Origin of the sequence: Halobacillus litoralis, from assembly GCF_009856415.1 — a bacterium.
Taxonomy (GTDB): domain Bacteria; phylum Bacillota; class Bacilli; order Bacillales; family Halobacillaceae; genus Halobacillus; species Halobacillus litoralis_C.
Genome location: NZ_WMEZ01000008.1, coordinates 57672 through 114259, shown reverse-complemented (window position 1 = coordinate 114259; position 56588 = coordinate 57672). Strand labels below are relative to the sequence as shown.

Sequence of the window (56588 nt, the reverse complement as noted above, 5' to 3'; positions counted from 1 at the left end):
CCGGATCATTATTATCCCCACCACCATCCAAAATTCGATTTCGATGAAAAAGCGCTGCCACACGCAGCTAAAACATTATTCCAATCCTTTATTAGTTATCAAGAACGTTAAAGTAAACGGAGGCGGCTGGACTGAATGGTCGTCTCCCCTAATTGTTCTAATAACCTCCCATTCGCCACATACCCCACAACGGCCCCGAAACCCGGAATCAATTGAAGAAGCTTCACAAGATCCAGGGTATCTCTATACTCAATCTGCAAAGTCTTCCAATCCACGTTCTTTTCCATCATTTCTAAGTCATTCCATCCCATAACCTTACGCTTCACTTCCCCACGAACCTCGTCACTGGAAAAAGCGAGCATGAATACATGAAGCAAATAAACTCTCTCTTCATAAGAATGAACATTCCACCCATAAACCTGAGCCGCATCAAACAAAAACTTCATCTTTATGCTTAATAGTAGTGGGAAATCAGCCACCCCCAGCCAAAAGCCTCCAAAACCCGTTCCTGCGCCTTCCACAGCTGCTGCCTTCTTATATTTATTAACTAATTCACGGACTTGCCTTTCACGCTCTTCAAAGCTCCAATCCGGATGGACGTTTACAGGACGAATGTACTCTGATGTGGTTAAAGCAAGCTCAATCATAGAACGAACGCTATCCGTCACTACCCCGTGGACGCGACTAGGGATTTTTTCATTCATTTTCGACTGCACCTGCTTTGAACGCCTCTGTATTAGGGAAGACCGCTTGTCCAATGATTTACTCCAACGTAAGGCTTCCTGCTTCGCCTGCTCTTCATAACTCATATCGAACACCTCCGAATGTTTTTTCATAAGTACAAACAATGAAATATTGATAAAATTGGATATGAAACAGGGAAGACTGCTTAAGTAGTCTTCCCTGTTACGTCAATTTCTTTTTCACATAGTTTTGTATAAATAGATAACTGAAGATACTTCCACCTATCCATACGAGCACAAGCCCTATAGGGTTCCATTGGAATACAAACAGTAGACCGAACAGGAACGTTTGAAACAACATGATCTGCTGTAACCATTGCAAGATTGCTTTTTCTTTCCATTCTTTCTTAACTGGATATAGATCCAGCCAAGCAATGGTGCGGTGGTGATTCCACAATGTCATCATTTGAAATGCACTCAAGTAGAGAAATAGAATGGCAAACGCGACCTTCACCCATAGATTGGATACAAACCAAATGGCCAGTGCACCAATGACTATAAGGCGGATATACATACCTAAATAATCGCTGCTTCGTATAAACGTGATTTTATACAAATAGGAAAAGGTCTGGTTTTGCCGGTAAGGAACCCGATCCACAATCGCTCGTACAAGCGTGTTTCGCTTTTTCACTGTATTTTTTAAATGGGGAACATCCACAAACATATTGGCAATTCTGTAGAAGGTTCTCATCCGCTGCTGATCTTTTTCTACAAGTATGTCCCAGGCGAGTCCGGCTTTTTGCCTGGAGAGTGAATATGTGTAAAGAACAACAGCTACAAGGAGCACGGTCACGATACTGGCATATACCCATTCTCCTTGAGCTAGAAAATAAAAAATGGTAATGTTCAATACCACTTTAATGATCTGGTCCACGAGTCTCGTTCTCAGGTTTCTCTCTTTCAACATCCACCAATTGGACATCATGTTCCAAATCTTAATGACAAGGACTACACCGATCATCATTAAATAATGCCGGGTACCAAGTTCTGGATAAGAGGCAAAATACAAAGGACCCAGGGCTGCCGATACTAGAAAAATAAGATAAAGTTGGACAACGTAGCTGTAATATAAACAGCGGCGGAAGTAGTCACCCAATTGATACTCACCTGGAAGCAGGAAAACCAAATCCGGCTCTTTGAGGAGCGTACGCACAGGACTGTACCCTGTGATGAATCCAAAAGCGAGCGCAATAATCCATGCGGTAGGAAAATCTTCCGGCAAGCCTTGCAGCCATTGCCGGTAGTAGTAAGCGAGCGCTGAGATAAAGAACAACAGGGCAATACCAATGTGTTCATTAAAAATATACTTTAAGTAACGGCTGGTCTCTTTCGTGTGTTCAGAAAAACGTTTCTTCCAAAACTCCTTTGCATTAATCATATTGTTCTTCCTTTGTCAGCTGCACATAGATATCATCAAGAGATGCCCCCGGCTGATTAAATGACGTGCGCAGCTCTTCAAGCGTCCCTTTAGCTCTGATTTCTCCTTCATGGAGGATGATAAAACGATCACAATATCTCTCTGCAGTAGCAAGGATATGAGTCGACATTAAAATCCCCGCCCCTTTTTCTTTCATATCCTCCATCAACTGCAGATAGGATTTTATACCGAGAGGATCCAGACCAACAAACGGTTCATCAACGATATAGAGGTCCGGTTCAATTAAAAATGCACACATAATCATAACCTTTTGGCGCATCCCTTTAGAAAAGTGGACCGGAAACCATTTGAGCTTTTTCTCCATACGAAATTCTTTTAGAAGCGGCTGCAACCTCTGTTTGAATACATCTTCCGGCACATTGTAGGCCATAGCGGTCAAGTGTAGATGTTCATACAATGTCAATTCATCATATAAAATAGGCATCTCCGGAATATAACCGAGCTGTTGTCGATACTCTTCCGGGTTTTCTTCAAATGATGTTCCATTGATCGAGACTTTTCCTTTTTTCGCCTGCATCATCCCGATGATATGTTTGATGGTTGTACTTTTACCTGCACCATTCAAACCGATGAGGCCGACGATTTCATTTGGATGGACATCAAAAGAAATGCCATGAAGCACATTTTTATGAGTGTACCCTCCGTGGAGGTCTTTGATATGTAATAAAGGTTCCATCTTATCCCTCACTTCATTAATTTACCTGCACAAATTTTATCATACTTTCCCATCCGTTACACTTTTCACTCACCGTCTTCATCGAGTTTTAGCTCTTTCATATGGTACAATGCTATCAAACGGAAAGGAGTGTTTGCATATGGCAGATGAATGCATTTTCTGCAAAATCATTGATGGAGAAATTCCTTCAGCGAAAGTGTACGAAGACGATGAGGTGTATGCTTTTCTTGATATCAGTCAGGTAACAAAAGGGCACACGCTAGTTATCCCGAAACAGCATTGCCAAGACATTTACAACACACATCCAGAAACAGCAGAGAAGCTGTTCTCAAGAGTGCCGAAGATCGCAAATGCAATTAAACAAACCTATGCTCCTATTGGTTTGAACGTCTTAAATAACAATGAAGAAGCAGCAGGCCAATCTGTTTTCCACCTACATATCCACCTCATTCCGAGGTATGGTGAAGGGGATGGATTCGGCGCGAAGTGGGATGTCCACTCCGATGATTACACCCCAGAAGATTTACAGGCCATCGCTGGTGAAATCAACCACCACATCCCTGGTTAAATGGTTTGATTTTCTCAAGAGAAAACTGCTATAATACTAGCATGCAATCGCAAACGGTCATGAGGACACGTTTGGATGGCAAATTCAGATGAGATTAGAATAGTTGAGGAGAGATGTTTAAATGAATATTCGTGTTTTAGTCATGTTGTCTTTATTTGTAGGAATTGGTGCAGTTCTGCATGCTGTCGCACCCCCGTTCTTTTTCGGAATGCGACCGGACATGATGCTCGCTATGATGTTCCTCGGGATTTTATTGTTCCCTAAACCATCGTATGTCCTATTGTTATCTTTAGCGACAGGCTTCATCTCAGCGATGACAACCACCGTTCCAGGCGGCCAACTGGCCAATATCATTGATAAGCCGTTCACAGCATTTGCTTTCTTCGGGCTTGTCCTTTTGACTAAAAAAATATCACATCAAAAATTCGTACAGCCTGCTTTAGCGGCTATCGGTACGATGATCAGCGGCTCCATTTTCTTAGGGGTTGTCCTTTACATCATCGGACTTATGGAAGCGAGCTTCGGCCTCATGTTTGCTACAGTCGTTCTACCTGCTGCGGCGTTTAACGTGCTTTTCGTAGCCGTCATGTATCCGATCGCCCAAAAGATCTTAAGACGATCAAACCTTGCTAAAGCTGCTCAACCTGCCTCTTAAGAGGATATACAGAATGAACCTTAACTTACACCAAAGGCACTACATCAAATGTAGTGCCTTTGTTTTACCTTTACCACTTAAAGAATATTTTTTTATGTTTTTAAGGTTTCATTCATACATATTAAGAGAAAATATAAAATAGAGAGTGATTGAAAGGAGACTGACTGATATGCCAAATGGAAAATCATTAGCGCTGGGATTCTTAGTCGGGGGAGTCGTTGGAGCTGCTTATACGTTACTGAACACCCCTTCCTCCGGTCGTGACTTTAGAGAAAATGCCAAACTGAAAAGTGAGAACTTAAAAAATACAGTTCTCAGCTTAAAAGAAGAAGGTATGCAACTGAAAGATCAGATTACCCAAACGTCTAAAGAAGGCGCAGAGCTGATCAAAGAACTTTCTGAAGATGTAAAAACTTCCATTGAAAGCTGGAAGCGAACCGTTGAACCCCATCAAAGAAACATTCAGAAATATTTAGAACAAATCGAAGCAAGCTTAAAAGAATTAGAAGAAAAAGCAAAGGCTGAGCAAGCCGATCACACGACACAACCGAGTCATGAAGTCATCAACCACCAATAATCTCACACATCCCGCCTTGTGCGGGATTTTTTATGTTTGTCCTTCTTCCCCTATCTATATTCCATCCCCTTCCATTCTATGCCCAAAAAGCGCAGTTAAACGCTGTTGTTAAATGTTCATTATTAAAGTATATGGCAGGAGTGTGTAAGACTCGATTTTGAGACTTTTGTGGGTAGTTAGGGCTCCGGGAAAAGGTTCGCTTTCCGGGGCGAGTGATGAGCCTCCTCGAGCTAACGCTCTGCGGGGTCTCATCTACCACGCACTTCCCACAAGAGTCTCACCGATTCCCTCCGCCCTTTGCCATATGAAATCCTCAAAATCCCTCTAACAGTAACCTGCCGAGTTCTGTAATGTAGACCTGCTCACTTACGAAACTGAGTCTTCCAGAAAAGGGAGCTTATATATAATAAACTGCGGGATTTACCCGAGCCTAAAATAAAAGCGTGTAGAGGTTTATACCTCTACACGCTTTATCAAACTTATTATTCAGCTGCTTCTAAATCTTCAATGGAATCGACATCCATATACTCAGGAACGACTAGACCAATCTTAGCACCTTCAAGGTTTGCTCCAAGATCTTCTAGCTTATCTTTGTTTTGCTCATACTGATCACCGTGAGTTCCTGGCAACCATGCAGCAACCATACCATCTGCTTCACCAGCGGCAACAGATTCCCACATCGGGCCATTATCAAGTGGTGTAATCGTTACTTCAAAGCCTTGTTCCTTCATGACTTCTGCAACGACGTTTGTTGAAGCAATCTCAGAATCCCAGTTTACAAGAACAAGCTCAACTTCTGTACCATCCACTTCTTCAGTACCTTCAGTCCACGCATCTACTTTGTCTTGATTATTGGAAATCCAGTTTTGAGCCGCTTCTTCTGGGCTTGCCCCATCAGAAACCTCAAGCATCACTTCTTCCATGTCTGAAGCTTCCCAGTTGAACTGATCTAAGATTTTATAAGCGTTTGGCTTCTCATCTTTAAGCCCTTGACGAACCATTGTTTTGATTTGTTCTTCTCCACCAAAAACTTCTTTTGGATCTTCAAGGTATTTCAAATCATATTTTGCGAACTTCCAGTGTGGCGTCCAGCCCGTAACAACGATTGGTTCTTCGTTCTCAACCGCTTCACCTAGAGCTGTGGCCATAGCACCAGAAGAAGATGTAGATACTTCCCAACCACTCAAGTTTTCATATTCTTCAACAGCAGCTTCGGCAGAACTTACGACACCTGCACCTGCTTCGATACCAGTAATTTCATAGCCCATTTCTTCCCCATAATTCATTTCAGAAGCGGCTTCATCACCGTTAGAATCTCCATTTGACTCTGTGCCTTCATCTTCTGAAGATCCACAACCTGCAGCTACAAGTGTTAAAGATAGTCCGGCAACCATACCGAAACGTTTCCAATTAAACATGTAAATCTCTCCCCTTTTAAAGATTTTATATAGAAAAAAGGTCCAAGGACCCTTTTCTAACGTTATTTACTAGTCACCACGCTGGGTGTTCAAGTTTTGTGTGAAACGGTCAATGATAATTGCAAGAATAACGATACCAAGTCCTGCAACGAATCCAGTTCCGACTTCAGCACGCTGAAGTCCGGTAATAACTGTTTGACCAAGTCCCTTCGCACCAATCATGGATGCAATGACCACCATGGATAGTGCAAGCATGACTGTTTGGTTGATTCCTGCCATAATCGTCTTTTTAGCCATTGGCAATTGGACTTTAAATAATTTCTGAGTTCCGGTCGTACCGAATGCATCGGATGCCTCAATCAATTCATGGGACACCTGACGTATTCCCAGGTTCGTAAAACGAACGGTCGGTGGTGTTGCGAATATGACAGAGGCAAACACCCCTGGTACCATACCGATACTGAAGAAAGCTACGGCTGGAATCAGATAGACAAAGGCAGGCATCGTCTGCATGAAGTCAAGGACAGGTGTAAGGATTTTCTCAGCCATTTTGCTTTTTGCCATCCAAATTCCAAATGGAACTCCGATAATAACGGAGATCAGACTCGCAAAAATAACGAGCGTAAATGTATTCATCAACTCTTCCCATAACTCCTGGTTGGCAATAAACCATAGGCCGATAACTGCAAAAGCTGTTAAGCCCAACTTTTTCCCAGAAACAAAGAAGGCCAAAACACCTACAACGATAATGAATAGCCAAATGGGAATAGCCATCAACCAATCTTCTGCTACGATTTCAATAAAGTCACCAAAATCTTCTTTTATAAAATCAAATAAGAATTCAAACGTATCTGTTGTCCACTCTGTCGCTGTATCAATCCACTCAGCAACAGGAAGCTTAGGAATCAAACCCATTTAAATTCACCTCACTTCCAGCTAACGCCGCCAGGACGGCTCCTCTCACAATAATCCCTCTCAATTTTCCTTCTTCAATAACAGCTACAGGTACAGGGGCATCATGGATAATATCGAAAATTTCCTGCATCGGTGTTTGAGGCTCTACCTTCGGCACATCCGTGCGAAGAATCCCCTTCAAGTTATCCGAATCCTGTTTTACAGCATTAGAAACATCATCAGCGGTTACATAGCCATGCAGATTTCTTTTTGCATCCGTTACATAGATGCTCGAAAGACCTTCCTTCCGCATCCGCTCAAGAGCTGTACGCGGACCGTGTTTTTGAATATCCACCGTTTCTGGTCGTTTCATAATGTTTTCGGCGGTCAACACTTTGGAACGATCTACGTCCTCAACGAACTTCTCAACATATTCGTTCGCTGGATTCACTAGGATTTCTTCTGGTGTACCAATCTGAACAATGCGTCCGTCTTTCATGAGAGCAATACGGTCACCGATTCTTAACGCCTCATCAAGGTCATGGGTAATGAATAAAATGGTTTTCTTCATGGATTCTTGCAGCTCCAATAATTCATCCTGCATTTCTTTACGAATTAATGGGTCCAATGCAGAAAAGGCTTCATCCATCAATAGAACTTCTGGATCGTTTGCCAGGGCTCTCGCAAGACCAACACGCTGCTGCATCCCCCCGGATAGTTGACCAGGGTATTGGTGGATATAGCCACCTAGGCCGACCATTTCTAAAGATTTTTTCGCTTTTTCTTTACGCTCATTTTTATCAATTCCTTGGACTTCAAGACCGAACTCTGCGTTTTCCAGTACTGTACGATGTGGGAAAAGACCAAAGCGTTGGAATACCATACTCAACTTTTGGCGACGGACTTCTCGTAAATTTTTGCTGTCCATCTTAGCCAAATCCTGACCATCAATATATACACTACCTTCTGTTGGTTCAATTAATCGGTTGATTAATCGTACAAGTGTAGACTTACCACTTCCGGACAGCCCCATGATGACAAAGATTTCCCCTTCTTCTACATCAAAGGACGCGCGGTTAACACCGACTGTGTTGCCGGTCTTTTCAAGGATATCTTCTTTTGATAAACCCTCATCTAAGTATTTGGTAGCCTTTTTGGCATTTTTACCGAAAATTTTCGATAAGTTTTCTACTTGAATAATCGGCACGTCTCTCACCTCTTCTGTTTTTGTTTATTATGGTACGTTTCATCGTTTTTATTTCCGTCCACAATCAAGCACCTTACATAATGTAACCTATTTGTAATAGAAAGTTCAAACGATAAATACTTTAAATCAAGTACAAAAATTATGTACAGTTGAAACTGTACAGAGTTTAAGGGGTGTATTACGCCAATTTACTTCTAAATCCTTTATATTTAAGCCCTTTCAGTAATTTTTATAAAAATGGAAATTATAGTAACGTTGTACATAGATTTTTTGCGAAGGAGGATCTTATGGTAGTAAAAGACCACCATTTCCTTGAAGACATGCATACGAAAGTCACCCACGAATTTTCTAAGACACTGGAAATGTTTGGACTTACCCCTGCTGATGCTCGGTTGTTTGTTACTCTCTATCTGCATCAGGGTCCAATGACGTTAGATGAAATGAGTAAGGCTTTGGGTAAAAGTAAAACTTCTATGAGTACAGGCGTAAGAGGTTTATTGGATCAAGGGCTGGTTGAACGAGTATGGAAGAAAGGCTTCCGTAAAGACCTTTACCAAGCCAATGAAAACTTATATCGAAATTTCATGTCTTCCTATATAAAGAAGTGGCAGTCAGCCGCAAATGGACAAATAAATAGGCTCGAAAGTATGGAAGGCGAGTTGAAAGACAGAATAAAGGAATATGTCAATCAAGAGGAAATGCAACAGGCGGATCAGCTTTACAGACGTCTGGGAGATATGGTCCGTTTTCACGAATGGATTGCTGGAGCTTTCAAAGAATTAGATCCTAACGAACCCCCTTCTGATTAACCCCTCTTCCCACACATGCGGAGCCAGTTTTTCCTCGCTCTGCATGTTATTTATTTTTTCAGCACATTATATCTTGATAATTTGCTCAAATTTTATATTATTATAAGTGGGTAACTCTTTAGAAACTAATAGCCTATTGATGATAGAATAGTTTTAAAAATACCTTAAGAGGGTGAGGTAAATGAAGGAAAAAATCTCAAAAAGAGAAGCCATTTTCTACAGTCATAAAATGGCTCAACTCTCTAAAGCACTTTGGAAAGCCATTGAAAAGGACTGGCAGGATTGGATCAAGCCATTTCAATTGAACATCAACGAGCATCATATTTTGTGGATTGCTTACCATTTGAAAGGGGCAAGCATTTCTGAGATTTCCAAGTATGGTGTCATGCATGTTTCAACAGCCTTCAACTTTTCAAAGAAAATGGAAGAGCGCGGCCTCCTTCAGTTTTCTAAACGTGAAAACGATAAAAGGAACACGTATGTAGAACTAACGGATCCAGGGATTGAACTTCTAGAAGCAACGCTGAATGAGTATAACCCAGAAGATAATTCTGTACTGAGAGGCGTTATGCCCATGACAGAAATGTATGGAAAGCTTCCTGAGTTCTTGGATTTATCTGCTCTGATCAAGGAGATCTATGGAGATGAATATATAGAAATCCTGGAACGTTCACTAGAAAACATTGAAGAGGAACCTTTGGTCCAACAGCCTACGGATATTGAAGACTATAAAAAGAAATCAAGATCTTCATAACGTGTAAGACTATATAAATAGAACCCTTTCCAATATCTATTGGAAAGGGTTCTATTTATGATGAAGACGATGGAGTTGGTTCGTCAATTTCGGGTAAAGCCCCTGCTGATTGAGTGCTTCCAATGCCTCATCTATAGGAAGCTTGTAACAAAGCATGCCGGCAAAGTAAATCATCAAATTGGAATGATTAATCAAACCGTTGGCTATATCCTCCTCGTAACGCTCATGCAAGATCTCTAACAACTGCAACGTTTCCTTATATTCTTTTTTTGTTAAGCTTTTTTCAATGACTAATTTCGTAAATGGATATTTCTTCATCTCTTCGACTTCTAGTAATAAATTCAAGTGGAATGCAAAGGTTTCACATTGATTTTCCTTCTTCAAAATACTCCCTCCACTACCTGCTGTCACCCTTGTCATACCAAGGTTTAAAAGATCTTACAACAAAAGAGTAAAAAGCAAATATTTTTTTTACAAAAAACCTATTGCTTTTTCTCTTCAAACATACTATTATTCGTCTTGTGCCAAACAAACGAAACATAAAACGTACTACTATCATATCGATATTCATATAAAATTCACAGTATTTTTTGTTGTAAGGGAGGGATTCTTATGATGAACTGCTGGAAAACAGTAAACATCAATAAAGAATTCGGTTTGAACCGTGTTTACCTGATGTCTTTTCTTACAGGACTACTTTCTTTCCTAATTTTATACTTGCCGTATTCAATGATACACGGTACGCATGAGATGAATGATCACGGTTTTCTACCGTTGTTGGTTATTTTGTTTTTCTTACCATCGATGCATCGCTTAATGCATATGCTTCCATTGATGCTCAGCTACAAGCGATTGCGTGTGAAGTTCAAATTCAGAAAACGATTTGTTCCGACCTTCACCTACCAGTGCAAAACTCGGTTATCGAAAAAGACATCCATCATGATGGCTCTTGCACCAACATTTTTGATTACAGTTCCTGCACTCATCATGGGATATGTCTTCCCTAACTACTTTGCATATCTTGTACTTTTTGCATCTGTGAACATTGGATTATCCTTTTCTGATTTTCTCTATTTAAATTATTTCGCAAAAGCACCGAAGAAGTGCTTGATCGAAAATGCCAAAGAAGGCTATGATATCTTGATCCATCAGCCAAAAGCATAAAAAACAACGTTCTCCCTTTTGAACGTTGTTTTTTTACGCCTTCTTACAACATATGTCAGTATTCTGGAAGAATCGATCGAGGCGTTTGTGCGATTCTACGGGCTGCGGGAAAAGGTTCGCTTTCCATGGGGGAGGCACTAAGCCTCCTCCGGCTACACCTTCCCGGGTCTCAGCTGTCCCTCATACCCTTTAGGAGTCTCGCCGTTTCCCTCCGCCCCTTTGCAATATGAGGTTCACGAAATTCCTCTAACAGTAACCTGCTAAGTTCTGTAATGAAGACCTGCTCACCCACGCCGTTATAGAGTCGTTTTACCAAAGATCCTGCACGAATAAGGCATGGAAACAGGGTCTGGGAAAGGTCCGCATGAAAAGCGAATGGAAACACGAACGTGTGTGTTTTTCTACTGACTGATTCAGCACACCGCAAATCGTCGTTTCCCTGACGTATCCATGGCAAGGGATTCATCATTCATTATACCAACCAGACATGGCTTTCTTAATGGCTACATGAGAGGTGCTCCTTACGCTTCCGCGGAAAGCGAGCTATCCCCTAAAGCCCCATCCACTAAACAAAAGTCTTGAAGCTGTGTCTTCCACAATCGGGAGCTTTAGTTTAAGTCGGAATTTGTCTTTTCTTTTCTGAATCAGACTTTTTTGTTCTAAGCGGGAAATCCGACCTGCTTTTTTCTGTTCAATCCACCCAAACTTTGATAGAGTAGTTTCATAGGGAATAAAGGAGGTACCAACATGGCATTTGGATTCAGCTTGTACGCGCTCGTCATTTTATTCGTGTTTAACTCACTCACACATTCCTTATGCACAAAGACGAAAATGTCGAACGAAAAACAAACGCGGGTATTCCGCACAATCAACGTACTGATTACAATATTATTGATTTCTTCATATGTGGAAGTGCTTAATACACTTTAAGAACAGGCCGGAGATGGCCTGTTTTTTCTATGTCTTGTTTGAATTGCTATATTTTCTCAACACAGTATGGAACATTGCCTATATAATGTGTTATATTTACTCATAGGCTGTGAGCAAATCTCTACGTCACGAAATTCACAATAAGTTTTAGGAGTGTCAGGATTATGAAAAAAATAGCCATCACGGCTGCTTTAGCAGCGAGCGTATTCACCTTGTCAGCTTGTTCATCAAATGCCGATGAATCAGAAGTTGTTGTTGAAACCAATGGTGGAGAAGTCACGAAAGAAGAATTCTACCAAGAATTGAAATCTCAATCTGGGGAGCAAGTGCTTCAGACTCTTGTCATGAAGGAAGTTCTTGCAAATAACTACGAGGTTTCTGATGAAGAAGTGAACAAGGAACTAGAAACAATTAAAGAACAATACGGTGATAATTTTGAGAACATTCTTCAGCAAAATGGCTTTGCAGATGAAGAAGCTTTCAAAGAAACCATCCGTATGAGCCTATTGCAAGAAAAAGCGGCTTCTGAAGGAATCGAAATCTCAGAAGAAGAAATGAAAAATTATTATGATCGTATGAAGACAGAGGTTCAAGCGAGCCATATCCTAGTCTCTGATGAAGAAACTGCGAAGGAAGTTAAAGAAAAAATCGATAATGGGGAAGATTTCGGAGAGTTAGCTGCTGAATATTCTTCTGATGGTTCTGCTCAGCAAGGTGGTAAGCTTGGTTGGTTTGGACCTGGAGAAATGGTTGCTGAATTTGAAGATAAAGCCTACGAATTAGAGCCAGGCAAAGTAAGTGAACCTGTGCAGTCTCAATTTGGCTACCATATCATCAAAGTGACGGACAAGCGTGATAAAGAAGATATCAAACCTTATGAAGAAATGAAGGAAGAAATCAAGCGTACATTGACGAGTCAGAAAGTCGATCAGGCTGAGCTTCAGAAGAAGATGGATGAGCTTATGCAGAACTCTGAAATTGATGTGAAGCTCGATGAGTTTGAAGGACTCTTCGATAAAGAAGAAGCACCAGCGGCAGAAGGAACAAATCCAGAGGGCAATAACTCTGAAGAAAGCTCTTCTGAAGGTGAAAATACAGAAGAATAATAGGAACAAAAGCCAGGTGAGTGATTCACCTGGCTTTTATTCTGACATCATGGCATCTCTTTTCTCTCGCCGCTCTTTCTCCTTTTCCATCCTCTTCAAATACACCTGACCTTCCCGTTCGATATACTCTTGTTCGAGGTTGTGCTCCGCTCTCATCGCGCGGATAGCCATATATCCGCTTATGAATATAAAGACAATGCACAGAAAGACCCAAATCGGAAGACCGAATAACATAAATTCATCCTCCCTGCTCCTTTTGTCTCTAGTCTATGAGCACTCTTGGTCAAATATGATACAAGCTCCCCTTCCCTTCTATGTAAAAGGCTATGAAAAATCCGATGAGTGCAGCAAACAAGCTGCACCCATCGGATTTTTACTTTTTATCTTTTTGGTCAATTTTCGGTACGTATTGGAAAATCTCGCCGGATTCTACTACATGAATGAATCTCATAAGCCAACGATAGTAGTTTTGCGCATACTCCAGTCGATCGATATCTTCTGTTATTTTTGCCTGAAGATCTTCATCTGTCGTCTTCTCTTGTAGCTCTTTCAACTCCTGGATGGCTTCATCCGCTTCTTCAATATTCGTCTCTGTATGATGCCTCCAACGGCTTCCGAACAAGGATGTGAAAGATTTATACCAATCTTCTTCGGACTTGTAAAGATCTTTACGGACTCCTTTTTTAAAAGACGGTTCGACCATCTTCATATCTGATAAAGCACGGACGCCTGTTGACATACTTGTCTTACTCATCTCCAAAGCTTCCCGCATGTCATCCAATGTCATGGGCTCCTGTGAAAAGTATAGCACTCCATACAAGCGACCGATGGACGGGGTTACCCCATAAAGGCTCATATTCTTAGCTATGACTTGAATAAATTGTTCAATCGTTTCTTCGTATTTGTTCCAATCCTTATTGTTCATTTCTGGCAATGGAAACCCTCCATTTGCTTATTCCTCAGTAATCTTAAAACATTTTATCATTAATGTTCTTACATTGCGACCTTATTATCGATTTTAACTCAATCGCAGGACATGAGGAGATTGAAACACTTCTTTCAAATCTTCTCGCCATGTGAATAGAATAACCTGGTGTTTCTTAGATAACTGCTCCAAAAGTTCAATCATCAGGTTTAATCTTTTCTGGTCAAAATGAACAAAGGCATCATCAACAAGAAACGGTAGCGACAAATCATCCGCCATCGTTTCCCCAAGTGCCAACCGAAAAGAAACATACAATTGATCCTTTGTGCCCCGTGAAAGTTCCATTGGGAAATAAGTGAATCCCTGCTTACTCATGACTTTAATGTGATCATCATCCGGGGAAATTTTCACATCAACATAATTTCCGTCCGTCAGCTTATGAAAATAGTCAGTAGCTTTTCGTAAGATTTGTGGTAAATATTTTTCTTTATACGCGCGCTTTGTCTTCTCCAAAGCCTTCAAAGCCAGTTGATAAGCCGCCCATTCTTCCGACTGCTTTTGAAGTTCAACTTTTTCCCTGTGAAGTTTGTGGGTAATACTTGAGCGTTCGTCTGAATGCTCAAGCTGTCGGATAGCGCTCTGGTTGTCTGCCATGGTTTGCTGAGCTTTTTTTTGTTCCTCTTCAATCTTTTGCTTTTCGCTTTTCATTCGTTCCAGGCGGGCTGAAAGTTCAGATTCCTCAGGGACATGTGTCCACACAAGATAATCCTTTTGCTCTTTTTCCGACAACATACGCTGCAGCTGGCGTTCTAGATCTTGGAGCTGATTTTGTTGCTTCTCTTGTTTTTCTTTCTTTTTCGCCTTTGAGTAAAAGTCTGCTTCATCCTCTACGCCGGCTTCTTTGAAAAGCTCAAACTGCTGCTCCAAATAAGTAGAAAGCTTCACGCTAATTTCTTTGGAACGCTTATGCAAGGACTCTAATTGCTGTTCTGCTTGATTGATCTTTTGCCGTCTCTGATTCTGCTCTTGGACCCATTCTTTCAGATGCTGCCACTGCTGTTCCATATTCTCTTCGTAGAATTCCCACTTTTTTCCCCTGTAAAACGCTCCCAGATCTTTTTTGATACGATTTATTTTGGATAGCTGTTCTTCTTTGTCCTGCAGCAGTCGTTTATGTGTTCGTTTTTTTTCTTTCAATTGTGTCAAAAGATGATAGAGCTTTTCCCAGTGCTCCACGTGTAAGTATTCAAGGAAAGGATAGAGGTTACGCTGTTCATCGAGTGTACCTTCCAATCTTATTTTTCGTTGCTGGAGATGGTGAGTCTTCTCCTGCAGCCGAATCTCTTCCTGGTTCAACTGCTTCCACTGCTCACGCAAATGATGGTACTCATTCTTTTGTGCATCATATTTTTGCAGCTGCCATCTCGCTTGTTCCATTTCTTCAGCAGGTATAGATGTCGGCAAGCTTTCCTCTGACGCTTCCACTATTTTTCTATGACAGCTGAAACTGTATAATCCAAGTCCAGCCGCTACGACCAAACATAAGAGGAATAGGATCATCCCTTCAAGGAGACCTCCAATAGCAAGCGCGAGGATGGCCAAAACGCCTCCTAACAAACGTCCATTCCTTAATCCCGTTTTGCTTTGATCAGACGTTGCCGCCATTTGATAATTCCGCTGCAACTTTTCTTCATACTCTTTGGCTGTTTCCTCACTGATCCTCTCGTCCTCTATCGAATGTTTACGCTTCTCTATCTTTTGAAACTCGCGGCCGAGGTCTACGGATTGTTCCTTAATGAAAGCTTCCTCACGTTCCACTTCTTCTTTTTCCTTTTTTAAAGCCCGCCATGTTTCTTCAGTATAAAATGGCAAAGGGTATTCCTCTATTTCATCTATATCCAAAGGAACATCAATATGACTCCTGTCTTCCTCAAGCTGTTCATCTAATCGGCTGATTTGTTGTAAGAGGCGTTCGTACTCATAGACAGCATGTTCATATTTTGGATATCCTGTTTCTACAAGCTTTCCACCTTCTTCTTCTTGAGATGGATCGTATCCATCTTTCCAGCTTTGAATAGAAACTTGGAGTTCTTCGATATTTGTTTTCAATAGCTTTTGCTCCGATTGAAGAGGCAATAGGACTTCCTTCACTTGCTGGTACCGCTCCACACCGGCTTCTGGAAAGGAGAGCGTATGTTGATTCTCTACTTCGGCCTTTATTAGATGGTAATCAACAATAATACCTCTTACTTTTAAGATTTGTTCCGTTATGTAGATTTGATTGATGGTTTCCTGCCATTCCTCTTCCAATGTGCGTATGCGTCCGTTCAATGTATCTTTTGCTTTTTGAAGCCGTAGATAGTCTTCTTCTTCATCATCTAATATTTTTTTCTTCTGCTGCAACTCTTCAACCACTCGAAGCTGTTCATTGATGAGCGGCTTTTTTCCTTTCGGCTTAAAACGTTCATCCATTTGTTTTTGCAGCCACTTTTCTGTCTGGAAAATTTGATCAGATCCCGTTAACCCGATATTCAAAAGGGCTTCTCCAAGCTCATGTCCTGATAGATTCTTTAGTTCCATCAAGTCATCCGCATTAAAACTATAGGTGGATTCAAAAACTCTACGATCCATTCCATCAAGTAAGTTCCGAAGCCAGGATTCATCTTTTTCCTCTCCCGTCTCCAACCGGCAGACCGCTTTCCCGCTTTCATGTTCGTGCGTTCTCTCAATCGTCACTCTTCCATAGTCTTCCGTTAATAGGACAAGGCGTCCGCCCATACTTCCTCCGGTTTTAGGTATAAAAGACACCCTTTGCTTTGGAGGTAGTCCAAATAATATAAACAAGATAAATTCATAGAGCGTCGATTTTCCTGCTTCATTTTCACCAACAATTAGATGAGGAGATGGATCGGTTAAATCCAAAGCGTGTTCCTTCCATTTGCCGAATCCGAAAATAGATAAATGGAGAATCTTCACATCGTCCCCCTCCCCTCATGGTTCATCATCCGTTCCATTAGCAGTGATTTTGCTTGCTCGATCACATCCGTCGCTTCTTCATTTTCAATCGAATGAATATGCCTGGATACTTTTCTATGAGAAAACAAAGGAGAAAGCCACTGTTCTACTTCTTCCTCACTTAAATCAGAAATGGTGCGTAACAATTCACCTGTAAAGTGTGAGCCTCTCATTAATTCCTCTTCATCCCAAGTTGTCCGACTCTCGACCTTCACTTCCTCTATCCAGATCCAATCATCGGAATTAAAATCTTCATTTTCATTGAGGACTTGCACCCATTCTTGAATATCCTCTATGGATCCTGCGTATCCCACCATCGTAATTGTCAACATCACGGGAGAACCGACAGCTTCTCTTTCTTTCGCCTTTTCCAAGACTTCTTCCAACTCTTCAGGCGATGTAGTTTCAAGATCATCCACTGTGGTAGAGACGTATGTGATGCTTTGCAACGGGACAAACTGATAATTCCATTCTCCGGATCGGTGCTCGACAAGGTAACATCCTTTGTCTCCCGCTTCCTTACGTGATCTCCCCTGGATATTCCCTGGGTATAGGATGGGTGGATCTGTCGAGATAACCGAACGTTTGTGGATGTGACCTAATGCCCAATAGTCCATCTCTTGTCCTTTTAACTCTTGTAGTGAAAAAGGTGCGTAAACATCATGGTCTGTATTTGTATCCAGACTGCCATGAAGCATTCCAATGTGATAGTCAGCCCCCTCTAGTTTCATGAAAAACGGGGCTTTGCGTTCTCGTACTTCTCTTGTCTCATAGCTGAACCCGTAAATATGCGCCAAAACGTCTCCTTCTTTTTCAAAAGGGAAGAATTCAACGTTCTGACTTTGAAATATATGTACATTGGCGGGCATTTCAATGGGTAAGGTTTTCCCTTCTATATAATCATGGTTACCATAACTAATATACACTTGAATATCTTTCTCTTGAAGACGTTCGAACCCACGCCTAAGATGGACTTGAGCTTTGATACTCCGAATTTCTTCATTATATAAGTCACCAGTAATCAAAAGGAAATCCACCTTATTATTTATACAGGTCTCAATTAAACGGTCGAACGCTTCGAACGTGCTTTTTCGCAACCTATCTAACAGTTGTTCCGGGAAGTGTCCCTTAGTTTTAAAAAGGCTGTCGATATGTAAATCTGCACTGTGTATGAACCGAATCGATGATCCCACCATGATCAGCCTCCTTTTCTATTATTTCCTTTATTTTAACAGAGCCCAAAACCGAATGCACGTTCTCATAAAACACGGACGTATAATCATCACCTTAAGTTCTTCAGGACGAGCCATCCATAAGGAGGATCTCTAACATTTCTTAATCAAATAAAAAAACCCCTTCGTTAAGGGGTTTTTTCTACTTTTCTTTTTTAGAGAGTTGCAAAGCTGTTTTTAAATCTTTTAAGGAAGTGGATTTCCCATACATCAGTACACCGCCACGATAGACCCGAGCTCCAATCAACGCAAGCAGAAGAATGGAACCGATGAGAATACCAATAGATAAAGCGACTTCCCAAATTGGGATTTCCAACATTCCTACACGTAAAAACATAATCAGTGGTGTAAAGAACGGGAAATAAGAACTGACCGTAATGAAGGTGGAATCAGGAATTCCAAGGCCAAACATCGCAATAAGAAAACCAGCTACAATCAGCATAATCATAGGTGCCAATAATTGCTGCGCATCCTCCAAGCGACTGACGAGCGACCCCAAAGTCGCCGCTAAAGTAGCATAAAGCAAATAGCCGAGAATGAAGAATACGACGGCATAGATGATTGTGCCAGGGTTGATGTCAGTGAAACCGAAAAACTCCAGCATCGAACCATCCCCAAGGGTCTTGCTTTGTTGGATGCCTAAGTATCCAGCCAAAATAAGGATTGCGAATTGAGTCAAACCTAACAAAGCAATCCCAAAAATTTTGGCAAACATTTGGGATACGGGGGATACGCTTGAAACTAAAATTTCCATGACACGACTTGATTTTTCTGTTGCTACTTCCGTAGAGATCATCTGCCCATACATGATGACAGAAAAATATAAGAAAAAGAGCATCACATACACAAGGCCGCGCGTCTGGTTGAGCTCTTCTGCCGTTTTTGCACTCTCTTCAAGAGCTACCAGTTCAAAATTCACAGGGGCATTCATCTGTTGAATGATTGCAGGATCGACATTGGCCTGCTCAGTCACATACTGAACCTTCACTTGTTGAAGAGCCTGTCTGACAGGATCACTTTCCCCAGTGTTTGCGATTTTATTTGCATAATAAGTCGCTTCAGGCAACCCCTCTTCTCCTTGTTCTACTTCTACGACAGATTGAAAGTCCCCTTCTTCTACTGCCGTTTGAGCTTCCTCAAGACTTCCAGTGTATTTCTCAATACTAAGATTCTCATTCATCGACAGGACTTGATTTAATGATTGAAACCAGTCCTCATTGTCTGTCACAACAGCCACTTTCTTTTCTTCATCCACATCGCTGAACGTCTCAATCAGGGATTGCAAATTCGATAAAGCGAAAATAAGTGCAACAGTAACAATCGTGGTAATTAGGAAAGATTTGGATTTTACGCGGTTTTTATAGGTCTGGGCAACCATGATAAAGAACTTATTCATAAGAAGCACCCACCTTCTCAATAAAGATATCATTCAAAGTCGGCTCTTCCAGATCAAATTTTCGTACAAACCCTTTTCCTTGAAGTTCCTCAAAAACGCGCTGTGCAATTTCCTCACTCTCAATCTGGATTTCACAGCCATCCCCCAGGGGCTTATATTTCGTAACTCCAGGAATACTCTCCAAAAATGCAAGATCAAAATCTGCGATGACTTTCACATTCTTTTTCCCGAATGATTTTTTAATTTCTTTCAACTTCCCATGCACCACGGGTGAACCGTGATGAAGAATACACAGACTTTCACACAACTCCTCTACATGCTCCATCCGGTGGGAGGAAAACACAATCGATGTACCGGATTCTTTCAAATCAATGACTGCTTTTTTCAGCATTTCAACGTTAACAGGGTCAAGACCTGAAAAAGGCTCATCCAAAATCAACAATTTCGGTTTATGTAACACAGCTGAGATGAACTGAATTTTTTGTTGATTTCCTTTCGATAATTCTTCAACTTTCTTATTTTTGTATTCGGGGACTTTAAATCGTTCAAGCCAGCTTTCAATCTGTTGAACAGCCTCAGCTTTCTTCATCCCTCTTAATTTCGCTAAATAAACCAACTGCTCCTGAACCTTCAGCTTAGGATAAAGTCCTCTTTCCTCCGGTAAATACCCGATTAAATGACTTTGGTCGTAACCAATATCCCCACCGTTCCACGATATTTCACCTTTGGTTTGATCCAACAAACCGAGAACCATACGGAAGGTTGTGGTTTTACCCGCTCCGTTCGCACCGAGAAAACCAAAGATCTGCTTTTCTGGAATCTCTAATGACAAGTCATTAACAGCTGTAAACGACCCAAACTTTTTTGTGACATTCTCCAATCGTAACGTCATCATTTCTCCCCCTTTTCACCTTATGTACGTAATTTCTAACTCATTGGTTTCAATAATCCTTCTTCCTTACAAAAAATATTGCTATTAAAGAATATGGCATGATTGTGGAAAATTTGATTTCGAGACTTATGTTGAGTGGGTGAGGCTGCGGGTAATGACTCGCTTTCCGCGGGAGTGCGGTGAGCCTCCTCAGGCTAAACGCCTTGCGGGGTCTCACCAAGCACTCTGTTCCCGCAGGAGTCTCGCCATTCCCCTCCGCCCCTTTGCCATGGAAGATTCTCAAAACCACTTCCGCAATAATCAGTCTTTATGATTGAAGAAGCGGATTGTATAAACCGCTCCAGAGTACGTAAAGACTTGATACAGAGCACTTTACACTTCTAATAGTGGGAGACAATCCAACTTGGTGCAGGGGTTCGTTTCTCCCTTACATGGAATGGGGGGGTTGGGAAGCTGCGAGACTCCCGTGGGAGAAGGAGATAGGCGAGATCCCACAGGACGCAGTCCGAGGAAGCTGGGCGCTCCCCCACAGGAAAGCGAGTGGCTTCCCAGCCACCCCTAACGCTCAACCAGGCAACGAACCCCGAAAACATCTCGAAACTGAGTCTTCCACAATCGGGAGCTATTGTGAAAGAATGGGATGGGTGATTTTTTGATGAAAATTTACTGTTCAAGCAGGAATATCGACGTTGTATGACAAAAGTAAATAATGAGTACCTATTCATTCAAGGAGGCACAACAATGAAGACATACTACTTAACTGTATTCGAGAAAGATGGTACCAATGTCCTCGATGAAACTTTTCAAGCAGAAGATGATGACCAGGCAAAAAAAATAGGGTCAGAGAAACTGGAAGAGAAAGGGTATAGCCATCATACTCACCGCTGCGCTGCACCTGAAGGACATTTGGTTTTGTTCCACAGATAACCCAAAAAACTTTAAAACCATAAAAAGTCGCGCTCTCGGCGCGACTTTTTATTATTTGCCTTGGAACTCTGGTTTTCTTTTATTCAAGAAGGCTTCAACACCTTCTTGATGATCATTCGTTTGAAGTAACCGCCATTGGGTTTCACGCTCCTTCTCCAAATAGCGGGATAACCGTTCCATCCCATGTTGATGATAAATTTCTTTTGTAGCAATCATGGATTTCAATGGACGGCTGCCCCACTCTTCCGCCAGACGCGCGCCCTCTTCTTGAACAGGACCATTGACAACAATATCCACAAGTTTATGATCATAAGCTTCTTTGGCTCTCATTTGCTGACCTTCCCAAGCGAAATGTTTTGCCTGGTGTGTTCCTAAACGTTCCTGTAACCAAAAATGACCTCCACCATCTGGTGCCAATCCAATACCTATGAAGTTCATAGATAAATTGGCGTCGGGTTCCGCTATAACATAATCAGCAGATAATGCGATACTTAAGCCTAGGCCTACGACAGGTCCATGTAAAGCAGAAATAACAATTTTCTGCATGGAATAGAAGGTTTTCACGATTGTTTCGATATTGTCCATAACTTCATCATACGTATTCCTGTCAGACACCTCTTTCATCATGCTCAAATCTCCACCTGCGCAGAAGCCTTCTCCCTCTCCGTACAGAAGTACAATCTGAGCCTCAGACCGCCTCACTTCACGGGCTGCTTCAGCGAATTCCGCTAATAGTTCCGCATTCAATGCATTATATTTTTCTCCTCGGGCGATTTTCAAATGAACCACATTTCCCTTTTCCTCTACAATGAAATGCTTCATGATTTTCCTCCTATATATGGAAAAATTCTTCATGTTTTAGCTTTTCGTCACGGAGCACCCACTTTCCTGCAAGAGACGACAAAAAATCCAGTCGAAAGAGCTCTCGTAGAGATGAAATATAGAGGGCTTATCGGCTGCTCGCTGAATACAAACCTACCCAAAATGACCCACAGTTAGGAATTGCGGATATAAAAAAGGAGCTGGTTCACCAGCTCCTTTTTCTTTTTATTTATTGTTGTGGTTCTTCAGGATTGCCGTAAAGCTCTTCAAGAGGTTTCGTAATGATACGGCTGATGTCGTTGATGACTGTGTTTAAGCGTTGCTCTTCTTCCATTAGCTTGGAGATTTGAGGGTGTTGTTGTACGAGCTCAACGACTTTACGAGCCTGTTCTACTTCTTCCTCAGAAATTTCTTCTCCTTGCATCTGCTTTTGTTGAAGCGTGATTTGTGTTTGACGGAAATCGTCGAACATTTTTTTAGCAGCTTCGTCGTTCATTACTGCTTCATATGCTTCTTTCAATCCGTTGAATTCTTCACTGTTGCGGATTGCTTTTTCTAGATCATACGCGTAATCATATAGATTTGCCATAAAAATAAGAACCTCCTAAAATTTCGTTCTGACACTCCTCCCCCACTATAACAAACTCCTATACGTCTGTATAGGAATACACTATTATCCGAAAAATAGCACAATAATGCCTTGTAGCAAGCCGATCATTCCTCCTAGCAAAGCACCCAGATAGGTGATCATCTTGAACTCCCTTCTGGAAATACCGAGGACCATTTCTTCGAGACGGTCAACTTGGAAAGCTTCGACTTCCTCCTGGACAATTTCAGATAATCGTAGCTGTGTCATCATGCTCTCCACCTTGGATGATATCAGTTCACTGATTTGATCAACGGCTGCAGGAACGAAAGTATCCAGAATTTTTTCTTCATAAGGACTTGTCCACTCCTTCACCGTTTTTCCCATCCATTGATCCACCGGCAAGGCATGAGCTACAACTTCTCCGAGCTTTGTGCCCAATGTTTCACGCCCGATTTGATCTTCAAACCATCCCACTCGCTTGGTTAAAAGTTTATCTTTCTCTGCATGCAACATCGTTTCCAGCCAATCTTTCATCTCTCGATCAGAAACATATTTGAGAATTAATGGGTATATACGTTCTGTGAGACCATCCGGACCCATGAACGATGAAATCATGTTACCGAGAAACCCTTGATTATCCAAGTAGTTATCGATTAAAGCAGCCACTTTCTCTTTCCCTTCGTAACTCCGGAAGTAATTTTCTATACTTGCCTGAATATGAGCAGCCGCCTGGTCCACCCCGCGATCTGCCCTTTCTCGTAACTGAGAGGTTAACAACTCCTCGACCGTCTTTTCACGATATTCGTTCATAAGCGATTCATAGTGATGTTCCACCCATTGAGAAACATGACTTTGAATCAAAGCGGACGAAACGTCAATATGAAACCTTTCGAGCACTTCTTTTAACGTGTCTTCTTTTTTGAGCACCGTTTGAACTTCATCTTTCGCCCATGTAGTCATCTGCGCCTTAAAACTTGAATGAGTGAGTTTTCGACGGATACCTTCGGGAGTTAATAGATGATTCACAACCATTTTCCCTAATTGTTGGGCTAATTCCTTTTGTCGTTTAGGGATCAGTCCCGGGGTAAAAGGAAGACGGTAGTTACCGATATGAATAGCTCGGTATGGTCGGAATAACATTTTTATAGCTAATGAATTGGTAAGCCCTCCGATCAAGGCCCCGATTCCGATCATCATTAAAATTAATAAAACAGGATTCATGTCCCAACCTCTTTCTACACATGGTGTACCAAGTATAATCCATATAAAAGCCAAGTGCCAACGGTAAAACACCAAACAAAAAAGGCCTTATATAGACATGGCCTTCAAATTGGAATTATTTTAGTCTTCCATAAATGGTACCGAACCGAGTCGCATGCTCCATCTCATCCATCATGGCTGTAAATAATGCATGATAAGCGCCGGGTGTAGGGGCCATAAACAGCATTTCCCTGTACATCTCGGCTGCTTTGAATTCATCTTGTTGAGCCCTGACCACTCCATTCTCAAAAGAGCGATAACTGATCGTCTCAGGTTCAAATTCATGATATTTTCCTGTCAACTGCAAGTGAAGAGATTGAAACATCCGATAATGTTTTAATTCATCGTCTTCCACATGCTTAATATAGTCCCTGAATAAACGGTTACTTGTATCCCCTTTTAGCCGGCTGTAAAAATCATGATCCTTCCATTCTTCTTCGATCGACCTTTGCAGCCTTTGGATAAAGGACTCACGATAGCCCTGCATTTGATCTCCTCCCTTACTACAAGGATATGAAGGGAAAAGACAAGTTTATGCTCCTCGTTCGTTCATTGAATTTCAGAATCCGGGCAAAATGAAAGGAGGAGGTGGATTACCATGGATAAGCATAAAAAACAAGCAGCACCCGAAGGTAAGGGGAAATTCGAACTTGATGTCGACCGGATGATCAATGAAGGGATGGCAGGTGGTACGATTAAACCTGTCTACGGGCATGAACAAATCGGAGAAGCTCACGAAATTCCTGAGCAAAAAGTGGATCAATGAAAAGAAAAAGCTGTCCCCTGTTTGCCTTTCATCAGACGCAACAGGAGACAGCTTTCTTCTTTACCGGCTTTTAACAATCATCTGTACAGCTTCGTTAATTAGTTCTTCCGCTGATTCGCCTTCCTCATGTGCATCACGAATACAGCCTTCTAAATTCTTTGCTACAATATATCCAATCGCACGGTCCATCGCAGAACGTGCGGCTGACAACTGGGTAATAACATCTTTACAATCCTTATCTTCATCCATCATTTTGAGGACACCACGAACTTGACCTTCTATCCTTTTTAAACGGTTTTTCGTTTCAGGACCGTAGATACTTTTATCCTTCACTTGATCCAATTCCTTCTCCTCCTCTCTTCAGGTACAAAGTTTTATACCTTCAACGCTTTGCGGATTTTGTCCATTGTATTACTATAATAGTAAATATCCAACCAAAAAGGAAGAGATTCATGTCAGTTATAGACCAACTTAAACGATTATACCCTTCAATCACTATAAATAAACTCGGGTTTGACAACCATACGGACTACAAATGGTTCCAAACCGAAGACGCTGAAATTGTGGGAATTAAAAAAGATGAACTTGATCAGCAATCTTCTGAATTGCTCTCCATCTTTCTCAAGCCTTTAAGCTCAGAAGAATCCACCATGACGGAAAGGGAGAAGCATTGGTCATCACTCCTTTATAAAAAAGAAGCGGCTCAAGAAATGATGTGGCCGGTATCCTTTCGTTTTGTTCTCTTTTCCATCGAGGATGCTGAAGCAGAGAAAAATATTGTAAAGGAAGCCCTTCAATCTTTATTTCCTCAAGAAATGCCTCTCTTATGGACATCGGACCGTGAAGGGGTCATCATCGAAGAAATTCTATCTAAGGATCAGGAAATCATGGAGTTTGAAGGCATGGCAGATGTTTTAAGCAGTGATTTTTATACAGATATCCATTTCTTTATTAGTGAATTCACTTCAACACAGGAGAATGCCTCAAACATATTGAAGTGGGCTCACCACGGAGCAAGAATAGCCAAAGAACATAAACTAGGTTCAATTATTACCTATAAGGATATTATCCCCTACTTATATATAGACGCACTTCCAGAAGAAGAGTGGGAACATATTCGTAGATCTATCTTTAAGGACATCGAAAAGGACAAGGAATTATTGCAGACCATCCGGATCTTCCTGGAATCTGGTTCTAATACGTCTCTAGCTGCTAAAAAACTGTATATGCACAGAAACAGCTTGCAATATCGAGTGGACAAATTCATTGAAAAAACGGGCCTTGATATTAAACAATTCGAGGGAGCGGTCATTACGTATCTCGCATTATTACACATGGAATACTGACAATCGACAAAGTGCACAAACCACCCCTTCACAGGTTTGTGCACTTTGTCCATTTACCGTTTTCAGAAACTTCGATACACTGTAATCAATCAAGAAAGCGATTTCAATTTTCTAGGGGGATTTAAAATGGCAGAAATAAAACTGAACAATATTGATAAAGTTTATGATAAAAGTGTTAAAGCGGTAGATGATTTCAACTTACACATTAAAGATAAAGAGTTTATCGTATTCGTTGGTCCATCCGGTTGTGGTAAATCTACAACGCTTCGTATGATTGCAGGTCTTGAAGAAATTACAAACGGAGATTTCATGATTGATGAAAAACGCATGAACGATGTAGCTCCGAAAGACCGAGACATCGCGATGGTTTTCCAAAACTATGCATTGTACCCACACATGAACGTCTATGATAACATGGCATTCGGTTTGAAACTCCGTAAGATGGATAAAAGTGAAATAGAAAAACGCGTAAATAATGCGGCGCAAATCCTTGGTCTTGAGGCTTTACTTGATCGTAAACCGAAAGCGCTGTCAGGTGGTCAGAGACAACGTGTTGCTCTTGGTCGTGCGATTGTCCGAGATGCAAAAGTATTCTTGATGGACGAGCCTCTTTCCAACCTTGATGCAAAGCTACGTGTTCAGATGCGTGCGGAAATCCAGAAGTTGCACCAACGCCTTCAAACAACGACCATCTACGTCACGCACGACCAAACAGAGGCGATGACGATGGCTACACGACTTGTCGTTATGAAAGACGGCGTTATCCAACAGGTAGGCGCACCAAAAGATGTTTATGACAAACCTGAAAATGTTTTTGTCGGCGGATTTATCGGTTCCCCGGCTATGAACTTCCTAAATGGAAAACTTGCGGATGGACATATCGAATTGGGAGAAGTGAAAATCGCAGTTCCTGAAGGAAAAATGAAACCTCTTCGTGAACAAAACTATATCGGCAAAGAAGTCATTCTTGGTGTAAGACCGGAAGATATGCATGATGAGCCTGTGTTTATTGATGCAAACCAGGACAAGAAAATCACTGCAGACATTGAAGTAGCAGAATTGATGGGATCTGAGTCCTACTTATACTCCAAATTGAATGATCAAGACTTCATCGCTCGTGTAGACTCCCGTTCTGATATTAATGGTGGGGATCAGATTACATTGGCCATTGATATGAACAAAGTTCACTTCTTTGATAAAGACTCTGAATTACGTATCCGCTAAAAAAATAAAAACGCAGCCTTGTTGGCTGCGTTTTTTTATGTGGCTTGAATATCATTCAAACCACAATCTTCGCAAACAAATAAATGGACACATTCTTCCGTGATGGATGAATTCAAGTCACCATCCACAAGGTCTGTATATTTCTGATCAAGATAAGGACTATAATCATCCAAGAAATCCGTGACACGCCCTTGATCTCGCATCGTTCCTTCGCATTTCGGGCAGGGCCTTTCAGAAGCTGCCCATCCATTGCATACACCACATTCTTGCATTACTCGCCACTTCTTTCAAAACGATCTAAAGAATTCAATCTTCGTGCAACGTATGAATGCTTCAAGACATCCAAAAAATAAGGAGGAAGGGCGCACCCTTCCTCCTTCGTCACAAATATTTATTTGTATTGTTGTCCGCCGAACTGCTGCTCAGCCATTTGGACAAGACGCTTAGTGATCTCACCACCTACAGAACCGTTAGCACGGGATGTAGAGTCAGCACCAAGTTGTACGCCAAATTCTTGTGCGATTTCATATTTCATTTGGTCTAGAGCTTGTTGTACACCAGGTACAACCAACTCGTTTGAACTGTTGTTGTTAGCCATGTGTCTCACCTCCTGTCTTGTGTAATCGTAGTATGGGTCGGTCTGGTTGTTTTTATGTCAAAAAAACAGGTGGTAATTACTGGAGAAATTATATTAGGCTAATAAACATGGCTAACAACATAAAAATTCACTTCGCGTTTGGCTTCGTCATCGCTTTAGGGTCAACGTATTCTTCGAATTGATCTTCGGTAAGAATATCTAGCTCAACTGCTGTTTCTTTTAGTGTCTGATCTTTTTCAAAAGCTGTTTTTGCAATTTTCGCTGCATTCTCATATCCAATATGAGGATTAAGAGCAGTCACCAGCATTAAGGAATCACGCAGGTATTTTTCTATTTGTTCATGATTCGGTTCCAGTCCGCTTACACAACGTTCATCGAAAGAAACGATGCTGTCCGCAAGAAGTTGTGCAGACTGTAAGAAGTTATAAGCGATTACCGGTTTGAATACGTTCAACTCAAAGTTCCCCTGACTCGCAGCAAAACCGATGGTCGCGTCATTCCCCATGACCTGTGCCACAACCATCGTAACGGCTTCACTTTGGGTTGGGTTCACTTTACCAGGCATGATGGAACTTCCTGGTTCATTGGCAGGAATTGTTATTTCACCAATTCCACAACGAGGTCCACTCGCAAGCCATCTTACATCATTGGCAATTTTCATGAGATCTGCAGCTAATGCTTTCAATGCGCCATGTGTGTGGACGAGTTCGTCATGGGAGGTGAGTGCATGGAATTTATTCGGTGCGGAAATAAAGCCTTTTCCTGTGGCCTCATTAATTTGAGACACAACCTGTTCAGAAAAATCTTCATGAGCATTCAATCCCGTACCTACAGCTGTTCCACCGATCGCAAGCTCTTTTACATATTCTGTGCTTTCTATAAGCATTTTTTCTGTTTTTTCAAGCATGCGGTGCCAACCACTGATTTCCTGACCGAGTGTTAATGGAGTGGCATCCTGTAAGTGAGTGCGTCCAATCTTAACGATATCGTTAAACGCTTCCATTTTTTCTTGTAATGTATGTTTGAATTGGATCAAGGCTGGAAGAACGACATCCTCGACCTTTCTGACAGACGCAATATGCATCGCTGTCGGATAAGTATCATTCGAACTTTGAGATTTATTTACATCATCATTCGGGTGGAGACGCGTTTCACTACCTTTATCCTCCAACCATTGTGAACCCACGTATGCGATGACTTCATTCACATTCATATTGGATTGCGTCCCGCTCCCCGTCTGCCAGACGACAAGAGGGAAATGCTCGTCCAATTCTCCAGCAATAATGAGATCCGCCGCATAAGCAATAGCGTCTGCTTTTTCCTCTTCAAGCAACCCAAGTGCTGCATTTGCTTTGGCCGCGCTTTTTTTAAGGATTGCAAAGCCCTCGACAACTTCTTCCGGCATTTTCTCATCGCCGATTGGGAAGTTTTGTTTGCTTCTCTGTGTTTGAGCTCCCCAAAACTTTTCGCTCGGTACTTTGATTTCTCCTATGGTATCTTTTTCAATGCGATAATCCATGAATATCCTCCCTTTGTTCAAATCATTGCATGCCCCTTCATTGTATCAAGAATCTTTTGAACAATCACCAGAAGCCCGTTCTTTTTGACAATTTTCTTCATTTTATAAGTCTGATTATTTACATTTTTCAGATATTTATGTATAATGAATTCATCAAGCAAAGGTACATATCGTCCTTCCTTGCTTGATCTCTCAAGTGGGTAAAAAGTGGTGAAAAGAGCCTTTGCAGAAAGGCTCTTTTTTTTGAACTCACACTTCCATGAAAGCTCCCGATTGTGGAACACTCAGTTTCGAGATGTTTCCGGGGTTCGTTGCCTGGTTGAGCGTTAGGGTTGGCTGGGGAGCGTCGAGCTTCCTCGGACTACGTCCTGCGGGATTTCGCCTATCTCCTTCTCCCACGGGAGCCTCGCAGCTTCCCAACCACCCCATTCGATGAATGTGAGAAACGAACCCCTTTTCCAAGTTGGATTGTCATCCACTATCCCACTGTTAGAAGCATAAAGCGCTCTATATCAAGCTTTCATGCTCGAAATTACCAATGAATCGTATATATTACCCCAATCATTTGAGCATACAAGCAGAGTTACTGAGAAGTGGTTTCGAGACACTCACATGGCAAGGGGCGGAGGGGGATGGCGAGACTCCTGCGGGAAAAAAGTGCTTGGTGAGACCCCACAGGACGCAGTCCGAGGAGGCTCACCGCGCTCCCGCGGAAAGCGAGCTATTCCACGTAGCCCCCATCCACTCAATAAAAGTCTCGAAACTGAGTCTTCCACAAACCTGCCATTTAGTGGAAGGGAATTTTATAAAGAATGGAGAATGATGATGCCTAATATATGGACACATATACTGTTTGTGGATCAATTGTGCGAGGAGCTTGATAGGAAAGACGTTTTAGAAACTTCCTCGGCCTCTTTACATATGGGAGCCCAGGGTCCTGACCCGTTCTTTTATCATAATTTCCTGCCTTTTCTACCTGACAAAGAGGTAGCAGAAATCGGGATGTTGTTGCATACGGAAAAATGCGGCCCTTTTTTGATGGATATGATTAAACGAGGAAAGTCAGAGAAAAACTCCCTTCAAGCCTTTATCCTTGGTTTTGTGAGTCATCATATCCTTGACCGTCATACTCATCCTTACGTTCATTACCACGCAGGTTATGAAGAGAATAAACACCAGGAACTAGAAGTACTCTTAGATACAGTCATGCTCGATCGTGAGAGGAATTTAGAAACATGGAAAAACCCGGTCCATAAGGAAATTAAAATCGGAAAGCAAATCCGTCCGATTTCTTCCTTTATGCATTTACTCCTTTCCGATCATCACCCTGAAATAACGACGAAACATAAAAAGAAAGTGGTTCAAGAATCCTTTTTCCATATACAAGCGGCTCAAAGGGTGTTATATGACCCGTGGAAATGGAAGAATCAATGGTTCGGTTCGCTCGTATCTTCATTCTCCCATCAGCCCATTCGAGAAAAAAGAGATTTTATGAATGAGAGCCATATGGAATGGTATCATCCGGCAACGAATGAAAAGCGCACCGAATCATTTTTGGATTTATATGAACAGGCTAAAAAGGAAGGTACCCTTCTATTTCAGTATATCTTCGAGTATTGGAAAACAGGTTCCCCAGACACATTGGCTCACATTGAAGAAATCGTCGGAAACATTTCGTATGATACGGGGGAACCCCTTGATAAAATGCTGATCAACCAGTACAGTCAACCAATTGTGTAAACTACGAACGAATGATGGGTTCTTCATCAGAGCGGGTGTAGGCCTGCGCCTGCTCCACCCCTTTATCTACATCAAGCACGTATAAAAGGATCATGCCGACGATAAAGAAGAACACGAGAGACAGAATGCCAAAACGGCTGGACCCTGTCAATTGTCCGACAAGTGCAAAGACAAACGGTCCAAAAATGGCAGCGAATTTTGAAGAGATGCCGTAAAAACCAAAGAACTCCGCATGACGATCTCCTGGAACCATTCGCCCAAAAATGGAACGACTTAAAGCCTGAGCTCCACCTTGCACGAAACCTACACACACAGCCAGGATGTAAAAATGAAGAGCCGAGGTCATAAAATACCCAAGTGCTACGATGACCAAATAGATCGATAATGATAGCATGAGCGCACGTTTGGGAGTTATTTTTCCTGCCAGCCAACCAAAGAAGAATGTACATGGAATCCCAACGAATTGAGTGATGAGTAACGCCGTAATCAGGGATGTGCTATCAATCCCAATATCCCTTCCATAAATCGTAGCCATTTTGATAATTGTCGAAATTCCATCATTATAGAGCCAAAATGCCAATAAGAAGATGAGGAGCTGCTTAAATTGTCTCAATTCCTTCCATGTCCGACCAAGGCGTTGAAAACCGATGGCTACATAAGAGCTCTCCCGTTTTTGCTGCATCTTCTTTTCCTCTACAACGTTTTTCATAAGAGGGATGGAAAAAACAAACCACCAAATACCTACAGATAAGAAAGCAAGCTTCGTACCTATCAAGGTACTAGGCAGCCCGAACCATTCATACTTCATAATCATCAGCAAGTTGATGGCCAAGAGAACCCCGCCACCGACATACCCTAATGTGAAACCAGCTGCGGAAATGCGGTCGATATCTTTCTCATTAGCTATTTCCGGTAAAAAAGCATCATAAAATACATTAGCCCCTGAAAACCCAATGGTCCCTACGATCAATAATATAGAGGCAAAGATATAATCCCCTTCTCCAACAAAGGCAAGCAAAACGCTAGCAATCATGCCCATATACGCAAAGAACATTAAAAACCTTTTCTTCGCTGCCGAATAATCACTGATTGCTCCAAGAATGGGAGCAAGGATCGCAACGATTAAAACGGCAATGGATTGGGAATATCCCCAATAGCTTGCAGCTAAAGATTCTTGAACACCTTTAGCTGCTACATCATAATAGAATACAGGTAAAACAGCAGCCATGATGGTCGTAGCAAAAGCTGAATTGGCAAAATCATAGAGCATCCAGCTCCAAACGGGCTTCTTCTTCATGGTCATATCCCCCATCTACATTCTTTTGAGACAAGCATAGCAAGGAATTTTTACATTATTACGTAGTCATGATTAAACTTTACAAATCTTTGAGGTGATTTAATGAAACTGGCTTTATTCGGTGGAACAGGAAGAGTAGGATCTGAAATTGTACGATTAGCTCTGGATGATGGGATGGAAGTAAAAGCGCTCGTACGTGATGAAAAGCGGGCAATGGAAGTTATCTCTGGAGCGGATTTCATTATTGGTGATGCGAAAAATGAAGAGGACGTCAAAAAGACGATCGCCAACTGTGATGCAGTCATAAGTGCCTTGAACACAGATAAGACGGACACTCTATCAAAGAGTGTACCTTTGATCATAAAAGCGATGAAAGAAGAAGGGATCAAGCGAATCGTCACCATTGGAACGGCAGGCATTCTCAATAGCAGGTTTGAAGAAGGAAAATACCGCTATCAGACAAAGGAATCGAAACGAAAGAAGACATTTGCAGCGGAAGAACATGTGAAAGTATATGAATGGTTACAGGAAAGTAACCTGGACTGGACGATCATTTGTCCGACTTACTTGCCTGATGGTGAAAGATACGGCAACATCCGATTTGAGCGCGATTTGCTTCCGGAAGACGGCAATAAGATTACCGTGGCAGATACGGCATTATTCACTTATGAGGAATTACAAAATCAAGCTTTTTTAAATCACCGTGTTGGAATCTGTTATTAAAAAAGCCATTTCTCTCTTGATGGAGAAATGGCTTTCTTTCATTCATCCGACGGGTAAAGACCAAAAAACTCCTCTAACGTTACGGCCTGTTCATGAACATCTGTAGAGATCTCTTTCCCTACATACCTCAAATGCCAGGGTTCGTACATGTAACCAGTAATTTCTTTGGCACCTTCTCTATAACGGATGATAAACCCGTATTCATGCGCATGGTCCGCAAGCCATTCTCCCTCCGTGGTTTCACCAAAGGATTGCTCCAGTTTAAATGCAACCTGAGCAGAAGTGACATCCATGGCAAGTCCTGTCTGGTGTTCACTCGTACCCGGTTGTGCTGAGAATGTATCCGTTTCTTCTTTGCCATAAACTTCTACATTTCTTTCGTAAATCCTTTTTTGACGGTCATAGGAACGATAGCCGGAAGCGGCTACTAAATCAATTCCATCTTGTTCAGCAGCTGCAAAAAGCTCTTCTAGAGCACGTGCTGCTTCTTCTCTCATCTGTTTTTTTGGATGGTCTTCTGTGAAGTAAAAAGGTACATTCGGGACTGTCAAATCTTCAGGTACATAATCACCCGGCAGTTTCCTGGTTTTGTTGACGACCACCTGTACACTTTCTGGCTCTCCTACTTCGACCGTTCCATCTTCTAAGACTTTATCTTTTTCTGTTTTCTCAGACGCTGTATCCTTTTCTTCTTCAGCAGGCGCCTCCTCGGTTTCTTCAGAGGAAGAGGATTGATTTTCCTTATCAGCAGCATTTTGTTCCGATTCCTTTTGGGAAGAAGCAGGAACATCTTCTTTCGACTGTTGTTCGTTCCCTGATGAGGAAAAAGAACAAGCCGTCAAACTGATACTTAAAATGGTTAGAATCCATACTTTTTTCAATTGTATTACCTTCCTAGTCTATGATGTTACCCTTACTATAACATTCACAGGAAGATGTTGTATATCTTCTCCCCTCTTACGAAGCTGTTTTCCTAAAACTCAGCTCATTCACTCTGTGGTTCGTTGAAGAAATTACCTTGACGAGTTCCATTTGGTCTTGCGAAAAGTCTTCCACTGCAGCTTGAAGTTGTTGAATAGTGGCAGATGTTTGCTCCACCAGTAAATCAAACATCTGCCACTGTATCATCAATGGTTACTGATGCCCTTTTCACCGAACTTGACTGCATTTCAAAAGAGCTATTCCACCTTGAAATCCTTTTAAAAATGAGAAAAGCTTCATGAATGTCTGTTTACGCCACAAAAAAAACCGCTGCATCAGCAACGGTTTTATCTTATTCCCATGTGAAGGGTTGATAATGATAACTTAAGCGTTCAAATTCATCGCGATCATCGTTATCAATGGCCTGGTTGATTTCCTTATCCAGACGTTCTTTATTAAACTGATAACTTAGTTGATCTAAAAGCAGACGTGAGGCTAACTGTATTCCAAAGGACAACTCTCTCTTTGCCGTAATCTCTTTCCCTTTGTACTCGGGGTGGCGACGGATAACATAATCAATCTTTTGCTTTCTCATGAGACTACCCCCTTCATGCTTTTTTTCATTATGCAGGATATAATAGAATTTCGCAACAAGTTTTCTGAATATTTAGTATTATGATTCCCATATTGAAAGATTTTAAACCTCTCAACCCTATTGCTAGAGGGATTTACCAAAATTCACTTCCACAAAATAGTTACTAAATTCCTAAGAGAGTTCTATGAACATCTCTATTTTCTCGAATAAAATAGGATCCGCTCATCTCTCCTTGTCACATTTAGAAGAAAGAACAGCAATCATCAGCCTTTACCCATAAAACTCACAAAAGGGCCCTCATTCCCCAAACTTCCTATAATATAGCTCCATGATCACTCAAGATTGATTTTAGTTAAGATCCCAATTGTAAAAAAAGAGTATGAAACACAGGAGGTTCCATACTCTTATCTCAATTATTTAGTTAATGAATTTGCTTGCCACATCTATTGTACGTTTCACTTGATGACGTACACCGCCTTCTACTTCTTCTTTCATATTTCCTTCACCATCTACACTCACACTCGTACCGTATGGGTTTCCTCCGGAAGCAAACACGGCATCGTCTGTGTAACCTGGCGCTGCAATGATGGCTCCCCAGTGGAACATCGTCGTATAAAAGTTCAACAGCGTTGCCTCTTGCCCACCGTGCACGTTTTGAGCCGATGTCATTGCACTGACAACCTTGTTCACAAGTTTTCCTTGGAACCAAAGTCCGCCTGCCTGATCCATAAATTGCTTCACTTGCCCTGGAACGTTACCAAAGCGGGTAGGCACACTGAAAATAACAGCGTCAGCCCAATCAAGGTCGTCGATTTTTGCTTCTGGAACAACGTCTTTCGTAGCTAAGTAATGCTCTTTCCATGCAGGATTCTGTTCAATGGCTTCCATAGGAGCTAACTCCGGGACACGTACCAGTTTCACATCTGCCCCTTCTTGTTTAGCTGCATCTTCCGCCCATTGCGCCATTTTGTAGTTTGTACCTGTGGAACTGTAATAAATGATCGCTAATTTTACGTTTGCCACTAAAATCTCTCCTTTTGAATACTATTGGAATCCAAGAATGCCTGTTTATTATTTCCTAAGATACGATCAGGATTCACAGATACTATATACCCGCGCATAGTAAAACTCAAACTCAAGACTCTCAAATTCAAGATATTATATAAAACCTTTACAATATCTCCATAATAGTTGAAATAAAGGTGTTTTGCGCGAAGGCAATTAACATGAACATGGAAAGCTTTTTTTCTCTAGACCCACTGAACTTCTATTTGGTAAGCTATATCAAGCCTAATTGATCGATCTGGAGGTAAAAGCCCATGAATGAATATGCAAATTTAAAAAAAGGGGAACGTGGGGCCTGGGTAAGTATTATTGCATACCTTGTTCTTGCTACGACAAAATTGATCATCGCCTCCATAGGAAACTCTGAAGCACTCCGAGCGGATGGGTTAAACAATACGACTGACGTCATTGCATCAGTGGCTGTCTTGATCGGGCTTAAAATTTCAAGAAAACCACCGGATGAGGATCATCATTACGGACACTTTCGCGCCGAAACGATTGCCTCTCTCATCGCAGCCTTCATTATGATGACTGTTGGAATAGAAGTGATCATCGGTACGGTTCAGGATATAATTCAACAAAAAGCCAGTGAACCTTCGTTGCTCACGGCATGGACGGCTCTAGTGGCGGCTTTTGTCATGTATGGTGTTTACCGATACAACTTGAACCTATCAAAAAAAGTGGATAGCAATGCTTTGTATGCAGCTGCTCAAGATAATCGATCAGATGCTTTAGTAAGTGTAGGAGCAAGCATCGGTATCTTCGGTTCTCAGTTCGGAATTTCCTGGTTGGATCCCCTTGCTGGTTTGATTGTCGGACTCATCATTTGTAAAACAGCTTGGGACATTTTTGTCGATGCCACCCACAGTCTGACAGATGGTTATGATGAAGAAGAAATTGAACACATCCGCGAGAGCATTTCCGATCATCCTGACGTTTGGGCGGTTAAAGATGTCAAGGCACGGATGCAGGGAAATAAAACTCTTGTCGAAGCCACGATTCATGTCAACCCTGATATTACTGTGCAAGAAGGTCACGACATTACCGATGAAGTAGAAGAACGATTAGAAAAAGAGAAAAATATCGGCTATGCCCACATCCATATCGAACCCTATGAAGAAGAAGAGACATAAAAAGCCTGCCGATGATGGCAGGCTTTTTGACGAATATGATCTAGTTTATGCTAAACGATCGGTCAAGCTTTTTAACTCACTCCAACCATAAGCCGTCTCTTCATAGGTCCCTTGACCGATTGTAACTCTTTCAGCTTCTACGGGATCTGCTCCATACTTTATGTAAAATTGACTGGAAGGGTTATTGGTCAGCACCCATACAAGAAGGGATTGGTACCCTGCTTCAAGCATCCCGTTTGAGAATACCCGGAGCATTTCTTTTCCATACCCCTTCCCCTGATAATCATCCAGCAAGTAAATCGCATAAATTTCCCCGTCATAGCCATAGTTCTTTGTCCTTTCTTTTCCTCCAGAAACAAAGCCTACGACTTCGCCATGGTCATTTTCAATAACATAGGCAATCTGTCCATTTACAGGAGTTCTGAGCACCGTCTCCCAAAGGGCAATACGGTGCTCAACCGTCGTATTGCTTAAATCCCTTTCATCAATCAAGTCTTTATATGTTGATTTCCAACTCTTTACATGAATTTCTGCAATCGTTTCAGCATCCTCAAAGCGGGCAGCTCTTACTTCAGGCATATGGAGATCGTCCCTTCTTCCTCTAATTAATTCTTATTGTAACAAAAAGATGATGCCAAGAGTGACATCACCTTTTATTTGCGGTTTATCTACATTGGAAACTAGAAATTTGTCGTGTATCGAAGCCTGTGTAAACCCACTGACGACGGCGACGCTGCCAGCGATAACCAGCTACAGAAGTGCGGCCGATGAAAGTCGGGTAGAACCAGAACGAGCGACCGTTAACAAGAGTCATCCACGTGTATCGATAGAGACAGCCATATAATGATCCAGGGTCAACAGCAAACAATGAAGCCCCTTGTGAACTAGGCGGCTGATCCGGTGGCGGTGGAAGCTGTATGCCAGGCCCGCCTGGCCCTCCAGGTCCTCCAGGCCCTCCACCAAATGGTGGCTGTCCTTGCCCGCCTCCAAAAGGTGGTCCACCCGGAGGAGGTCCTGGGGGTGGTTGACCCGGGCCGAATTGTCCTCCCTGTCCGGGCGTCGGAAATCCGAAAATCTGCCCGAAAGGAAACCCAAATTGTCGGTGCATAACGATCAATTCCTTTCTCGGAAGTATCCCTATACGATATGCACTGTGTGGGCAGGTGTGATTATAATGTCATCAAGAATACAGACGCAATGGCTCCAAGTACCACAAAAATAATGTGGACATTCAACCATGCAAGGAAAATTCCCACTAATCCTGCGATTACACCGATTTGCGGTGCATCAGGCTTTACTGATAGGATCCCTGGAAATATAAGTGCTCCGAGAGCAGCGTAAGGAATAGCATTGAGCCATCGGTCTACCCATTTCGGGAAAGTCACAAAACCAACAATCAATGCGGGTAAAAACCTCGGAACAGCTGTAACGACTGCCATCCCGATAACCATCCAGATGATCATTCTGTCTCCCCCTCATCTTCAAGAATCCAAATTCCGCTGAAACCTGCAAGAACAGTACCCATAACAATGGCCCAGCCTTGACTCATTCCCCAAAACTGACAAATAAAATTAATCAACATCGCGAGTACTGCGATGCCAGCAATTTTGAAATCCTTTTTCACAGAAGGGATCAAAAGTCCGATGAACATGGCATATAAGGCTACACCCATGCTGTCACTTAACTTTGATGGCATGACATCCCCTAAAACACCACCAAGATAAGACCCCCCTACCCACGATAAATAAGCGGTTAAAATTAATGAAGCATAAAATAAACTTCCATATTTCTCTTTTGCTTCGTTTCTATACAGAGCGGACATGGTGAATGTTTCATCCGTCAATCCTAAGGTAAGAGGGATTTTCGCTCTTAGGGCCACCTTTTTCAAACGGTTAACAAAAGATAAACTCATGACAAAATGCCTGAAATTCAGGACAAACGTAGCGATAATGATTTCAATCATTCCTGTTCCCGTTGCCACCATCCCTACCGCAAGAAATTGAGCAGCACCAGCAAACACAAGGACACTCATTAATGTAAGCTCAAGATTCGTCATCCCGGTCCGGCTCGCTAAGACACCATAAGTTAAAGCGATTGGTAAATAGCCCAGCATGATCGGAAAACCTGCGATCATCCCTTTTTTGACCATATGTAAACGAGTAGAAGAAGCCGTTGTGCGTATGGCTTGTGACTCCATCCTTCCTCCCCCCTGTCCATCCAAATTTCCACTATTATACACAACAAGTGATACAATTTGAAGGTTCACCTAATAAAAAAATCCGTTGACATCCTATGAAAAATAATCTATGATAAACACACAATACTTCACTGCTTAAAAGCGTTTAAGCAAAAAAAGAATAGATCGTATCATGAATTCCGAAGTAGATGGTTCGAGAGCAGCAGAACAGAGACCAAGTGGTTGGTGTGAACTTGGGCCTCCTTCCATCGAATTACAGAATTCCAGACCAATGATACACCAACAGAGTGGGTAAAGAAATTTACCAACAAGGGTGGTACCGCGGAGTGAAAGCTTCGTCCCTGTTTATTCAGGGACGGGGCTTTTATTTTTTATAAACGCGCCCAGGGAGTAAAGAATAATAAAACTTGAGGGGGAATTCATATGCTTCATCTTCAGCCAAAAAAGCTACCAGGCATCATTGAATCAACATTACTATTACTCGTAACCATTGGAATAATCAGTTATTTTATCATCGATATTCAAACCGTTCCACACATCCCGATTCTGATCGGAATCCTCATTATGATTGCCTATGGGTCTTTGAAAAAAATGAGCTTCAAAGATCTACAGTACGGGATGACTCAAGGAGCACAGACTGGAATGGGAGCAATCCTGCTATTTTTTGTCATTGGTGTCCTCATTGCGAGCTGGATGGCTAGTGGAACAATTCCTGTTTTGATGAATGCAGGCTTTCTTCTAGCTGGAGGCCCATGGTTTTTAGCCATTGTTTTTGCTGTAACAGCCATTGTCGGTGTTGCCTTGGGCAGCTCATTCACAACAGCAGCGACGGTCGGGGTAGCACTCATCGGGGTCGCTCAATCGATGGATGTATCATTAGCCATGACAGCAGGAGCCATCGTATCCGGGGCATTCTTTGGTGACAAAATGTCTCCTCTATCCGATACGACCAACCTGGCTTCGACGGTTGTGAAAGTCGATTTGTTTGATCACATAAAAAACATGGCATGGACAACGATTCCTGCTTTTGTGATTACCTTTGTCCTATTCATGATACTTTCTCCAAACGGAAGTCCAGATGTTGAGCAACTGAACACGTTTCAAGCCGGCCTTAGTGAAACAGGCTTGATGCACTGGAGCTCCTGGATTCCATTAGTTTTACTTGTAATCATGACTGTAACCAAACGCCCAGCTTTCTTATCCCTTGCCATCAGCAGTATTGTCGCTACATTGATTGCCGGCATACGCGGTGTTATGGAATGGGGCTCTCTATTCGGAACATGGTTTGACGGCTTCCAAGGAAATTCAGGGAATGATATCGTCAACGATCTGTTGACACGCGGTGGAATGAACGGCATGCTCTTCACCGTATCCTTAGTTATTCTCGCCCTTGCTCTTGGAGGACTGTTCTTTGTTACTGGGATCATTCCTTCTATCTTGACCCGCGTACAGGAATCGTTAAAATCTGCGCGATCCGCTACCCTGTCTACCGCCTTTACAGCAATTGGAATCAACATCGCCATAGGTGAACAATACTTGTCAATCTTGCTCACAGGGGAAGCTTACCAAGACATCTATGAAAAAGCGGGACTTGCAAGGAAAAACTTGTCCAGAACACTGGAAGACGCCGGAACCGTTATCAATCCGCTTGTACCATGGAGTGTGTGTGGTGTCTTCTTATCTGGTGTTCTCGGGGTACCTGTCCTTGAATACCTGCCATTCGCTTTCTTCTGCTTACTCAGTCCATTGCTCACGATTTTATTTGGATTGACAGGGAAAACACTGACCCCAAAGCAAGCAAAGGTTCAAGCACTCGATAAAGCGAATTAACCCAAACCGTCTCTTATCATATAAGAGGCGGTCTTTTTTGTTCCTTTCTTCACATAAAGCCTGGCACCTGATTACCACGTTGGGGTGCCAGGCACCCGTATTTGTACTCTGGTGCCTGGCACTATCATGTGACGGCTCGGTCCTAATTAACAAAAGACCGGTGAATAATTCCTCTTCTCTGACTTACACTAATTAAAAACAATGGGATATAGAGGTGATGGGCATGGATCACACGGAACATGAGAATCAGTCGAATGAAGAATATCATATGGGGCATGCAGAAGCTGAACAAGTGTTGGATGATATCGCCTTTTACCGCACGTTAATTGTTAATGTCATTTTTATTGGTAAAGAGGGTGCCGAGGATTGGGTCCTCATAGATTGTGGAATCGGACATTATAGTAAACGGATTATGGAAGCTGCGGAAAAGAGATACGGACGAACAAAACCAAAAGCCATTATTCTGACGCATGGCCATTTTGATCATGTCGGTTCAGCAAAGCAATTGGCAGATGAATGGAAAGTCCCTATATATATTCATCCGATGGAGATGGATTATGTCACAGGTAAACGAGATTATCCTGTTGGTGATGCAACCGTCGGCGGTGGGTTATTTTCGCTTTTATCGCCTTTCTTCCCCACTCATCAGGCCGATTTGAGTAAATACATCCATCCGCTTCCAAACGATGGGACCATTCCTTTTCTTGAAGATTGGCGCTTCATTCACACCCCTGGACATACACCGGGGCATATCGCTCTTTTTCGTGATAAGGACAAAACTCTCATTGCCGGAGATGCATTCATTACAGTGAAGCAAGAGTCGAGTATGGCTGTGTTTATTCAACACCAGCATGTACATGGTCCCCCAGCATACTTCACTCATAATTGGGAGGAAGCTGAAAAGTCTGTCAAAGAACTCGCATCTCTTCAGCCGGCGGTAGCCATCACCGGCCACGGCCTGCCGATGGAAGGCGAAATTCTTTCCAAACAATTAAACGACCTCGCCACTCATTTCAAAGATTTGGCTGTGCCGAAACATAAAAGGAAGCTTCATTAAAAAACAGCAAGTGACGAACTCACTTGCTGTTTTCTTGTTTAACGACCCCAGAAATTTTTCTTAGACCTTCCAATAAACGTGGACTTGGTCGGCAAAAGAGGGATTCTTCCAGTACATGAATACGATCGTGCTTCACAGCTTTAAGTTCAGACCAACCCGGTCTCTTCTTAATAAGGTCAGGATTCATTTTTTCTTCCTTCACCCCTACCCACACCATACAGATATGGTCAGGATCGCGATTTTTCACTTCCTCCCAATCTGTTTGAAAGCTAGCTAGCTCTTGGTCTCTGAAGAGGTTAACCCCACCAGCAAGTTCACTAATTTCATTCAGCCAGTTTAACTTCCCTGGTGTAAACACCGGTTTCGGCCACCACTCCCAATACAAAGAAGGCTTTTTCTCCATTTGTTTCGTCTGATTTCTGAATTCGTCGATTTCTCTCAGAAAATCATCCGCATGCTGATGACTTTTCTCTTCCACTCCAATCGCCTTTCCTACACGACGAATATCCTCAGATATTTCATATAACGTGTTCGGATTCAATATGATATAGGGCAGGTCGTATTCGTCTAACCCTTCAATGTTCTTTTCCATTCCAGGGACAGACAAGGATGCTAAAACAAGGTCCGGCTTCAGGGAAGCGACCTTTTCGATATCAATGGATAAATCCGGACCTAGCTTCGGAAGGTGTTCCACTTCTTCAGGATAATCAGAATAATTATCGACACCAACCAACAGGTGCGTCTGCCCAAGATAAGCGACAATTTCAGTATTGCTAGGACAAATCGACACAATTCTCATTTTTTAACCCCCTTTTTCAGAATCGTCTGATGTTTCATTTTCTTCCATTATAGCTTATATTGAATGTATGGAAAAATGAAGAAAGAAAGGGATGAACCCATTGACGACGACACTCCTCGATACATCCAAAGGAATAGTAGAGTTTACATATAAAGGGTCCGGCCCTCCTGTTTTGTTATTGAAAGGTGGACACTCCACTAGAGATACCGATTTATCTCACAGCAGTCTGATTTATGAAGGTTTTTCTTTACTTACGATTTCTCGACCCGGCTACGATTACACAGAGCTCTCCACTGGTCGCACGCCTGAGGATTTTGCCGACACAATCGTCGAAGTACTTGACCATCTCCAACTTAAAAAAGTGAATGTCATCTCTATATCTGCGGCTGGTCCTACAGGGATTGCTTTAGCCGTTCACCACCCAGAACGTGTGGACCGCTTGCTGCTTGAAGCGGCACTCCTCACTTCATGGGAAAGTGATATTAAAAAAAGAGCCACGGTCCTTTTTGGACCAGCAGAGAAATTTGTTTGGAGCAGTCTCCGCACCATGTTGAAATTCTTCCCTGATTTGGTGATGAAACAACTGCTTGCTGATTTAACAACAGAGAATGTTGACGATTACTTGGACAATCTTTCCCCCAACGACCGACGGTTTATTGTGGATATGCTCGCGACTTCCCAATCCGGAAAAGGTTTTATGACAGATCTTGACCACGAAACCCCGGATATAAGTGGAATTCAAGTGCCTGTTCTTGGAATGTATTCACAAAAGGATCGCAGTGTTCCGTACACAAACGCTCTACTGTTGAAGTCTTCCGTGCCTGATTGCGAAATTTTTGAAGTCGACTCCGATAGTCATTTGATTTGGATAGGTAAAGATGCTCACATGGTTTGGAAGAAACGCCTGGAATTTTTGACTAATACTTAAACATTCGGAGGGATCATCATGGATGATGTCAAATGCAAACAAATGTTGGATCGTTTTCTAACGTTTTATGACCAAGCCTCTCTAACACCGCTGCACAAACGCTATGAATTATGGACCGATCAATATGCTTTTCCCTACACCCCACCCGGCTATCAGCAAGGTCAGCTGGCCAAAGAAATGATTGAATACGCATGGAATAGATACGAACAAGTCTATGACAAAATTCAATATTTTGATATTGGCCCTTTAGAAGTAAATGGGTATGTTGAATCCATTAAACAAATCCTTCACTGTACCTCGCCCGTAAGAATGACCGTCATGTTTTTTGTGGGAACGTTTGAAACCGATCCATTCATTATGGAAAAGAACCAGCATTATACCCTTTGCTTTCCTGTCGAACTCACATCAAGCCGGACACGATTGATTCAAGAATTGACTCGGGTCGTCCACTGCGCTCAATCTGGACTCGCTCCAAGCCATACGCGAACATTAGGGCAGTTGATCTTCCAGGAAGGAATGGCGGCCCACACAACCGAAGAAGTTTTGGAAGAGAGTGGAATGATCGATTTCCCATTGTGCTGGGAACAAGAAAAATGCAGCCGTGAACCGAACCGAGTCATGATGAACATCCAACCGCACCTCCACCGGACCGATTATGAGGCGCTTTATTCGTTTACGAAAGGCACAGGTGCTTCTGGTTTTGAAAAAGAAGCCAATTACACAGGCTATCTCATTGTCGAGCATTTATTAGAACAAGGACGCCCTCTCTATGACCTTGCCCGTATTCAAAATACTGAGGTGGATGCCATTGTAGAAAAGTCCCTATTTTCCTTAATGAATCAAGCTTATCTCACTCAGCCTCAGGAATGAACATTCCCAGTAGTTGGGAAAACTTTTTCCTCACAGGGCTTTCATTCCTTTTGGCCATCTGTTATACTAAGGTTAATTATTCGTTGTTCGATCAGATTCATGCAAGAGAAGATGTTTCGTAAGATGTCGTCTTGATGGAACTTGAAGAGCAAGAATAGTAATACAATGTGGAATTTTTCCACGCAGGAGGTAACGTACATGGTTGAAGGTACAGTAAAATGGTTTAACGCAGAAAAAGGTTTTGGATTTATCGAAGTAGAAGGTCAAGACGACGTCTTCGTACACTTCTCTGCTATTCAAGAAGAAGGTTTCAAGTCTCTTGAAGAAGGACAAGTTGTAACTTTCGAAATTGAAGAAGGTCAGCGTGGACCACAAGCAGCTAACGTTCAAAAATAAGAACGTATAAAAAACTCCCCTTTCACAGGGGAGTTTTTTTTATTACCTAAACCAACAACCTTTTTCCAAGATCCTGACATATTCTTCAACAAAAAAAGAAGGCTCATTAGAGAGCCTTCTTTTTTGCTTATTCTTCGTCCTGCTCGGTAAGAATGATCGGACCTTCTTTTGTAATGGCAACGGTATGCTCATATTGTGCAGAAAGCGAACCGTCGGTGGTACGTGCGGTCCAGTTGTTTTCATCCATCTGGCTTCCCCATGCACCAATATTAATCATTGGTTCAATTGTTATGACCATGCCCTCTTTCAAACGGGCTCCTTTTCCAGCAGCACCAAAATGAGGAATATAAGGATCTTCATGAATCGAATCACCAATTCCGTGCCCTGTAAAATCACGAACTACAGAATAACCTTCCCCTTCTGCATATGACTGAATGGCATGACCGATATCGCCGATGCGCTTCCCAGGAACGGCTTGCTCAATCCCTTTATAAAGAGAAGTTTTCGTGACATCCATCAATTTTTGAGCTTCTTCACTAATCTCTCCTACGGCGTGCGTCCAGGCAGAATCAGCAAGAAAGCCATTTAAGTTAACGACCATATCGATGGTCACGATGTCGCCTTCCTTCAGCTGTTCTTGGCGTGGGAACCCGTGACAGATTTCATCATTAATAGAAGCACATGTAGTGAATTCATATCCCTGGTAGCCTTTCTGCTCTCCAGTAGCTCCACGTTCAGCTAAGTACTTTTCAACGAAATTTTCGATCTCCATCGTAGTTACGCCTGGTTTAATGAATGTGCGCAATTGTTTATGAACACTCGCAAGAAGCTTCCCTGCCTCGTGCATCTTTTCGATTTCTCTTTGACTCTTACGTTTGATCATTTGCTCAATCCTCTCTTCTTTCTATTACGTATGCATGCATCCTCTAGTATGATAACGAAAAATTGGAGGAACGACTACCCTTTCGAATTCAGTCTACCTTTCGAACTTGCTTTGCAGGGTTTCCAGCTACAAACACATTTGGGGGAACATCCTTCGTCACCACTGCCCCTGAGCCAACTACGACGTTCTCTCCAATGGTCACTCCAGGGTTGATGACAGCACTTCCTCCGATCCATACATCATCCCCAATGATAATCGGTCTGCCTGACTCTAATCCACTCGCCCTTGTCTCACGATCCATTGGATGAGTGGCGGTGTACAGTTGGACATTCGGACCGATCAACACTCTTTTTCCGATGCGAATCTCACAGACATCCAGAAATACACAGTTGTAATTAGCGAAAAAGCCGTCACCTACATGAATATTGTAACCATAATCACAATAAAATGGGGGTTCGAGTCCCATCTCCCCTTCAATCGTACCAAAAAGGTCTTGAATCAGCTGCTTACGATAATGGTCCTCTGTATCTTTCGTCTGGTTCAATTGATACGTCAGTTGTTTAGCGCGAGACCGTTCCATCGTCAACTCTTCGTCCCAGGATTTATACAATTCGCCTGCCAGCATCTTTTCCTTTTCAGTCATGAGATCACCTCATTCATTAAATACGTTCTCTCTTTACTTTACCATAGTTTTTCGCTAGTCTAGGAACAACCGAAGGAGGTCATTTTTATGCAAGTACGCGAATTGAATCAAGCGGATGCTAAAGAATATTATCATTTAAGACTAGAAGCCCTACTAACTAACCCTGATGCTTTTATCACTACATATGAACAGGAAAAACAAAGGCCTGATCCAATCAATACGATATCACAAAGGCTGGAAAGTGAGACCGCCCGCACGTTCGGGCTATTTGTAGAGGAGACGCTCGCAGGTGTCGTCACTTTAGTGAGAGAAACCCACCCAAAGTTTTCCCACAAAGCTTCCGTCTTAGCCATGTACATAAACAAAGATCATAGACGAAAAGGTGGCGCAGAACTCTTAATCAAAGAGTTGATTCAATTTGCATATGCGATCGAGCTGGAAGTGCTTCACTTGAGCGTGGTCACTGATAATCATCCAGCACGTGAGTTGTATAAAAAGCTTGGCTTCCATACGTACGGCACAGAAGAAAAAGCCATCAAGTTACCCGATCGCTATTTAGACGAAGATCACATGGTCCTCTTCTTATAAGCTATACGACAATTCCACTTAAGCTCCCTTTACTTGAAGACTCAGTTTCGAGACAATTGTTGGTACTAGGGGCTCCGGGAAAAGGTTCGCTTTCCATGGGGCGGGCGGTGAGCCTCCTCAGGCTACGCCTTCCGGGGTCTCACCTGTCCCACACGTCCCATAGGAGTCTCACCGTTTCCCTCCGCCCCTTTACCTTATAAGTGTCTCGAAACCACTTCTAAAAGGGGAGCATGTATGGTTGAGGGAAGTGGATGATTAAAACACCTCCAAAGTACGTAAAAGCTTGATCCAGAGCTCATTACACCTCAAATGTGTGGTAGTGGAAGACCTTCCAACTTGGTACAGAGGTTCGTTTTTCACATACCTCGAATGGGGGGGTTGGGAAGCTGCGAGACTCCCGTGGGAGAAGGAGTTAGGTGAGATCACGCAGGACGAAGTCCGAGGAAGCTCACCACGTCCCCCACAGGAAAGCGAGTAGCTTCCCAGCCACCCCTGGCGCTCAACACGATAACGAACCACGAAACATCTCGAAACTGAGTCTTCCACAATCCTGCCATATACTTCAATAACCAGAGGAAATTAATATCCAAGGGAGTGTGGGAATAATGAAACATTGTTCCCTTCTCTTTCGTATAGAAATGAGGAAAGCAACTTAGGTAAAGGGTGAAAATATGATAGAAATTAATCGTATCTCTAAAAGCTTCGCAGGAAAGCAAGCAGTCAAAGACCTCGATCTTTCTGTTCCAGATGGGAAAATCTTCGGGTTCCTTGGTCCGAATGGGGCTGGAAAATCAACAACGATCAAGATGATGACAGGGATTTTGCCCATTGATGAAGGTTCGATCATAATGAATGGCATCGATGTCTCGAAAGAACCGATGAAGGCAAAGCATCAATTTGGGTATGTCCCTGATCGTTCAGACATTTTTCTCAGGTTAAAAGGAATTGAATATTTGAATTTCATTGCTGATGTATTCGAAGTTCCTAAGGATATAAGAAAAGAAAAGATTGAACACTTAACAAAAAGTTTCGGCATTTATGAGGCTTTGAATGACCATATTCAAACCTACTCTCATGGAATGAGGCAAAAAATTGTCGTCAGCGGTGTCCTGCTTCACGATCCAGATGTATGGATTTTGGATGAACCGCTAACAGGGTTGGATCCGAAGTCTTCCTACACCTTAAAGGAAATGATGCGCGATCATGCCAAAAGAGGGAAAATCGTCTTTTTTTCCACCCATGTTTTAGAAGTAGTAGAACAGTTGTGTGATGAAGTCGCTATCATTAACAATGGTCATGTGCAATTCAAGGGGAATATGGCTGAAATGAGACAGCAATTCAAAGATGATGATAATCTGGAGCAATTGTTCCTGGAGCTGACGCAAAATGAGTAAAGCGTGGAAATTGATGCGGGTCATGGTTAAAATGCAGTTGTCTATGGCTAACAAAAGCAGCATGGAAAAATTCGGATATATCATGATTGGTTTAATGATGATCCCTTTCGGCCTGCTCATATTGTTTTTTATTCAAGGGATCATTGGTAACATGTACGCTGCCCTAGAACCACTAGGAAATGAAGGGGTCATTCTCGGATTATTGTTTGTGATGATGACTTTTATTTTCTGTTTCACAAGTATTGGAACCGTCCTCAGTTCTTTTTACTTCGCTGAAGATGTGGAGTCCTTTATTTCTTTACCTTTTCAACCGTATCAAATTTTATTTGGAAAGTCTGCAGTTCCATTTCTATCGTTGTACGGTTTGAATACGATTTTGCTGCTTCCTTCCCTCGTATTTTATGGGTTACATAGCGGGGCTGGAGCCCTTTATTACTTATTGGCGTTAATAATTTGGGCATTGACGCCCCTCATTCCTTTCGTTTTAACTGCTATCGTCTTAATGTTTATCATGCGATTTGCTAATATATCGAAAAATAAAGATCGTACGAAGGTTCTCGTCGGGCTCCTTGGATTTGTCTTTGCCATCGGAATCAATGTATTGGTACGTTTGGATTCAGGAACAAGTAACGTTGCCGAAATGTTAACACAGCAAAACGCTCTTCTTGAACTTGTAACGAAATTCTTCCCGACTGCTTATTTCAGTAGTATTGCACTGACTGAAATAGGGTCTTGGACTGGACTTTTTTACTTTCTCCTGTTTGTCGTTTTATCGCTGGGGGCAATCCTGTTATTCCTCACAATCGGACAGAAATTCTACTTCAAAGGAGTCTTGGGGTTATCTGGAGGAAAGCGGAGCGAATTCGACGAAGAGAAAGTTCAAAAGCACGTGAAGCAGCAATCTATACTCATGAGCTTGTGGAAAAAAGAAATGCGAATCATCTTTCGGACGCCCACTTTCTTCACACAAATAGTCGTCCAAAGCCTTTTCTTCCCTGTATTTTTGATTATTATCATCATGCTGGACCCCAATGGACCTCTGACGGGCTGGGGCACGCAGCTCAATGTGATTGAAGGAAAAAAAGTTATTCTAGGGATGTTCGGACTTACAGTGGTCGCACTAGGAATCAACCCTGCATCCTTCTCTTCTGTTTCTAGAGATGGAAAGAGCTGGTTCAACCATTTATACTTGCCGATCCCATCATCAACGGTCATCTTAAGCAAATTGCTCGTTTCTTTTTTCATGAATTTACTTTCCATACTACTTCTGAGCTTAGCCGCATTAATTGTCCTTAAAGTGCCTTTTATCATATGGCTGCTCTGGTTTGTGATTTCATTGATTACAGGCTGGGTCGCCAGCATTGCTGGGCTTATGATTGACTTGTACAGTCCAAAGCTGAATTGGACGGATGAAAGAGAAGTATTTAAAGGAAGGTTTATTGGAATTGTTCCTCTAGCACTGGAAGTTGCGGTCTTCGGGATTGTCATTCTTATTTTGTGGAATAGTGGCTTGGAAGGGATTTGGACGGTGAGCAGTGTACTGATCTTTATCTTGTTGATCATCACTGCGGTCATCCAATATTCCCTGAATCGTATGGTCCAAAAAAAATACTATAAGATCCTTTGAATAGATAAAAGCTCTGAGTAACAAACTCAGAGCTTCCCACCATATTTCAATTGGTATTTAGCCTCCGAAGAAAAAGTCAAGAATGTTACCGGCTTTGGAAGCATTTTGATTATAAAATTCCGAGTACCCGCAGTTTTTGCAGTAAACGACAGTGAATTTATTGTTTTGTACATCCATCATTTTTGATAGACCTGATCCTGTCATAGATACATCCTTTTTTCCTGCATCTGTACTTCCACATTTAATACAGCCTTGATCACTCATTCAATATACCTCTCCCTTCTAGATGATAATGAACATCATTTCACAATCATGACTGGACACTTCGCTCTCTTCGCCACTTTATGGCTTACACTTCCTAATACCATTTCCTGAAGGGTGTTCAAACCTCTACTTCCAATGACTACAAGATCAAAGTTATTTTCATTTGCATAATTAACGATCGTTGGACCTGGTTCGCCATGTTGAATTTTTATTTGATAAGAAGCATTTTTCTGTTGAAAGATTTCTTCAATTGGTTTCAATCTCTGATGCCGACGCTGTTCCACCATGCCTTGATCACCTTCAGATAAGACATCTGACTTCGACTGTTCGCTATCAATCACATAAACGATTGTAATTTCACCGTCCCCTTGTAAATTAGCAAGCTCGGCAGCGCGTTCAGCTGTTCGGATGGAGTGATTGGATCCATCTGCTGCTACTAATATTTTCTTATACATTAGAATTCCCCCAGTCAATCATCCTCTATTTTTTCCATTTTACCATTTTCATTCATGATAAAGGTTAAAAATCTCCCATTAAATAACACCCAATAAAATTAATTTTGTATAGTTAGGGTCTATACAAGCGATAAAAAGAGAAAAAAAGAGAAAAGTATTTATTTATGCGCTTACATGGGGTTATGTAATATCCCCTATAGGTGATATAATCTGATCGTTCTTGCCGGATTTCCGTATTGTCACGGACAATACAAAACAAAAATAATAGAAAGAGGTGCGCAATTGAACACAGAAACAATGAAACAACAATGGTTTGGAAACGTAAAAAACGATGTGCTTTCAGGCATGGTTGTCGCTATGGCACTCATCCCTGAAGCGATCGCTTTCTCTATCATCGCTGGAGTCGACCCCATGGTAGGATTGTACGCTTCCTTCTGTATCGCTGTCGTCATTGCTTTTATAGGTGGTCGTCCTGGTATGATTTCTGCCGCGACCGGAGCCATGGCTGTCCTGATGGTTACTTTGGTCAAGGACCATGGTTTGGAGTATTTACTGGCTGCTACGATTTTGACGGGGATTTTACAGTTTACACTAGGCGCATTAAAAATTGGACAGCTTATGAAGTTCATTCCTAGATCTGTCATGATTGGTTTTGTGAATGCTCTAGCGATTCTTATTTTCTCATCACAACTTGTCCATTTTGAAGGGGCAGGATTAGCGATGTATGCGATGGTAGTAGGTTCATTAGCTATTATTTATATCCTCCCAAGATTCACCAAATCTGTTCCATCACCACTGGTGGCTATTGTCGTAATGACAATTATCGCCATCACCACAGGAGCTGGATTGAAAACAGTAGGAGATATGGGTGAACTGTCCAGTACGTTGCCTATTTTTCTACTACCAGATATCCCATTGACGTTTGAAACACTACAAATTATTTTCCCTATTTCACTAGCTCTTGCTTTTGTAGGGTTACTTGAATCATTATTAACTGCACAAATCGTAGATGATATGACTGATACAGTGAGTGATAAAAATAAAGAAGCCAGAGGACAAGGAATGGCCAATGTGGTTTCCGGGTTCTTTGGTGGAATGGCTGGTTGTGCGATGATCGGTCAATCCGTTATTAACGTCTCCTCAGGTGGACGTGGACGATTGTCGACACTCGTTGCAGGAATATTTATGATGATGCTGATTATTGTATTCAATGATCTTCTCGTCCAAATTCCTATGGCGGTCCTAGTCGGAGTCATGATTATGGTATCCATCGGAACATTTGATTGGAGCTCGCTGACACGCTTCAAAAAGACTCCCATTACAGACAGTATCGTCATGGTCGTAACCGTTGGTACAGTAGTACAAACGCATGACCTGTCTAAAGGTGTCATTGCTGGTGTCATCTTAAGTGCTATTTTCTTCGTTGCTAAGATATCAAAAGTTAAAGTTGAGGAAGTATACGACCAGAAGGCAGAAAAAATGGTTTACCATGTCAGCGGTCAAGTCTTCTTCGCTTCCACAGACAGTCTGATTAAGCATTTCGACTATGATGTTAAAACATCCCATGTAGTCATTGATTTTACCCATTCCCATGTTTGGGATGACTCGGCTGTGGCTGCGATTGATAAACTTGTAACGAAATATGAAGAGCGTGATATAAATGTTGAGATTGTCGGATTGAATAAGGACAGTTCTCAACTTGTTCAACGACTTACAGTCAATGACAAACTAAATGCTTCATAAGAAAAGCGCAAGGCTTAAAGCCTTGCGCTTTTTTCTATCCATTCTTCCCTTAACATACTGTAAACACAGGAATCCTGCCATTTCCCTTTCACAAGCAGATCCTTCCGAAGAATTCCCTCTTTAATCATCCCGACCTTTTCCAGCACTCTGATCGATCCGATATTCTCCGGATGTGATGTTGCGACTACTCGCTGAAGTTCACAGTGTTCAAAACAATAGTTGATCATCAATTGAACGGCTTCCGTTGCCAGACCTCTCCCCCAATAATCATGGTGAATGATAAAGCCGATTTCACCGACACCATCCCAGTCCCTGATATTCATCTCTATATTGCCAACCACTTGGTCCATTTCTTTCTCTACAATGGTAAAAACATAGCGACTTCTATGTCTTTGTTTCCGATCAATAATTACTTGACGGACGAAAAAGAGACTGTCTTCCTCTGTGTTCGGCCCCCACGGCTGGTGTTTTACCGTCTCTTCATTCGATGAATAAGGGTGAAAAGCTGACCAGTCTTCAAGTAAGACCTCTCGAAGATAAATACGGTCATTCTCTTCAATCACTTCCACTCCATCACGTCCTATACACTTTTATTTATACAAGTTTCTCTATTAATTTTTTCATCCAAGGACTAGGGTCCTCTTTCACCATGTATGCGCGCACACCTTTGTGTGTATGCAAATATAACATGCCATACATGGCTGAAGACCTTCGATATGACACATCATGAATGGCATGAAGAGGAAAAGTTTCCTTTGGTGACACGACCCTCGTTTCAAACAGCTCCAGTTTGTTTTCTATTTCTATATAAAGCTGCTGATTATTTTCAATGACACGTGTTCTCTCAAATATAGGTTGAGAACATATCAACATCTATCGCCCTTTCCTTCTCTTTAACTAATCTAAGTATATCGTACTTTTCAAGACCATGTATATACAATCCACTATGTTCAACAATATGGCAGGATTGTGGAAGAATCGATTTCGAGATGTTTCGGGGTTCGTTGCTTGGGATGAGCATCAGGGGTGGCTGGGAAGCTACTCGTCCAGCTCCATCGCCCAGACACTCGCGTCATAAGCCGAACAGCAAAGGAATGAAAAGGCACATTCCGTTGCTATTCGGCTTATGCCAGTCGTGTTTACCAGGGCGATTCCGCATTTGAACACTTTCCTGTGGGGGAGTGGCGAGCTTCCTCGGACTACGTCCTGCGGGATCTCGCCTACCTCCTTTCTCCCACGGGAGTCTCGCAGCTTCCCAACCACCCCATTCGATGAGTGTGAAAACGAACTCCCGATACTTAGGAGAGGCGTCTTCCAACCTCATTGTACAGTAGTTATGAGAGCGCTCTGTAACAGCATTTCAATGGGGAGGCCACTGACTTCTGCATTTCCGGCAGACCCTGGAAACTCTACTTTTGTGGGAGTGGTTTCCAGACACTGATATGGCAAAGGGGCGGAGGTGAATGGCGAGACTCCTGCGGGAAAAGAGTGCATGGTGAGACCCACAGGACGTAGTCCGAGGAGGCTCACCGCGCTCCCGCGGAAAGCGAGCTATTCCCCGTAGCCCCCATCCACTCAACAAAAGTCTTAAAACTGAGTCTTCCACAATCGGGAGCTTTTGTGGAAGGAGTGCTTCTGGCTTTCTTTCGAGGATTTTTTGTATTAGGATGGTAAAGGTGTTTTTTTTGAGCAACCTAAGTACCACTGGAGGAACCATCATGAGCAATCGAAATAAAGGGATCATACTTCTACTCATTTCAGCCTTCGGCTTCTCTATGATGGCGGCACTAGTCAAGCTGTCTGGAGACGTTCCGACTGTTCAAAAGACCTTATTCCGTAACCTTGTATCAGCCATTATCGCCTTTGGTTTTGTCATATACAACAAAGAACGATTATTTGGTAAAAAAGAAAATCAGAAGCTCCTGCTCTCTCGTTCAGCACTTGGTACAATCGGGATGGTTTTGTTTTTCTATGCCATTGATAACCTTGTCTTGTCAGATGCAGATATGCTTAACAAACTCAGTCCATTTTTGTTAATTATTTTCTCAGCCATTTTTCTGAAAGAGAAAGCACGTTTGTATCAAATCATTGCCATAATCGTGGCGTTTATCGGTACACTGTTCATCATTAAACCGGCTTTTTCCGTTGAGTTCATCCCTTACCTTGCCGGTATTTTCTCCGCCGTTTTTGCTGCGGGCGCTTATACTCTGCTTCGTGTTTTGGGAGATAAAGAAAAGTTTTATACCATTGTCTTCTATTTTTCATTTTTCACAACGGTGACCCTGCTCCCTTTCACCATCGCTTTTTATGAACCGATGAGTTTAAAACAATGGGTTTACCTACTATCGGCCGGGGCATTTGCGACATTAGGACAATTCGGATTGACGATCGCCTATAAATTCGCACCGGCTCGGGAGATTTCGATCTTCTTCTATTCCACCGTTGTCTACTCGGCGCTCATCAGTATCATCTTGTTTGATCAAGTACCCGATATCTTCAGCATCCTCGGTTACTTCATAATCTTCGGCGCCTCTCTTTACATGTTCTTGAGAAATAATAAAGAGGCAAAGAAAGTCGAGACGTCTCGGTAGCTTGTCATGAGAAGTGCTTCTTCACGCAACGTGATCTCTCTTATTATAAAAAAGCGACCACAGCCGGTCGCTTTTTTTAATTCTTTTTCAGTTTCTTTAATTGAGACAACGTTCGTTGATATTCAGACTCCAACTCGTCTACATCATCATTAGGCCCTGGCATGCTCAGCCGACTGATAAGTTCCGTCAACCTTGTTTCTAATGCCATTTGATCGTAGACCTCCTCGTCTGCAACGGGTGGATTCTCCTTATACTCTTCCCATTGTTTCCATGTGCCATCAAAAGTTTTTAACCGTGAATCATCAATCATCCATAATTGATCTGCTGTCCTTTCGATGAATGTACGATCATGGGTCACAAAAAGAATCGTCCCTGGAAAATCACAAATCAACCGTTCTAAAGCTTGAATTGCCTCGAGATCCAGGTGGTTCGTTGGTTCATCCAACACGAGGAAAGTTGCCCCGCTGGCCATCAGTTTCGCCAAAGAAAGCTTCACCCGTTCTCCCCCGCTCAATTGAGCTATGGTTTTGTTCATATCATCGGCAAAAAACCTTAGGCGTGCGAGGATGATACGAATCGTGGTTTCGGATAGTGAACTCCCTTCACTTGCATAGTCGTATACTTTCTTTTCTAGAGGCAGATCTTCCAACGTCTGGTGGAAGTATCCGACTTTTACACCTGGCGAAAGCCAATCCGTTGTTCTTAAAAGGTGTTGGATAAAGGTGGATTTTCCCGTTCCATTACCACCGATGAAGGCTGTCTTCGACCCATTTTTCAATGACAATCCAGGACTGGTAAAAAGAAACCTGGATCCCGCTTTAACTTCAGTCTCCCCCACCGTCCCCACTACCTTTTTACTTGAAGAATGCAATTGGTTGAACTCCATTTTCACTTGATCCCATTCCATCGGTTTATCTGCCTTCTCGAGACGGTCCAACCTGTGTTCAAGTGTTTTACTGACGCGTTCCACCTTCTTTTGATGGGCAGCCGCTTTATTTTTACCCAACTGCCACTCTGAATTCCCCATTCTCTTTGGGGGTTTTCTCATTCCTTTCGATTGGGACTGCTTCTGGCGGATGCGTTCTTCTATTCTGTTCTTTTCTTTCAAATACTGTTCGTGCTTTTCGTACTTCTGCTTTCGTTCCAGTTCCTTTTGTGCTTCATAAAAATCATAATCCCCATGATATTCCGTTATCTTCCCTTGCTCAAGTTCCCAGATTTTATTGCAGCAGCGATTGAGCAACTTTCGATCATGAGAAACAACGACATAAGCGCCTTCATGATGGCTTAAGTTTTTTTCTAAGTCTTCGATGTGCTCCCAATCCAAGTTATTGGTTGGTTCATCAAGAAAAAGCAATCGATGCCCCATTTCAAGCACTTGCTCCAGACGGGCGAGCGT

62 protein-coding genes (2 of these 62 cut by a window edge) are annotated in these 56588 nt (G+C 42.3%); 26 read left to right on the top strand and 36 right to left on the bottom strand.

What is annotated here, in order from left to right:
* Positions 1-111 carry the end of a M20 metallopeptidase family protein gene (locus tag GLV98_RS16820; protein WP_160917224.1) on the top strand. 1059 nt of this gene lie to the left of the window's left edge, so only the last 111 of its 1170 coding nucleotides appear in the window; its start codon lies beyond the left edge, outside the window; it ends in the stop codon at positions 109-111.
* On the opposite strand, the gene GLV98_RS16815 is transcribed toward GLV98_RS16820, so the two are convergent.
* The 3 genes from GLV98_RS16815 to GLV98_RS16805 form a co-directional block, all read right to left on the bottom strand.
* Positions 108-809, bottom strand: a complete 702-nt coding sequence (locus tag GLV98_RS16815; RefSeq protein ID WP_160917223.1) for an EcsC family protein — start codon at positions 807-809, stop codon at positions 108-110. The two genes, GLV98_RS16820 and GLV98_RS16815, sit on opposite strands and share 4 nt — an antisense overlap.
* 97 nt (positions 810-906) lie before the next feature.
* Positions 907-2121, bottom strand: a complete 1215-nt coding sequence (locus GLV98_RS16810; RefSeq protein WP_160917222.1) for an ABC transporter permease — start codon at positions 2119-2121, stop codon at positions 907-909.
* Positions 2114-2857: an ABC transporter ATP-binding protein gene (locus GLV98_RS16805; protein ID WP_160917221.1), complete on the bottom strand. Its 744-nt coding sequence runs from the start codon at positions 2855-2857 to the stop codon at positions 2114-2116. Before GLV98_RS16805 ends, GLV98_RS16810 begins: the two co-directional genes overlap by 8 nt.
* 109 nt (positions 2858-2966) lie before the next feature.
* On the opposite strand from GLV98_RS16805, the gene GLV98_RS16800 reads away from it, so the two are divergent.
* The 3 genes from GLV98_RS16800 (at position 2967) to GLV98_RS16790 (ending at position 4657) form a co-directional block, all read left to right on the top strand.
* Entirely contained in the window at positions 2967-3425 is a 459-nt protein-coding gene (locus GLV98_RS16800) for an HIT family protein (RefSeq protein ID WP_160917220.1), read from the top strand.
* Positions 3426-3546: 121 nt separating this feature from the next.
* Positions 3547-4080 carry a tryptophan transporter gene (locus tag GLV98_RS16795; protein WP_160917219.1) on the top strand — a complete coding sequence of 178 codons (534 nt, stop codon included), beginning with the start codon at positions 3547-3549 and terminating at the stop codon, positions 4078-4080.
* Between the two features lie 169 nt (positions 4081-4249).
* Entirely contained in the window at positions 4250-4657 is a 408-nt protein-coding gene (locus tag GLV98_RS16790) for a YtxH domain-containing protein (protein WP_160917218.1), read from the top strand.
* Positions 4658-5139: 482 nt separating this feature from the next.
* On the opposite strand, the gene GLV98_RS16785 is transcribed toward GLV98_RS16790, so the two are convergent.
* The 3 genes from GLV98_RS16785 to proV form a co-directional block, all read right to left on the bottom strand.
* On the bottom strand, positions 5140-6075 hold the full coding sequence (locus GLV98_RS16785) for a glycine betaine ABC transporter substrate-binding protein (RefSeq protein ID WP_202410114.1): 936 nt from the start codon (positions 6073-6075) through the stop codon (positions 5140-5142).
* 69 nt (positions 6076-6144) lie between these two features.
* Positions 6145-6990, bottom strand: a complete 846-nt coding sequence (locus GLV98_RS16780) for an ABC transporter permease (protein ID WP_160917217.1) — start codon at positions 6988-6990, stop codon at positions 6145-6147.
* Positions 6974-8176 carry a glycine betaine/L-proline ABC transporter ATP-binding protein ProV gene (proV, locus tag GLV98_RS16775; RefSeq protein WP_160917216.1) on the bottom strand — a complete coding sequence of 401 codons (1203 nt, stop codon included), beginning with the start codon at positions 8174-8176 and terminating at the stop codon, positions 6974-6976. Before proV ends, GLV98_RS16780 begins: the two co-directional genes overlap by 17 nt.
* A gap of 287 nt (positions 8177-8463) precedes the next feature.
* Between proV and GLV98_RS16770 the strand changes: the two genes are divergently transcribed.
* Both GLV98_RS16770 and GLV98_RS16765 read left to right on the top strand, forming a co-directional pair.
* The gene (locus tag GLV98_RS16770; RefSeq protein ID WP_160917215.1) at positions 8464-8985 is read left to right on the top strand and encodes a GbsR/MarR family transcriptional regulator; all 522 of its coding nucleotides are present in this window, start codon (positions 8464-8466) and stop codon (positions 8983-8985) included.
* A gap of 181 nt (positions 8986-9166) precedes the next feature.
* Positions 9167-9739 (top strand): HTH-type transcriptional regulator Hpr, encoded by a 573-nt coding sequence (locus GLV98_RS16765; protein WP_160917214.1) that lies wholly within the window; start codon positions 9167-9169, stop codon positions 9737-9739.
* A gap of 51 nt (positions 9740-9790) precedes the next feature.
* Here GLV98_RS16765 and GLV98_RS16760 read toward each other — a convergent pair whose 3' ends face one another.
* Positions 9791-10123 carry a DUF1878 family protein gene (locus tag GLV98_RS16760; RefSeq protein ID WP_160917213.1) on the bottom strand — a complete coding sequence of 111 codons (333 nt, stop codon included), beginning with the start codon at positions 10121-10123 and terminating at the stop codon, positions 9791-9793.
* A 228-nt stretch (positions 10124-10351) separates the two neighbouring features.
* Between GLV98_RS16760 and GLV98_RS16755 the strand changes: the two genes are divergently transcribed.
* From GLV98_RS16755 to GLV98_RS16745, 3 genes are all read left to right on the top strand, one after another.
* Positions 10352-10903, top strand: coding sequence for a DUF3267 domain-containing protein (locus GLV98_RS16755; protein WP_089654200.1), 552 nt, complete (start codon positions 10352-10354; stop codon positions 10901-10903).
* Positions 10904-11650: 747 nt separating this feature from the next.
* A complete protein-coding gene (locus tag GLV98_RS16750; protein ID WP_035510066.1) occupies positions 11651-11833 on the top strand; it encodes a hypothetical protein in 183 nt (60 codons plus the stop codon).
* Positions 11834-11997: 164 nt separating this feature from the next.
* A complete protein-coding gene (locus GLV98_RS16745) occupies positions 11998-12939 on the top strand; it encodes a peptidylprolyl isomerase (RefSeq protein ID WP_160917212.1) in 942 nt (313 codons plus the stop codon).
* Positions 12940-12975: 36 nt separating this feature from the next.
* Here GLV98_RS16745 and GLV98_RS16740 read toward each other — a convergent pair whose 3' ends face one another.
* From GLV98_RS16740 to GLV98_RS16715, 6 genes are all read right to left on the bottom strand, one after another.
* Positions 12976-13173, bottom strand: a complete 198-nt coding sequence (locus tag GLV98_RS16740) for a sporulation YhaL family protein (protein ID WP_160917211.1) — start codon at positions 13171-13173, stop codon at positions 12976-12978.
* A 139-nt stretch (positions 13174-13312) separates the two neighbouring features.
* Positions 13313-13864, bottom strand: a complete 552-nt coding sequence (locus GLV98_RS16735) for a GbsR/MarR family transcriptional regulator (RefSeq protein ID WP_160917288.1) — start codon at positions 13862-13864, stop codon at positions 13313-13315.
* A gap of 93 nt (positions 13865-13957) precedes the next feature.
* Complete coding sequence (locus GLV98_RS16730) at positions 13958-16840, bottom strand: AAA family ATPase (RefSeq protein WP_160917210.1); 2883 nt, start codon at positions 16838-16840, stop codon at positions 13958-13960.
* Positions 16837-18075 carry a DNA repair exonuclease gene (locus GLV98_RS16725; protein ID WP_160917209.1) on the bottom strand — a complete coding sequence of 413 codons (1239 nt, stop codon included), beginning with the start codon at positions 18073-18075 and terminating at the stop codon, positions 16837-16839. The genes GLV98_RS16730 and GLV98_RS16725 overlap by 4 nt, the downstream gene beginning before the upstream one ends.
* A 178-nt stretch (positions 18076-18253) precedes the next feature.
* A complete protein-coding gene (locus tag GLV98_RS16720; RefSeq protein WP_160917208.1) occupies positions 18254-19507 on the bottom strand; it encodes an ABC transporter permease in 1254 nt (417 codons plus the stop codon).
* Positions 19500-20399, bottom strand: coding sequence for an ABC transporter ATP-binding protein (locus tag GLV98_RS16715; RefSeq protein WP_160917207.1), 900 nt, complete (start codon positions 20397-20399; stop codon positions 19500-19502). Before GLV98_RS16715 ends, GLV98_RS16720 begins: the two co-directional genes overlap by 8 nt.
* Before the next feature lie 741 nt (positions 20400-21140).
* On the opposite strand from GLV98_RS16715, the gene GLV98_RS16710 reads away from it, so the two are divergent.
* Positions 21141-21326, top strand: a complete 186-nt coding sequence (locus tag GLV98_RS16710; protein WP_160917206.1) for a YhzD family protein — start codon at positions 21141-21143, stop codon at positions 21324-21326.
* A gap of 51 nt (positions 21327-21377) precedes the next feature.
* On the opposite strand, the gene GLV98_RS16705 is transcribed toward GLV98_RS16710, so the two are convergent.
* The 4 genes from GLV98_RS16705 to GLV98_RS16690 form a co-directional block, all read right to left on the bottom strand.
* Positions 21378-22148: an enoyl-CoA hydratase gene (locus GLV98_RS16705; RefSeq protein WP_160917205.1), complete on the bottom strand. Its 771-nt coding sequence runs from the start codon at positions 22146-22148 to the stop codon at positions 21378-21380.
* 229 nt (positions 22149-22377) lie between these two features.
* Positions 22378-22737, bottom strand: a complete 360-nt coding sequence (locus GLV98_RS16700; protein WP_089653229.1) for a YlbF family regulator — start codon at positions 22735-22737, stop codon at positions 22378-22380.
* A gap of 84 nt (positions 22738-22821) precedes the next feature.
* Positions 22822-23958 carry a DUF445 domain-containing protein gene (locus GLV98_RS16695; protein ID WP_160917204.1) on the bottom strand — a complete coding sequence of 379 codons (1137 nt, stop codon included), beginning with the start codon at positions 23956-23958 and terminating at the stop codon, positions 22822-22824.
* A 115-nt stretch (positions 23959-24073) separates the two neighbouring features.
* Entirely contained in the window at positions 24074-24484 is a 411-nt protein-coding gene (locus GLV98_RS16690; RefSeq protein WP_160917203.1) for a ferritin-like domain-containing protein, read from the bottom strand.
* A 111-nt stretch (positions 24485-24595) separates the two neighbouring features.
* On the opposite strand from GLV98_RS16690, the gene GLV98_RS20050 reads away from it, so the two are divergent.
* A complete protein-coding gene (locus GLV98_RS20050; RefSeq protein ID WP_202410113.1) occupies positions 24596-24763 on the top strand; it encodes a hypothetical protein in 168 nt (55 codons plus the stop codon).
* A 60-nt stretch (positions 24764-24823) separates the two neighbouring features.
* Here the strand turns inward: GLV98_RS20050 and GLV98_RS16685 are convergent, their stop codons facing one another.
* Entirely contained in the window at positions 24824-25105 is a 282-nt protein-coding gene (locus tag GLV98_RS16685; RefSeq protein ID WP_174787809.1) for a metal-sensitive transcriptional regulator, read from the bottom strand.
* Between the two features lie 110 nt (positions 25106-25215).
* Here GLV98_RS16685 and GLV98_RS16680 point away from each other — a divergent pair, with 110 nt between their 5' ends.
* Complete coding sequence (locus GLV98_RS16680) at positions 25216-26109, top strand: PucR family transcriptional regulator (RefSeq protein WP_160917202.1); 894 nt, start codon at positions 25216-25218, stop codon at positions 26107-26109.
* Positions 26110-26235: 126 nt separating this feature from the next.
* Positions 26236-27333 (top strand): ABC transporter ATP-binding protein, encoded by a 1098-nt coding sequence (locus GLV98_RS16675; protein ID WP_089653223.1) that lies wholly within the window; start codon positions 26236-26238, stop codon positions 27331-27333.
* 35 nt (positions 27334-27368) lie between these two features.
* Here GLV98_RS16675 and GLV98_RS16670 read toward each other — a convergent pair whose 3' ends face one another.
* From GLV98_RS16670 to fumC, 3 genes are all read right to left on the bottom strand, one after another.
* The gene (locus GLV98_RS16670; RefSeq protein ID WP_160917201.1) at positions 27369-27605 is read right to left on the bottom strand and encodes a hypothetical protein; all 237 of its coding nucleotides are present in this window, start codon (positions 27603-27605) and stop codon (positions 27369-27371) included.
* Between the two features lie 119 nt (positions 27606-27724).
* Complete coding sequence (locus tag GLV98_RS16665) at positions 27725-27931, bottom strand: alpha/beta-type small acid-soluble spore protein (RefSeq protein ID WP_089653219.1); 207 nt, start codon at positions 27929-27931, stop codon at positions 27725-27727.
* 127 nt (positions 27932-28058) lie between these two features.
* Positions 28059-29450: a class II fumarate hydratase gene (gene fumC / locus GLV98_RS16660; protein ID WP_160917200.1), complete on the bottom strand. Its 1392-nt coding sequence runs from the start codon at positions 29448-29450 to the stop codon at positions 28059-28061.
* An 825-nt stretch (positions 29451-30275) separates the two neighbouring features.
* Between fumC and GLV98_RS16655 the strand changes: the two genes are divergently transcribed.
* Complete coding sequence (locus GLV98_RS16655; protein WP_160917199.1) at positions 30276-31190, top strand: zinc dependent phospholipase C family protein; 915 nt, start codon at positions 30276-30278, stop codon at positions 31188-31190.
* Position 31191: 1 nt separating this feature from the next.
* On the opposite strand, the gene GLV98_RS16650 is transcribed toward GLV98_RS16655, so the two are convergent.
* Entirely contained in the window at positions 31192-32487 is a 1296-nt protein-coding gene (locus GLV98_RS16650) for an MFS transporter (RefSeq protein WP_160917198.1), read from the bottom strand.
* 102 nt (positions 32488-32589) lie between these two features.
* On the opposite strand from GLV98_RS16650, the gene GLV98_RS16645 reads away from it, so the two are divergent.
* Positions 32590-33210: an NAD(P)-dependent oxidoreductase gene (locus GLV98_RS16645; protein WP_160917197.1), complete on the top strand. Its 621-nt coding sequence runs from the start codon at positions 32590-32592 to the stop codon at positions 33208-33210.
* A gap of 38 nt (positions 33211-33248) precedes the next feature.
* Here GLV98_RS16645 and GLV98_RS16640 read toward each other — a convergent pair whose 3' ends face one another.
* From GLV98_RS16640 to wrbA, 3 genes are all read right to left on the bottom strand, one after another.
* A complete protein-coding gene (locus tag GLV98_RS16640; protein ID WP_160917196.1) occupies positions 33249-34091 on the bottom strand; it encodes a M15 family metallopeptidase in 843 nt (280 codons plus the stop codon).
* A 392-nt stretch (positions 34092-34483) separates the two neighbouring features.
* A complete protein-coding gene (locus tag GLV98_RS16635; protein WP_160917195.1) occupies positions 34484-34726 on the bottom strand; it encodes an IDEAL domain-containing protein in 243 nt (80 codons plus the stop codon).
* Positions 34727-35143: 417 nt separating this feature from the next.
* The gene (gene wrbA / locus GLV98_RS16630; RefSeq protein ID WP_160917194.1) at positions 35144-35749 is read right to left on the bottom strand and encodes an NAD(P)H:quinone oxidoreductase; all 606 of its coding nucleotides are present in this window, start codon (positions 35747-35749) and stop codon (positions 35144-35146) included.
* A gap of 296 nt (positions 35750-36045) precedes the next feature.
* Between wrbA and GLV98_RS16625 the strand changes: the two genes are divergently transcribed.
* On the top strand, positions 36046-36924 hold the full coding sequence (locus GLV98_RS16625; RefSeq protein WP_160917193.1) for a cation diffusion facilitator family transporter: 879 nt from the start codon (positions 36046-36048) through the stop codon (positions 36922-36924).
* A 45-nt stretch (positions 36925-36969) separates the two neighbouring features.
* Here the strand turns inward: GLV98_RS16625 and GLV98_RS16620 are convergent, their stop codons facing one another.
* From GLV98_RS16620 to GLV98_RS16605, 4 genes are all read right to left on the bottom strand, one after another.
* The gene (locus GLV98_RS16620) at positions 36970-37503 is read right to left on the bottom strand and encodes a GNAT family N-acetyltransferase (protein ID WP_160917192.1); all 534 of its coding nucleotides are present in this window, start codon (positions 37501-37503) and stop codon (positions 36970-36972) included.
* A gap of 85 nt (positions 37504-37588) precedes the next feature.
* A complete protein-coding gene (locus tag GLV98_RS20045) occupies positions 37589-38032 on the bottom strand; it encodes a hypothetical protein (protein ID WP_202410112.1) in 444 nt (147 codons plus the stop codon).
* A gap of 61 nt (positions 38033-38093) precedes the next feature.
* On the bottom strand, positions 38094-38387 hold the full coding sequence (locus tag GLV98_RS16610; RefSeq protein WP_160917190.1) for an AzlD domain-containing protein: 294 nt from the start codon (positions 38385-38387) through the stop codon (positions 38094-38096).
* Positions 38384-39121, bottom strand: a complete 738-nt coding sequence (locus GLV98_RS16605) for an AzlC family ABC transporter permease (RefSeq protein WP_160917189.1) — start codon at positions 39119-39121, stop codon at positions 38384-38386. The genes GLV98_RS16610 and GLV98_RS16605 overlap by 4 nt, the downstream gene beginning before the upstream one ends.
* Positions 39122-39544: 423 nt before the next feature.
* Here GLV98_RS16605 and nhaC point away from each other — a divergent pair, with 423 nt between their 5' ends.
* Together nhaC and GLV98_RS16595 are read left to right on the top strand one after the other, a co-directional pair.
* Positions 39545-40951 carry a Na+/H+ antiporter NhaC gene (gene nhaC / locus GLV98_RS16600; protein ID WP_160917188.1) on the top strand — a complete coding sequence of 469 codons (1407 nt, stop codon included), beginning with the start codon at positions 39545-39547 and terminating at the stop codon, positions 40949-40951.
* 223 nt (positions 40952-41174) lie between these two features.
* Positions 41175-42008 (top strand): MBL fold metallo-hydrolase, encoded by an 834-nt coding sequence (locus tag GLV98_RS16595; protein ID WP_160917187.1) that lies wholly within the window; start codon positions 41175-41177, stop codon positions 42006-42008.
* A 19-nt stretch (positions 42009-42027) separates the two neighbouring features.
* On the opposite strand, the gene GLV98_RS16590 is transcribed toward GLV98_RS16595, so the two are convergent.
* Complete coding sequence (locus GLV98_RS16590) at positions 42028-42807, bottom strand: cobalamin-binding protein (protein WP_160917186.1); 780 nt, start codon at positions 42805-42807, stop codon at positions 42028-42030.
* A gap of 91 nt (positions 42808-42898) precedes the next feature.
* Between GLV98_RS16590 and GLV98_RS16585 the strand changes: the two genes are divergently transcribed.
* The 3 genes from GLV98_RS16585 to GLV98_RS16575 all read left to right on the top strand — a co-directional run bounded on the left by GLV98_RS16585 (position 42899) and on the right by GLV98_RS16575 (position 45001).
* A complete protein-coding gene (locus tag GLV98_RS16585) occupies positions 42899-43735 on the top strand; it encodes an alpha/beta fold hydrolase (RefSeq protein WP_237417172.1) in 837 nt (278 codons plus the stop codon).
* A gap of 18 nt (positions 43736-43753) precedes the next feature.
* On the top strand, positions 43754-44605 hold the full coding sequence (locus tag GLV98_RS16580) for a hypothetical protein (RefSeq protein WP_160917185.1): 852 nt from the start codon (positions 43754-43756) through the stop codon (positions 44603-44605).
* A 198-nt stretch (positions 44606-44803) separates the two neighbouring features.
* Positions 44804-45001: a cold-shock protein gene (locus tag GLV98_RS16575; RefSeq protein WP_035510016.1), complete on the top strand. Its 198-nt coding sequence runs from the start codon at positions 44804-44806 to the stop codon at positions 44999-45001.
* A gap of 127 nt (positions 45002-45128) precedes the next feature.
* On the opposite strand, the gene map is transcribed toward GLV98_RS16575, so the two are convergent.
* Both map and GLV98_RS16565 read right to left on the bottom strand, forming a co-directional pair.
* Positions 45129-45884 (bottom strand): type I methionyl aminopeptidase, encoded by a 756-nt coding sequence (map, locus tag GLV98_RS16570; protein ID WP_160917184.1) that lies wholly within the window; start codon positions 45882-45884, stop codon positions 45129-45131.
* A gap of 88 nt (positions 45885-45972) precedes the next feature.
* Complete coding sequence (locus tag GLV98_RS16565; protein WP_160917183.1) at positions 45973-46527, bottom strand: sugar O-acetyltransferase; 555 nt, start codon at positions 46525-46527, stop codon at positions 45973-45975.
* Positions 46528-46614: 87 nt separating this feature from the next.
* On the opposite strand from GLV98_RS16565, the gene GLV98_RS16560 reads away from it, so the two are divergent.
* From GLV98_RS16560 to GLV98_RS16550, 3 genes are all read left to right on the top strand, one after another.
* On the top strand, positions 46615-47115 hold the full coding sequence (locus GLV98_RS16560; RefSeq protein ID WP_160917182.1) for a GNAT family N-acetyltransferase: 501 nt from the start codon (positions 46615-46617) through the stop codon (positions 47113-47115).
* A 671-nt stretch (positions 47116-47786) separates the two neighbouring features.
* Positions 47787-48509: an ABC transporter ATP-binding protein gene (locus GLV98_RS16555; protein WP_146814344.1), complete on the top strand. Its 723-nt coding sequence runs from the start codon at positions 47787-47789 to the stop codon at positions 48507-48509.
* Positions 48502-50136, top strand: a complete 1635-nt coding sequence (locus tag GLV98_RS16550; protein WP_160917181.1) for a putative ABC transporter permease subunit — start codon at positions 48502-48504, stop codon at positions 50134-50136. The genes GLV98_RS16555 and GLV98_RS16550 overlap by 8 nt, the downstream gene beginning before the upstream one ends.
* A gap of 57 nt (positions 50137-50193) precedes the next feature.
* Here GLV98_RS16550 and GLV98_RS16545 read toward each other — a convergent pair whose 3' ends face one another.
* Both GLV98_RS16545 and GLV98_RS16540 read right to left on the bottom strand, forming a co-directional pair.
* Positions 50194-50400, bottom strand: a complete 207-nt coding sequence (locus GLV98_RS16545) for a zinc ribbon domain-containing protein (protein WP_160917180.1) — start codon at positions 50398-50400, stop codon at positions 50194-50196.
* 35 nt (positions 50401-50435) lie between these two features.
* On the bottom strand, positions 50436-50855 hold the full coding sequence (locus GLV98_RS16540) for a universal stress protein (RefSeq protein ID WP_160917179.1): 420 nt from the start codon (positions 50853-50855) through the stop codon (positions 50436-50438).
* A 297-nt stretch (positions 50856-51152) separates the two neighbouring features.
* On the opposite strand from GLV98_RS16540, the gene GLV98_RS16535 reads away from it, so the two are divergent.
* Complete coding sequence (locus tag GLV98_RS16535) at positions 51153-52598, top strand: SulP family inorganic anion transporter (RefSeq protein WP_160917286.1); 1446 nt, start codon at positions 51153-51155, stop codon at positions 52596-52598.
* Positions 52599-52612: 14 nt separating this feature from the next.
* On the opposite strand, the gene GLV98_RS16530 is transcribed toward GLV98_RS16535, so the two are convergent.
* Positions 52613-53167 carry a GNAT family N-acetyltransferase gene (locus GLV98_RS16530; RefSeq protein WP_160917178.1) on the bottom strand — a complete coding sequence of 185 codons (555 nt, stop codon included), beginning with the start codon at positions 53165-53167 and terminating at the stop codon, positions 52613-52615.
* Positions 53168-54316: 1149 nt separating this feature from the next.
* Here GLV98_RS16530 and GLV98_RS16525 point away from each other — a divergent pair.
* The gene (locus tag GLV98_RS16525) at positions 54317-55189 is read left to right on the top strand and encodes a DMT family transporter (RefSeq protein ID WP_160917177.1); all 873 of its coding nucleotides are present in this window, start codon (positions 54317-54319) and stop codon (positions 55187-55189) included.
* 76 nt (positions 55190-55265) lie between these two features.
* Here GLV98_RS16525 and abc-f read toward each other — a convergent pair whose 3' ends face one another.
* Positions 55266-56588: the 3' portion of a ribosomal protection-like ABC-F family protein gene (gene abc-f, locus GLV98_RS16520; RefSeq protein ID WP_160917176.1), read on the bottom strand. 258 nt of this gene lie beyond the right edge of the window; 1323 of the gene's 1581 nt are visible here — the last part of the coding sequence; the start codon falls outside the window, past its right edge; it ends in the stop codon at positions 55266-55268.

Excerpts from the sequence above, each read along its gene's own strand:
- GLV98_RS16690 (WP_160917203.1), bottom strand. The coding sequence starts at position 24,484 with ATGCAGGGCTATCGTGAGTCCTTTATCCAAAGGCTGCAAAGGTCGATC.
- GLV98_RS16645 (WP_160917197.1), top strand. The coding sequence starts at position 32,590 with ATGAAACTGGCTTTATTCGGTGGAACAGGAAGAGTAGGATCTGAAATT.
- GLV98_RS16620 (WP_160917192.1), bottom strand. The coding sequence starts at position 37,503 with ATGCCTGAAGTAAGAGCTGCCCGCTTTGAGGATGCTGAAACGATTGCA.
- GLV98_RS16805 (WP_160917221.1), bottom strand. The coding sequence starts at position 2,857 with ATGGAACCTTTATTACATATCAAAGACCTCCACGGAGGGTACACTCAT.
- GLV98_RS16595 (WP_160917187.1), top strand. The coding sequence starts at position 41,175 with ATGGATCACACGGAACATGAGAATCAGTCGAATGAAGAATATCATATG.
- GLV98_RS16795 (WP_160917219.1), top strand. The coding sequence starts at position 3,547 with ATGAATATTCGTGTTTTAGTCATGTTGTCTTTATTTGTAGGAATTGGT.
- nhaC (WP_160917188.1), top strand. The coding sequence starts at position 39,545 with ATGCTTCATCTTCAGCCAAAAAAGCTACCAGGCATCATTGAATCAACA.
- GLV98_RS16740 (WP_160917211.1), bottom strand. The coding sequence starts at position 13,173 with ATGTTATTCGGTCTTCCGATTTGGGTCTTTCTGTGCATTGTCTTTATA.
- GLV98_RS16770 (WP_160917215.1), top strand. The coding sequence starts at position 8,464 with ATGGTAGTAAAAGACCACCATTTCCTTGAAGACATGCATACGAAAGTC.
- GLV98_RS16810 (WP_160917222.1), bottom strand. The coding sequence starts at position 2,121 with ATGATTAATGCAAAGGAGTTTTGGAAGAAACGTTTTTCTGAACACACG.
- GLV98_RS16550 (WP_160917181.1), top strand. The coding sequence starts at position 48,502 with ATGAGTAAAGCGTGGAAATTGATGCGGGTCATGGTTAAAATGCAGTTG.
- GLV98_RS20045 (WP_202410112.1), bottom strand. The coding sequence starts at position 38,032 with ATGCACCGACAATTTGGGTTTCCTTTCGGGCAGATTTTCGGATTTCCG.
- map (WP_160917184.1), bottom strand. The coding sequence starts at position 45,884 with ATGATCAAACGTAAGAGTCAAAGAGAAATCGAAAAGATGCACGAGGCA.
- GLV98_RS16665 (WP_089653219.1), bottom strand. The coding sequence starts at position 27,931 with ATGGCTAACAACAACAGTTCAAACGAGTTGGTTGTACCTGGTGTACAA.
- GLV98_RS16785 (WP_202410114.1), bottom strand. The coding sequence starts at position 6,075 with ATGTTTAATTGGAAACGTTTCGGTATGGTTGCCGGACTATCTTTAACA.
- GLV98_RS16675 (WP_089653223.1), top strand. The coding sequence starts at position 26,236 with ATGGCAGAAATAAAACTGAACAATATTGATAAAGTTTATGATAAAAGT.
- GLV98_RS16585 (WP_237417172.1), top strand. The coding sequence starts at position 42,899 with ATGAACCCATTGACGACGACACTCCTCGATACATCCAAAGGAATAGTA.
- GLV98_RS16720 (WP_160917208.1), bottom strand. The coding sequence starts at position 19,507 with ATGAATAAGTTCTTTATCATGGTTGCCCAGACCTATAAAAACCGCGTA.
- GLV98_RS16750 (WP_035510066.1), top strand. The coding sequence starts at position 11,651 with ATGGCATTTGGATTCAGCTTGTACGCGCTCGTCATTTTATTCGTGTTT.
- GLV98_RS16745 (WP_160917212.1), top strand. The coding sequence starts at position 11,998 with ATGAAAAAAATAGCCATCACGGCTGCTTTAGCAGCGAGCGTATTCACC.
- GLV98_RS16800 (WP_160917220.1), top strand. The coding sequence starts at position 2,967 with ATGCTATCAAACGGAAAGGAGTGTTTGCATATGGCAGATGAATGCATT.
- GLV98_RS16725 (WP_160917209.1), bottom strand. The coding sequence starts at position 18,075 with ATGGTGGGATCATCGATTCGGTTCATACACAGTGCAGATTTACATATC.
- GLV98_RS16560 (WP_160917182.1), top strand. The coding sequence starts at position 46,615 with ATGCAAGTACGCGAATTGAATCAAGCGGATGCTAAAGAATATTATCAT.
- GLV98_RS16635 (WP_160917195.1), bottom strand. The coding sequence starts at position 34,726 with ATGAGAAAGCAAAAGATTGATTATGTTATCCGTCGCCACCCCGAGTAC.
- GLV98_RS16765 (WP_160917214.1), top strand. The coding sequence starts at position 9,167 with ATGAAGGAAAAAATCTCAAAAAGAGAAGCCATTTTCTACAGTCATAAA.
- fumC (WP_160917200.1), bottom strand. The coding sequence starts at position 29,450 with ATGGATTATCGCATTGAAAAAGATACCATAGGAGAAATCAAAGTACCG.
- GLV98_RS20050 (WP_202410113.1), top strand. The coding sequence starts at position 24,596 with ATGGATAAGCATAAAAAACAAGCAGCACCCGAAGGTAAGGGGAAATTC.
- GLV98_RS16790 (WP_160917218.1), top strand. The coding sequence starts at position 4,250 with ATGCCAAATGGAAAATCATTAGCGCTGGGATTCTTAGTCGGGGGAGTC.
- GLV98_RS16700 (WP_089653229.1), bottom strand. The coding sequence starts at position 22,737 with ATGGCAAATCTATATGATTACGCGTATGATCTAGAAAAAGCAATCCGC.
- GLV98_RS16650 (WP_160917198.1), bottom strand. The coding sequence starts at position 32,487 with ATGAAGAAGAAGCCCGTTTGGAGCTGGATGCTCTATGATTTTGCCAAT.
- GLV98_RS16735 (WP_160917288.1), bottom strand. The coding sequence starts at position 13,864 with ATGAACAATAAGGATTGGAACAAATACGAAGAAACGATTGAACAATTT.
- GLV98_RS16540 (WP_160917179.1), bottom strand. The coding sequence starts at position 50,855 with ATGTATAAGAAAATATTAGTAGCAGCAGATGGATCCAATCACTCCATC.
- GLV98_RS16610 (WP_160917190.1), bottom strand. The coding sequence starts at position 38,387 with ATGATCATCTGGATGGTTATCGGGATGGCAGTCGTTACAGCTGTTCCG.
- GLV98_RS16715 (WP_160917207.1), bottom strand. The coding sequence starts at position 20,399 with ATGACGTTACGATTGGAGAATGTCACAAAAAAGTTTGGGTCGTTTACA.
- GLV98_RS16625 (WP_160917193.1), top strand. The coding sequence starts at position 36,046 with ATGAATGAATATGCAAATTTAAAAAAAGGGGAACGTGGGGCCTGGGTA.
- GLV98_RS16755 (WP_089654200.1), top strand. The coding sequence starts at position 10,352 with ATGATGAACTGCTGGAAAACAGTAAACATCAATAAAGAATTCGGTTTG.
- GLV98_RS16605 (WP_160917189.1), bottom strand. The coding sequence starts at position 39,121 with ATGGAGTCACAAGCCATACGCACAACGGCTTCTTCTACTCGTTTACAT.
- GLV98_RS16565 (WP_160917183.1), bottom strand. The coding sequence starts at position 46,527 with ATGACTGAAAAGGAAAAGATGCTGGCAGGCGAATTGTATAAATCCTGG.
- GLV98_RS16695 (WP_160917204.1), bottom strand. The coding sequence starts at position 23,958 with ATGAATCCTGTTTTATTAATTTTAATGATGATCGGAATCGGGGCCTTG.
- GLV98_RS16680 (WP_160917202.1), top strand. The coding sequence starts at position 25,216 with ATGTCAGTTATAGACCAACTTAAACGATTATACCCTTCAATCACTATA.
- GLV98_RS16705 (WP_160917205.1), bottom strand. The coding sequence starts at position 22,148 with ATGAAGCATTTCATTGTAGAGGAAAAGGGAAATGTGGTTCATTTGAAA.
- GLV98_RS16545 (WP_160917180.1), bottom strand. The coding sequence starts at position 50,400 with ATGAGTGATCAAGGCTGTATTAAATGTGGAAGTACAGATGCAGGAAAA.
- GLV98_RS16655 (WP_160917199.1), top strand. The coding sequence starts at position 30,276 with ATGCCTAATATATGGACACATATACTGTTTGTGGATCAATTGTGCGAG.
- GLV98_RS16580 (WP_160917185.1), top strand. The coding sequence starts at position 43,754 with ATGGATGATGTCAAATGCAAACAAATGTTGGATCGTTTTCTAACGTTT.
- GLV98_RS16525 (WP_160917177.1), top strand. The coding sequence starts at position 54,317 with ATGAGCAATCGAAATAAAGGGATCATACTTCTACTCATTTCAGCCTTC.
- GLV98_RS16710 (WP_160917206.1), top strand. The coding sequence starts at position 21,141 with ATGAAGACATACTACTTAACTGTATTCGAGAAAGATGGTACCAATGTC.
- GLV98_RS16575 (WP_035510016.1), top strand. The coding sequence starts at position 44,804 with ATGGTTGAAGGTACAGTAAAATGGTTTAACGCAGAAAAAGGTTTTGGA.
- GLV98_RS16535 (WP_160917286.1), top strand. The coding sequence starts at position 51,153 with ATGAAACAACAATGGTTTGGAAACGTAAAAAACGATGTGCTTTCAGGC.
- GLV98_RS16815 (WP_160917223.1), bottom strand. The coding sequence starts at position 809 with ATGAGTTATGAAGAGCAGGCGAAGCAGGAAGCCTTACGTTGGAGTAAA.
- GLV98_RS16555 (WP_146814344.1), top strand. The coding sequence starts at position 47,787 with ATGATAGAAATTAATCGTATCTCTAAAAGCTTCGCAGGAAAGCAAGCA.
- GLV98_RS16670 (WP_160917201.1), bottom strand. The coding sequence starts at position 27,605 with ATGCAAGAATGTGGTGTATGCAATGGATGGGCAGCTTCTGAAAGGCCC.
- GLV98_RS16590 (WP_160917186.1), bottom strand. The coding sequence starts at position 42,807 with ATGAGAATTGTGTCGATTTGTCCTAGCAATACTGAAATTGTCGCTTAT.
- GLV98_RS16780 (WP_160917217.1), bottom strand. The coding sequence starts at position 6,990 with ATGGGTTTGATTCCTAAGCTTCCTGTTGCTGAGTGGATTGATACAGCG.